The sequence below is a fragment of the Runella sp. R0.1_18 genome (genome assembly GCF_057652155.1).
The window spans coordinates 559,105-603,145 of the sequence record NZ_JBYFCK010000004.1; the positions used below are offsets into that span (position 1 = coordinate 559,105).

At 43.7% G+C, this 44,041-nt stretch carries 39 protein-coding genes; 16 read left to right on the top strand and 23 right to left on the bottom strand.

Annotated elements, in window-relative coordinates; genetic code table 11:
• Positions 1-185: hypothetical protein (locus AC23P2_RS10245; RefSeq protein ID WP_487773095.1), on the top strand; the 185-nt coding region annotated here is incomplete at its 5' end.
• A 114-nt stretch (positions 186-299) separates the two neighbouring features.
• Here AC23P2_RS10245 and AC23P2_RS10250 read toward each other — a convergent pair.
• Positions 300-854 (bottom strand): REP-associated tyrosine transposase, encoded by a 555-nt coding sequence (locus AC23P2_RS10250; protein WP_487773096.1) that lies wholly within the window; start codon positions 852-854, stop codon positions 300-302.
• Positions 855-942: 88 nt separating this feature from the next.
• Here AC23P2_RS10250 and AC23P2_RS10255 point away from each other — a divergent pair, with 88 nt between their 5' ends.
• The gene (locus AC23P2_RS10255) at positions 943-1,161 is read left to right on the top strand and encodes a hypothetical protein (protein WP_487773097.1); all 219 of its coding nucleotides are present in this window, start codon (positions 943-945) and stop codon (positions 1,159-1,161) included.
• A gap of 114 nt (positions 1,162-1,275) precedes the next feature.
• Here AC23P2_RS10255 and AC23P2_RS10260 read toward each other — a convergent pair whose 3' ends face one another.
• Positions 1,276-2,205: an AraC family transcriptional regulator gene (locus tag AC23P2_RS10260; protein ID WP_487773098.1), complete on the bottom strand. Its 930-nt coding sequence runs from the start codon at positions 2,203-2,205 to the stop codon at positions 1,276-1,278.
• Between the two features lie 216 nt (positions 2,206-2,421).
• On the opposite strand from AC23P2_RS10260, the gene AC23P2_RS10265 reads away from it, so the two are divergent.
• Together AC23P2_RS10265 and AC23P2_RS10270 are read left to right on the top strand one after the other, a co-directional pair.
• Complete coding sequence (locus AC23P2_RS10265; protein ID WP_487773099.1) at positions 2,422-3,945, top strand: aldehyde dehydrogenase family protein; 1,524 nt, start codon at positions 2,422-2,424, stop codon at positions 3,943-3,945.
• Between the two features lie 2 nt (positions 3,946-3,947).
• A complete protein-coding gene (locus tag AC23P2_RS10270) occupies positions 3,948-4,292 on the top strand; it encodes a DUF779 domain-containing protein (protein ID WP_487773100.1) in 345 nt (114 codons plus the stop codon).
• 30 nt (positions 4,293-4,322) lie between these two features.
• Here the strand turns inward: AC23P2_RS10270 and AC23P2_RS10275 are convergent, their stop codons facing one another.
• The 17 genes from AC23P2_RS10275 to ilvD all read right to left on the bottom strand — a co-directional run bounded on the left by AC23P2_RS10275 (position 4,323) and on the right by ilvD (position 21,185).
• Positions 4,323-4,685 (bottom strand): VanZ family protein, encoded by a 363-nt coding sequence (locus tag AC23P2_RS10275; RefSeq protein ID WP_487773101.1) that lies wholly within the window; start codon positions 4,683-4,685, stop codon positions 4,323-4,325.
• 5 nt (positions 4,686-4,690) lie between these two features.
• Positions 4,691-5,764, bottom strand: coding sequence for a 3-isopropylmalate dehydrogenase (leuB, locus tag AC23P2_RS10280; RefSeq protein ID WP_028522076.1), 1,074 nt, complete (start codon positions 5,762-5,764; stop codon positions 4,691-4,693).
• A gap of 53 nt (positions 5,765-5,817) precedes the next feature.
• A complete protein-coding gene (locus AC23P2_RS10285) occupies positions 5,818-6,204 on the bottom strand; it encodes a GxxExxY protein (RefSeq protein ID WP_487773102.1) in 387 nt (128 codons plus the stop codon).
• A gap of 32 nt (positions 6,205-6,236) precedes the next feature.
• Entirely contained in the window at positions 6,237-7,754 is a 1,518-nt protein-coding gene (locus AC23P2_RS10290; protein ID WP_487773103.1) for an alpha-isopropylmalate synthase regulatory domain-containing protein, read from the bottom strand.
• A gap of 5 nt (positions 7,755-7,759) precedes the next feature.
• Positions 7,760-8,356 (bottom strand): 3-isopropylmalate dehydratase small subunit, encoded by a 597-nt coding sequence (gene leuD / locus AC23P2_RS10295; RefSeq protein ID WP_487773104.1) that lies wholly within the window; start codon positions 8,354-8,356, stop codon positions 7,760-7,762.
• A 55-nt stretch (positions 8,357-8,411) separates the two neighbouring features.
• Entirely contained in the window at positions 8,412-9,815 is a 1,404-nt protein-coding gene (gene leuC / locus AC23P2_RS10300) for a 3-isopropylmalate dehydratase large subunit (RefSeq protein ID WP_487773105.1), read from the bottom strand.
• A gap of 184 nt (positions 9,816-9,999) precedes the next feature.
• Complete coding sequence (locus AC23P2_RS10305) at positions 10,000-10,842, bottom strand: helix-turn-helix domain-containing protein (RefSeq protein WP_028522070.1); 843 nt, start codon at positions 10,840-10,842, stop codon at positions 10,000-10,002.
• Between the two features lie 40 nt (positions 10,843-10,882).
• Complete coding sequence (locus AC23P2_RS10310; RefSeq protein WP_487773106.1) at positions 10,883-11,101, bottom strand: hypothetical protein; 219 nt, start codon at positions 11,099-11,101, stop codon at positions 10,883-10,885.
• Entirely contained in the window at positions 11,091-11,444 is a 354-nt protein-coding gene (locus AC23P2_RS10315) for a HepT-like ribonuclease domain-containing protein (protein ID WP_487773107.1), read from the bottom strand. The genes AC23P2_RS10310 and AC23P2_RS10315 overlap by 11 nt, the downstream gene beginning before the upstream one ends.
• A complete protein-coding gene (locus AC23P2_RS10320; protein ID WP_472491545.1) occupies positions 11,425-11,742 on the bottom strand; it encodes a nucleotidyltransferase family protein in 318 nt (105 codons plus the stop codon). The genes AC23P2_RS10315 and AC23P2_RS10320 overlap by 20 nt, the downstream gene beginning before the upstream one ends.
• Positions 11,743-11,756: 14 nt before the next feature.
• The gene (ilvA, locus tag AC23P2_RS10325; RefSeq protein ID WP_487773108.1) at positions 11,757-13,040 is read right to left on the bottom strand and encodes a threonine ammonia-lyase; all 1,284 of its coding nucleotides are present in this window, start codon (positions 13,038-13,040) and stop codon (positions 11,757-11,759) included.
• A 132-nt stretch (positions 13,041-13,172) separates the two neighbouring features.
• Positions 13,173-14,216, bottom strand: coding sequence for a ketol-acid reductoisomerase (gene ilvC / locus AC23P2_RS10330; protein WP_487773109.1), 1,044 nt, complete (start codon positions 14,214-14,216; stop codon positions 13,173-13,175).
• A 251-nt stretch (positions 14,217-14,467) separates the two neighbouring features.
• Positions 14,468-15,607, bottom strand: coding sequence for a hypothetical protein (locus AC23P2_RS10335; protein ID WP_487773110.1), 1,140 nt, complete (start codon positions 15,605-15,607; stop codon positions 14,468-14,470).
• Between the two features lie 35 nt (positions 15,608-15,642).
• Positions 15,643-16,179, bottom strand: coding sequence for an acetolactate synthase small subunit (gene ilvN / locus AC23P2_RS10340; RefSeq protein WP_487773111.1), 537 nt, complete (start codon positions 16,177-16,179; stop codon positions 15,643-15,645).
• A gap of 9 nt (positions 16,180-16,188) precedes the next feature.
• Entirely contained in the window at positions 16,189-17,961 is a 1,773-nt protein-coding gene (gene ilvB, locus AC23P2_RS10345) for a biosynthetic-type acetolactate synthase large subunit (RefSeq protein WP_487773112.1), read from the bottom strand.
• Between the two features lie 422 nt (positions 17,962-18,383).
• Positions 18,384-19,379 (bottom strand): hypothetical protein, encoded by a 996-nt coding sequence (locus tag AC23P2_RS10350; protein ID WP_487773113.1) that lies wholly within the window; start codon positions 19,377-19,379, stop codon positions 18,384-18,386.
• A gap of 120 nt (positions 19,380-19,499) precedes the next feature.
• Positions 19,500-21,185: a dihydroxy-acid dehydratase gene (gene ilvD, locus AC23P2_RS10355; RefSeq protein ID WP_487773114.1), complete on the bottom strand. Its 1,686-nt coding sequence runs from the start codon at positions 21,183-21,185 to the stop codon at positions 19,500-19,502.
• Positions 21,186-21,650: 465 nt separating this feature from the next.
• Here ilvD and AC23P2_RS10360 point away from each other — a divergent pair, with 465 nt between their 5' ends.
• Positions 21,651-21,914: a SemiSWEET transporter gene (locus AC23P2_RS10360; protein WP_122933981.1), complete on the top strand. Its 264-nt coding sequence runs from the start codon at positions 21,651-21,653 to the stop codon at positions 21,912-21,914.
• Positions 21,915-21,985: 71 nt separating this feature from the next.
• On the opposite strand, the gene pyk is transcribed toward AC23P2_RS10360, so the two are convergent.
• Together pyk and priA are read right to left on the bottom strand one after the other, a co-directional pair.
• A complete protein-coding gene (gene pyk / locus AC23P2_RS10365; protein ID WP_487773115.1) occupies positions 21,986-23,443 on the bottom strand; it encodes a pyruvate kinase in 1,458 nt (485 codons plus the stop codon).
• A 24-nt stretch (positions 23,444-23,467) separates the two neighbouring features.
• Positions 23,468-25,984 (bottom strand): replication restart helicase PriA, encoded by a 2,517-nt coding sequence (gene priA, locus AC23P2_RS10370; protein WP_487773116.1) that lies wholly within the window; start codon positions 25,982-25,984, stop codon positions 23,468-23,470.
• A 110-nt stretch (positions 25,985-26,094) separates the two neighbouring features.
• Here priA and AC23P2_RS10375 point away from each other — a divergent pair, with 110 nt between their 5' ends.
• Entirely contained in the window at positions 26,095-26,517 is a 423-nt protein-coding gene (locus tag AC23P2_RS10375; protein WP_487773117.1) for a helix-turn-helix domain-containing protein, read from the top strand.
• A gap of 587 nt (positions 26,518-27,104) precedes the next feature.
• A complete protein-coding gene (locus tag AC23P2_RS10380; RefSeq protein ID WP_487773118.1) occupies positions 27,105-31,262 on the top strand; it encodes an SdrD B-like domain-containing protein in 4,158 nt (1,385 codons plus the stop codon).
• Between the two features lie 7 nt (positions 31,263-31,269).
• Here the strand turns inward: AC23P2_RS10380 and AC23P2_RS10385 are convergent, their stop codons facing one another.
• Positions 31,270-31,866 carry an aminotransferase class IV gene (locus AC23P2_RS10385; RefSeq protein ID WP_487773119.1) on the bottom strand — a complete coding sequence of 199 codons (597 nt, stop codon included), beginning with the start codon at positions 31,864-31,866 and terminating at the stop codon, positions 31,270-31,272.
• Complete coding sequence (locus AC23P2_RS10390; RefSeq protein ID WP_487773120.1) at positions 31,817-32,851, bottom strand: aminodeoxychorismate synthase component I; 1,035 nt, start codon at positions 32,849-32,851, stop codon at positions 31,817-31,819. Before AC23P2_RS10390 ends, AC23P2_RS10385 begins: the two co-directional genes overlap by 50 nt.
• Before the next feature lie 26 nt (positions 32,852-32,877).
• Between AC23P2_RS10390 and AC23P2_RS10395 the strand changes: the two genes are divergently transcribed.
• From AC23P2_RS10395 to bshB1, 9 genes are all read left to right on the top strand, one after another.
• Positions 32,878-33,969 (top strand): BamA/TamA family outer membrane protein, encoded by a 1,092-nt coding sequence (locus AC23P2_RS10395; RefSeq protein ID WP_487773121.1) that lies wholly within the window; start codon positions 32,878-32,880, stop codon positions 33,967-33,969.
• Between the two features lie 2 nt (positions 33,970-33,971).
• Complete coding sequence (locus AC23P2_RS10400; RefSeq protein ID WP_487773122.1) at positions 33,972-34,679, top strand: TIGR04283 family arsenosugar biosynthesis glycosyltransferase; 708 nt, start codon at positions 33,972-33,974, stop codon at positions 34,677-34,679.
• Between the two features lie 77 nt (positions 34,680-34,756).
• Positions 34,757-35,764 carry a transaldolase family protein gene (locus AC23P2_RS10405; RefSeq protein ID WP_183975019.1) on the top strand — a complete coding sequence of 336 codons (1,008 nt, stop codon included), beginning with the start codon at positions 34,757-34,759 and terminating at the stop codon, positions 35,762-35,764.
• Positions 35,765-35,857: 93 nt separating this feature from the next.
• Entirely contained in the window at positions 35,858-36,469 is a 612-nt protein-coding gene (locus AC23P2_RS10410) for a 7-carboxy-7-deazaguanine synthase QueE (RefSeq protein ID WP_487773123.1), read from the top strand.
• Positions 36,424-38,415: an OmpA family protein gene (locus AC23P2_RS10415; RefSeq protein WP_487773124.1), complete on the top strand. Its 1,992-nt coding sequence runs from the start codon at positions 36,424-36,426 to the stop codon at positions 38,413-38,415. Before AC23P2_RS10410 ends, AC23P2_RS10415 begins: the two co-directional genes overlap by 46 nt.
• Positions 38,416-38,452: 37 nt before the next feature.
• Positions 38,453-40,414 (top strand): OmpA family protein, encoded by a 1,962-nt coding sequence (locus AC23P2_RS10420; RefSeq protein ID WP_487773133.1) that lies wholly within the window; start codon positions 38,453-38,455, stop codon positions 40,412-40,414.
• Between the two features lie 201 nt (positions 40,415-40,615).
• The gene (trxB, locus tag AC23P2_RS10425) at positions 40,616-41,557 is read left to right on the top strand and encodes a thioredoxin-disulfide reductase (RefSeq protein WP_487773125.1); all 942 of its coding nucleotides are present in this window, start codon (positions 40,616-40,618) and stop codon (positions 41,555-41,557) included.
• A gap of 145 nt (positions 41,558-41,702) precedes the next feature.
• On the top strand, positions 41,703-42,773 hold the full coding sequence (locus AC23P2_RS10430) for a M23 family metallopeptidase (protein ID WP_037299016.1): 1,071 nt from the start codon (positions 41,703-41,705) through the stop codon (positions 42,771-42,773).
• A gap of 10 nt (positions 42,774-42,783) precedes the next feature.
• Positions 42,784-43,503, top strand: a complete 720-nt coding sequence (gene bshB1, locus AC23P2_RS10435) for a bacillithiol biosynthesis deacetylase BshB1 (protein ID WP_487773126.1) — start codon at positions 42,784-42,786, stop codon at positions 43,501-43,503.
• Positions 43,504-44,041 lie beyond the last annotated feature (538 nt).

The following is a 44,041-nucleotide window of genomic DNA, read 5'->3' on the forward strand; positions in this document are numbered from 1 at the left end:
AGTGCGTTTCGGGACGGGTGTGGTTTTGCGTTGTTTTTCCGACGCCACTATTCAGTAAGTGCGTCGGAGACGCTAAGCCTTTTTTCGCCCCAAACTGGAATTTAGGGCGGGCTGGCGCTCGTCCCGAACTGCGTTTCGGGACGGGTGTGGTTTTGCGTTGTTTTTCCGACGCCACTATTCAGTAAGTGCGTCGGAGACGCGAATCCTTTTTTCGCCCCAAATTTGAATTTGGGGCGGGCAGGCACTCGTCCCGAACTGTGTTTCGGGATGGGTGTGGAATAGCGTCTCCGACGCCACGTTCAGCCATAAATGCTAGTAATGTCAAGAAGTCCTTTTTTCCCTACATAATTTCTTGCAGAGCTATATAGATATTCTTCGGGATACTCTACAATGGCTGCTCTTACTGGGTTTTGATGAATGTAGTTTAGTTTTTGTTCAATGTATGCAAATGAAAAACATTCTTTGGCATGATTTCCCGCTTGCCAAAATTGATACTTCTCGTGGCTAGATTTATATTTTGCATTCCATTCAAACTTATGCATTAACCACTCTCTACGGCTTTCATTTTCAAGTTGAACAGCTTCGAGGAGGCGATTGGCGGTGAATCGCTTGAAGTCTCGCATAATGTCACCTAATAACTTTCCCTCTTTGGCTTGAACCAGTAAATGAAGATGATTACTCATCAAGACCCAACCATACAGCATTAGTCCTTTATGAGACTGACAATAACGTAGGGAGTCCACGATGATGTCTTTGTAGATTGGTCGAGTAAATACATCTACCCAATCCACAACGGTTGACGTTAGAAAATACACTTCTTCAGGATTTCGAATGTAGTATTTGCTTGAGGCCATCGTTTACGATATTCTTGGTTTACTATCGTAAGGTCGGCGAAATAGAGAGATGAATTTTAAAATATCCTAGAAGATTTTTTGGAATGAGTTGATTGTTAATGTTTTGGGAGGTTTTGTGCTTTGTGCTCGTCCCGAACTGTGCTTCGGGACGGGTGTGGTTTTGCGTCTCCGACGTCACTATTCAGTAAGTGCGTCGGAGACGCGAAGCCTTTTTTCGCCCCAAACTGGAATTTGGGGCGGGGCGCTCGTCCCGAACTGTGCTTCGGGGCGGGTGTGGAATAGCGGCTCTGAGGCCAATATTCTGTAAATGCGTCGGAGACGCGAATCCTTTTTTCGCCCCAAACTGGAATTTGGGGCGGGGCGCTCGTCCCGAACTGCGTTTCGGGGCGGATGTGGAATAGCGTCTCTGACGCACTTTGTTTTACGCCGCAGACCGATTTTTAAGCTGATTTGATTTTTCCTTGAACTCACTGGGAGAAAGGTTTTTCTTTTTCTTAAAAATACGGCAGAAGTACGAAAAGCTATTGAATCCACTGGCCATAAAAGCTTCTTTGACGCTCATTTTAGGGTCACGAAGCAGACTTTCTGCTAATTTTAGACGCTCTTCGATGATAAAATCAATGGGAGTAGAACCCGTCTCGTGCTTAAACGTACGGTAAAAATTCGACTCACTCATGTAGGCTTTTTCACTCAGCAACTCAATGGTAAGGTCTTCGGTGATATTTTCCCGAATGAAATTAAGTATAAACGAAATGCGGTCGTTGTTGGGTTGGGTGTAAGACTTTTTAAGGTAAATACTCTTAGATTCAGTTTGCAAAATGCGGATGATAAGCTCTTGGAGCAGCATATCGGCAAAAATATCTTTAGAGGGGTGGTTTTCGGTGAAAATAAAAATAAGCCGCTGGAGGATTTGGTTGATGGCAATGTCGTTGGTAAAATGATAATTATAATCGGTCATGCTCCATTCCTTTCCATTTTGTTTCAACCCACGTTCATTGAGCAAATTGACGGCCTGTTGGAGTTTGGCTTCGTTGAAGGCCAACGCTAGGCACTGCGTAGGGTTTTGTTCGGAGGCTTCGGGAAAATCAATACACATCAACTCGTTGGAAGGCAAAATCACTGATTCCCCTGGCAAAAACCCGAACGAAGGTGTATTCTGAAGGTGCATAATTTTCTTACCACGTATCATACTTGCCAACACTGGTTCGCGAAACTGCAACATCACTTGCGCAGCCTTTTGATGCGTCTCAAAAATGTTGAGTTCTGCATTGTTAAGCGTATGCAGGGTACGATTTTCTACCAACGTTTCGAGGCGGCGGTTTTGATAATGCAAGGGATTCAACTCAACCATGGGTATGTATTGCTAAAGAATTTGTTGTATTAATTCTTAAAATCATACTAAAAGTACTTCAAAAACGCATACAATGGTAGTATAGTACAACAGTTGATAGAATAGTGCAATCAGTTGATAGTATAGGGAAAATAGTGGGCAGGATAAGTCAATCAAATGTAATTTTTTGAAGGTTGTTTTGTGCAAAATCTTTTTGAAACACAAAGCCCTTAAACGATGTCAACTGTAATCACCCAACAAAACAACTTGGTGGCGAAGCCCATCTTTAAAACACACTATGATAACTTCATTGGCGGACAATGGGTCAGCCCTGTCAAAGGCGAATATTTTGAAACCACCTCACCCGTTGACGGACAGGTATTTACCAAAGTAGCCCGTTCGACCGAAGAGGACATAAATCTTGCTTTGGATGCTGCTTGGGTCGCCGCTCCGCAGTGGAATAACAGCTCGGTGACGACGAGAAGTAACATTTTGCTAAAAATTGCGGATGCGATGGAGGCAAATTTAGAACTATTGGCAAGCGTAGAAACGTGGGACAACGGTAAGCCAATTCGCGAAACCAAAGCCGCTGATTTGCCCTTGGCGATTGACCACTTTCGCTACTTTGCAGGTGTAATTAGGGCCGAAGAAGGTTCGGCTTCGGAGTTGGATTCCAATACGTTATCGCTGATTGTGCACGAACCGCTTGGTGTGGTTGGGCAAATCATTCCTTGGAATTTTCCGTTATTGATGGCCGCTTGGAAAATTGCACCAGCACTGGCCGCTGGAAACTGTGTAGTCTTGAAACCTGCCGAGCAAACGCCCGTGGGAATCATGGTGTTGGCTGAATTGATTCAAGATTTGTTGCCAGCGGGTGTACTGAACATCGTCAACGGCTTTGGCATTGAAGCAGGTAAGCCATTAGCCTCTAGCCCTCGTATCAATAAAATTGCGTTTACGGGCGAAACTACAACTGGGCAGCTGATCATGCAGTATGCTTCCAAAAATATCATTCCTGTTACACTTGAATTGGGAGGGAAATCACCAAATATTTTCTTCAAAAGCATCATGGATGCCGACGACGAATTCTTCGATAAGTGTTTGGAAGGAGCAACGATGTTTGCCCTCAATCAAGGGGAAGTATGTACGTGTCCGTCGCGAATTTTGGTGGATGAATCTATCTATGACGCCTTTATTCAGCGCGTAGTTGAGCGTATTAACGCCATTAAGCTGGGACACCCGCTTGATCCAAGTACAATGATGGGAGCGCAAGCATCTAACGACCAATACCAAAAGATTCTGCATTACATCGACCTCGGAAAAGAAGAAGGGGCAGAGTTGTTGGCGGGCGGTGGCGCTGCTTACAACGAAGGACTTGAAGGTGGATATTACATCAAGCCAACATTGTTCAAAGGCAACAATAAAATGCGTATTTTCCAAGAAGAAATTTTTGGGCCAGTGGTATGCGTAGCCACCTTCAAAACGGAAGAGGAGGCGATTGAAATTGCCAATGATACACTTTATGGCCTCGGTGCAGGAGTATGGACGCGCGACACCCACCAAGCCTACAAAGTAGCGCGTGCGGTGCAAGCGGGTCGTGTGTGGGTAAACTGCTACCATGCGTATCCTGCTCATGCGCCGTTTGGTGGGTATAAAAAATCAGGCATTGGCCGTGAGACGCACAAGATGATGTTAAATCATTATCGTCAGGCCAAAAATATGCTGATTTCGTACGATAAGAACAAGTTAGGGTTTTTCTAGGTATGTCCAGAATCGCAATAACGGAGGCGGCGGAGCGGGTCATTGACACGCTCCGCGCCAAGTATGGCGCATTGATGTTTCATCAAAGTGGCGGCTGCTGCGACGGGTCAGCGCCCATGTGCTTTGAGGTAGGGGAGTTGATGTTGAACGAAACCGATATAAAGCTGGGAGAAATCCACGGCTGTGATTTTTACATGTCGCGCGACCAGTTTCAGTATTGGAAACACACGCATTTAACGCTCGACGTAGTGTCAGGGCGGGGTGCTAGTTTTTCGTTAGAAATACCGATGGGAGTACGTTTTATTATTAAGTCGAGGTTATTACAACCTCACGAGGTTGGTTTTTGAAACCTATGAGGTTTATTTATTCGCTTTGATTCAAACCTCATAGGTTTTGGTATATTTCCAAATCAAGTGCGCAATAGGCACCGCGACGACTACCCCAACCGCATCGGCAAAGGCGTCATACAAGTCGAATGTGCGGCCAATGGGCATCACATATTGCCATACTTCAATAAATAACCCGTATAGACTTCCGCTGATAATTACCCACCAAGGGTTAGGTTTAGCCCAATACCAAAGCGCGCCCAAAATACCAAATGCTCCAAAATGGTGAAGTTTGTCAGAACCCATTCCATCGGGCATTTCTTGACGTGGAATAGAGCAAAGCCCCAAAATAACCACCGTCCAAACGATGGCTAGGTGGGGCTTTGATAGTATATTTTTAACGGTTCGAACCATCAATCCTACAAATGCTTCAGCAACTCAGCGCCCATGGCGTCGGTGCCTAGGATTTTGTCGGCTGGGGTTTCGCTGTTGGCGATGTCGCGCGTGCGGAAACCGTCTTTTAATACTTTATCAACCGCTGCGATGATGGCATCTGCTTCGGCTTTTAGGCCAAAGGAAATATCCAACAACAACGCGGCAGAAAGTACAGAAGCCAACGGATTGGCTACGCCTTTGCCCGTAATGTCGTGCGCCGAACCGTGGATAGGCTCATAAACGCCCGTGCTATCGCCTACCGAGGCCGAAGCCAACATACCCATCGAACCTGCGATTTGGCTTGCTTCGTCGGTCAAAATATCTCCGAAAAGGTTACCCGTTACCACTACGTCAAAACGGCGTGGGTCTTTGATAAGCAACATCGCAGCAGCGTCAATGAACTGATGCTCAACTTCTACATCTGGATATTCGGGAGCGATTTTTTGAATTACTTCACGCCACAAACGGCTCGATTCCAAAACGTTGGCTTTATCAACCGACATCAATTTTTTGCTACGTGTACGAGCCGCTTCAAATGCTTTACGGGCAATACGCTCTACTTCGTATTTGCTATAAATCATGGTGTCGTACGCCGTGTTTCCGTCGTCGAGGCGCTCGCGTTTTCCAAAATACACGTCGCCCGTCAATTCGCGGAAGAAGAGAATATCGCTGCCTTTTAGGATTTCGGGCTTGATACTTGAGGCTTCCAACAATTCGTCGAACAGCTTGATAGGGCGGAGGTTGGCGTACAAACCAAGTTCTTTACGCATTTTCAACAAGCCCTGCTCTGGACGTACTTTCGCAGATGGGTCGTTGTCGTATTTTGGGTGACCTACGGCGCCAAACAAGATAGCGTCCGAAGCGCGCATTTTTACGAGGGTTTCTTCAGGAAGCGGGTCGCCCGTGGCTTCGATGGCGACGTGGCCGATGAGGGCTTCGTCGTAGGTAAATTCGTGGCCGAATTTTTCGGCGATACGGTCTAGTACTTGTTTACCAACCGTGGTAACTTCTTGCCCGATTCCGTCACCGGGTACGATAAGGATGTGTTTTTTTGCCATTTTATTCTTTAGGTCACAGAGTTACACTGAGTTTTGCACAGAGGTTCACAGAATTATAAAATCAATCTTTTGATTCCCTCTTTTAAGCTTTTTACATTAAAGTTTAATAGAAGTCCTAATCTGTAATTGCCTAATTTTAAATAGGTTAAAACCTGTGCAGTGTGTAAATCATTAAGTGATTCAACTGATTTTAACTCAACTACAATTTTGTTCTCTACCAGCAAATCCAGCCGATAGCCTTGATCTAATCTAATTTCTTCAAAAACTAGGGGCATAGGCTTCTCTTTTTCTACCGATAGCCCATTTTTTGTCAAACGATAGGCTAAACATTCTTTATAAGCACTTTCTAAAAGGCCAGGGCCAAGCGCAGAATGTACATCGAAGGCTTGCTTCAGAATAATCTGAGAAAGCGCGTTTAACTCTGTGATACTCTGTGCCATAAACTCTGAGAAACTTTGTGTCCTATAAAAAATTAAAGCGAAATCAAATTCAGCATTTTTTGCGTGGCTTTGATGGCCGAAACCGTTTGGTCAGAGTCTAAGCCTCTGGTCTTGAATTCTTTACCGTTCCAGTTCCACGTAATGACCGTTTCGCAAAGGGCATCGGTTTTCCCACCCGTTGGGATACGGACGGCGTAGTCGGTCAACAAAGGAAGTTCAAGGCTTTTCTTGGCGTAAATCTTCTTCAATGCATTCATAAACGCATCGTACTGACCGTCGCCTTGCGCGTTTTCTTCAAACGTCTCGTCCTCAATTTTGAGTTTTAGCGTAGCCGAAGGGCGAAGGTCTTTGGAGTGCGTCAGGACATAATTGAGAATCTCAATCTTGAACTCAATCGCATTGGTGTCCAATACGTCCGAAATAATGTACGGAAGGTCCTCTTGCGTCACTACTTCTTTGCGGTCGCCGAGCTCGATGATACGCTGCGTTACTTTCTTGAGGTCTTCGTCAGAAAGCTTAATGCCCAATTCGCGCAGGTTGTTCTCGATATTGGCCTTGCCCGACGTTTTTCCCAAAGCATACGAACGTTTCCGCCCGAAACGCTCAGGCATCAATTCGTTGAAATAGAGGTTGTTTTTCTTGTCGCCGTCGGCGTGAATTCCTGCGGTTTGGGTAAACACGTTGTCGCCCACAATAGGCTTGTTCGCAGGGATGCGTAACCCAGAGAAGGTTTCGACAATCTTACTCACCGAAAACAACGATTCCTCCACTACGCCCGTTTCCACTTCTGGCATAAAGTCTTTCAATACCGCAATGGCACTGGCCAAGGGGGCATTGCCCGCTCGTTCGCCCATGCCGTTGACGGTCAAGTGCAACCCGTGTGCGCCTGCCCGCACGGCTTCCATGACGTTGGCAATGCCGAGGTCATAGTCGTTGTGGGCGTGGAAATCGAAGTGATGATTGGGATAGCGTTCCACAATCGACTTGATGTACGAATACGATTCGGCAGGAGTAAGTACGCCTAATGTATCGGGAAGCAGCACCCGTAGAATGGGCTGAGTGGTTAGAAAATCAAGAAATTGAAATACATATTCGGGTGAATTGCGCATTCCGTTGCTCCAATCTTCGAGGTAAACGTTGGCCGAAATTCCTTTCGATTGGGCTACTTCGATTACTTTTTGGATGTCAGCAAAGTGCGCTTCGGGCGTTTTTTTGAGTTGGTGCGTCAAGTGATTAAGCGACCCTTTGGTAAGGAGGTTCATTACTTTCGCTCCCGATTCAAGCATCCAATGAATAGACGCTTCGCCGTCCACAAACGTAAGTACTTCTACTTTGTCGATATAGCCGTTTTCGTTCGCCCACTTCGTGATTTTTTGGACCGCTTTCAATTCTCCCGCCGATACCCGTGCCGAAGCAATTTCGATACGGTCCACGTTGACTTCCGTAAGTAGCAACTGCGCCAAAGCGAGTTTCTCCGAAGCCGAAAAAGACACCCCGCTGGTCTGTTCACCGTCGCGGAGTGTCGTATCCATTATTTCGATGTATCTCATAGAAATTAGTAAGGCCGAGCGGCTTCAAATACACCGATTTCCTCTTTCATAGCTTGTAGATAGTCGATATCGTCGTAGCCATTGATGAGGTTGTGTTTTTTGTAGCCGTTGATGTCAAATGACTCCGATTCGCCCGTCGCAACAATCGTGATGGTTTGTTCAGGAAGGTTGACCGTCAACTCTGCGTTGGCATCTTTTTCGATGGATTGGAAAATTTTATCCAAAAACTCAGGCGTTACCGTCACGGGTAAAATCCCTACGTTGATGGCGTTGTTTTTGAAAATATCTGCAAAGAAGCTGGATACTACACAACGGAATCCGTAATCGTAGATAGCCCAAGCAGCGTGCTCACGGCTCGAACCGCTTCCGAAGTTACGGCCGCCTACTAGGATTTTACCGCTGTACAAAGGATTGTTTAAAACGAAATCGGCCTTAGGCGTATCGTCGCCGTTGTAGCGCCAATCGCGGAACAGGTTGTCGCCGAATCCTTTACGCTCAGTGGCTTTCAAGAAACGAGCGGGGATGATTTGGTCAGTGTCCACGTTTTCCAACGGAAGAGGCACTGCCGAACTGGTTAGTATGGTGAATTTATCGTATGCCATGATGAATGATTATTAGACCCTTACAGGGTGACAATGTAATTTATGCGTAATAGAACTACAAAAACTCCCGTGGGTCAGTGACTTTACCTGTAATAGCCGCTGCCGCAGCTACCAATGGGCTGGCCAATAACGTACGCGCTCCTGGGCCTTGACGACCTTCAAAGTTACGGTTAGAGGTACTCACGGCATATTTACCCGCAGGAATTTTGTCGTCGTTCATCGCTAAACAAGCAGAGCAGCCTGGTTGGCGCAATTGAAAACCTGCTTCGGTCAAAATATCCAAAATACCTTCTTCTTGGATTTGGGCTTCTACAATGTGTGAACCTGGTACCAACCAAGCCGTCACGTTGTCGGCTTTTTTGCGACCTTTTACGACCGAGGCAAACGCGCGGAAGTCCTCAATACGTCCGTTGGTGCAGCTTCCCAAGAAGACGAAATCAATGGCTTTGCCTAAAATGCTTTCGTCTTCGGCAAATCCCATGTAGTTCAACGACTTAGCGTATGAAGCGGCTCCGTCAAGTACATCGGCAGCTTTCGGGATGTGTTTGGTAATACCCGTTCCCAAGCCAGGGTTGGTTCCGTAAGTAATTTGGGGCTCAATGTCGGCCGCGTCGTAGGTGTATTCCAAGTCAAACCCAGCGCCTTCGTCGGTTTTGAGAGTTTTCCAGTACGCAACGGCATTTTCCCAAGCTTCGCCCTTTGGAGACTGCTCACGCCCGTTTAGGTATGCAAAAGTTTTTTCGTCAGGGGCAATCATACCACCGCGCGCACCCATTTCAATCGACATGTTACAAACCGTCATACGGCCTTCCATGCTCATGTTTTCAAACACATCTCCAGCGTATTCTACGAAGTAACCCGTAGCACCACTGGCCGAAATTTGAGAAATGATGTACAAAACCGCATCTTTTGGAAGGACACCTTTCCCCAATTGACCATTGATAGTAATGCGCATTTTCTTGGGTTTTGGCTGCATGATACACTGCGACGCCAATACCATTTCTACTTCCGATGTACCGATACCAAATGCGATTGCTCCAAATGCGCCGTGGGTAGAAGTGTGTGAATCACCACAAACAATGGTCATACCTGGAAGGGTGATACCGTTTTCTGGTCCAACTACGTGTACAATCCCGTTCTTCTGGTGACCTAAGCCCCAGTGTGAAATGCCGTATTTGGCGGTGTTGGTTTCCAACGCCTTGAGCTGATTGGCCGAAAGTGGGTCAGCCACAGGCAAGTGTTGGTTGATGGTAGGGGTGTTGTGGTCGGCCGTCGCAAACGTACGGTTAGGAAACAACACGCCAATACCTCTGCTTTCCAAGCCCAAAAACGCTACTGGGCTGGTTACTTCGTGAATAAAGTGGCGGTCGATGAACAATACATCGGGGCCGTCTGCAATCTTGCGGACAACGTGTGCATCCCACACTTTGTCGAAGAGAGTTGTTGGTTGGTTTGACATATCAATTTGAGATTAATGCAATGGGAGAATAATACGTTACAAAATTGCGAGATTCCCTTCAAAGTGACATGACGCCCTTCGCTCAAACAATAGCGATTTTAGCTCTTTGTGGATATTTGACCCAATTTAATACTTTGATAGACGACGATTAATTGGTTATTTTTGCAAAAAGCTAGCTGTGGGGTTACTTATTTCTCTTCGGGGTTTCCCCGTATTTCTCTTTGTAAGCTTTAATAAAATGGGAAACACTCTCATAGCCAATTTCCATACTAACTTCGGATACGTTTTTATTGGCGTTTTTGAGTAAAAAAGCCGCTTGTTCGAGGCGTTTTTGTTTAATCCAATGCGCTGGAGAGGCGTGAAATTGGGCTTCAAATTCGCGTTTGAAGGCTGACAAACTTCGGCCTGAAAGATGGGCTAATTCGCTTATCGTAAGCGGTTTCAGATAGTAGTTGTTGAGCAGGTATTCTAAGTCTGTTTTTTGCCCTTTGTAAATATTAAACAAGATGGTTTTGAGCTGATTGGAGCCGTCGATTTCCAACAAGTGAAGCAGCAGCTCCTGAAACTTGAGTCGTAGAAACTGGTTCAAGTAGGGCGTTTGTGAGTTGAAATAGGGAAAAAGGGAATCAATGAACTTTTCAAAGGCCGAAGAGGATTGTAACGCCAAAATAGGCTGAGGGTTTTCGACGTCTGCTTTGTCGAACAACGATTGATTTTGGCTTACAAACTCTTTCAGTAGCTTTTCGTGAAAGAAAAAAACAAGGCTGCGGTAATCGCTTCCGATGGATTCGTTCATGGAATAGCAGCCCCGTTGGAAAAATAAAATTTGTCCTTTGCGCACGTGCAGGTCTTGGTTGGGGGAGATAAACTTCTTTTCTCCTTCCAGTACTACAACGACGGCGTGTTCTTCAAAGAAAATCTCGTTACGCTCGGGATACACGTCGCTTCGGTAGGCCACAAAAGTCGTGTCCTGAATTTTCAGAGACTGAAACTGTTGGGCGCTGATGGAAGAAGGGACGCGAAGCATGGGGGAAAGTTAATCGTTATTTGTTAACCGTTAACCGAGGTTAGTTTAACGCGCCGCCATCTTTCAGCGCCTGGTACTCATCGCCGATGGCTTTGTACTGAGAGACCAAAAACTTCTGTAACTCTTCATTGAACACTTTTTTGTCGTCATCAGACAACGTGTCGTACAAATCTTTCAACTCTTGGTTGATGGCCGCCTTTTCGGCTTCGTCGCGGGCATTGATGGCGCGCACGTGGTATTTTCTGAAATCAAAGTTCATTCGTTCTTTCTTGTTCGAGTATAATATCAATCCATTCTTTTGCAGTTGGCACTTCTTCTTGAATCGCATCCCAAACCAAACTATAATCCACTTGAAAATATTGGTGGATAAGCACATCACGAAGTCCAGCCATACTTCGCCATTCAACTTCGGGGTATTTATAACGAATTTCGTCAGGTACTTTTTTTGCTGCTTCGCCAATAATCTCTAGACTTCGTAGAAAGGCTCTACTGATAAAATCGTCGTTGAGGAACGTTTCATAGTCTATTCTTTTGCTATTACTGACTAAAAAATCTAATTCCTTTTGGATATGCTCCAAGTATTCAATCAGTGAAGGAGACATATTCTATTTCTTTTTCGATTTCACGTTGTACAAAAGGGGCAATACCTTCCCAAGTAAGTAAGTCTATTCTTCGTTGAGTTACTTCCTCTAAAAGAGTCGCAAGTTTTATTAAATTTTTATATTTCTTCATGTCCTGTTTAAATTCCACCAAGAAATCAATATCGCTTTCATGGTTCTGTTCATTGCGTACAAACGAGCCGAATAAGCCCAAACGAACAGCCCCAAATTGCTGAATACTGGTTTTGTATTGACTGATAAGGTCAAATAATTGAGCTTTATTTTGTACTGGATTTTGCATGATTTTAACCAATTTTATATCAAAAACTCAAACAAATCAGGTTTATTGTTGATGTACTCAAACTGAATATTGTGCTCTTTCATACGGGTCAAAAGTGGCTCAAAATCTTCTTTGTTTCTCAGTTCGATTCCTACCAAAGCAGGGCCTCGTTCACGCGCGGTTTTTTTAGAATATTCAAAGTGAGCAATGTCATCGTTGGGGCCGAGCACGTGGTTTAAAAACTCTTTGAATGCGCCCGAACGCTGCGGAAAGCGAATAATAAAGTAGTGTTTTAAGCCTTCGTAGAGGAGCGAACGCTCTTTAATTTCTTCAGTGCGCGTGATGTCGTTGTTGCCGCCTCCAATCAATAACACCACATCTTTGCCTTTAATTTCGTCTTTGATTTGGTCAAGTGCGGCTACGGTAAGCGCTCCTGCGGGCTCAACCACAATGGCTTCTTCGTTGTACAGTTGCAAAATCGTGGAACAGACTTTCCCTTCGGGAATGAGTAAAATATCGTCCAAGTTTTTGCGACACACCTCGAATGTATGCTCTCCTGCACGCTTCACAGCGGCTCCGTCCACAAACTTATCAATGTTGTCGAGCGTGACGACGTGCCCTTCTTTTATGGCCGTGTGCATCGTGGGAGAGCCTACGGGTTCTACCCCAATGAGCTTGGTAGCTGGACTAAGTTGTTTAAAAACGGTAGTCACCCCCGAAGCTAGTCCACCGCCACCGATGGCAAAAAGTAAGTAGTCAATTTTAAAATCTGCATCGCGGAAAATTTCCAAACCCACAGTGCCTTGGCCTTCCATCACCTGCACGTCGTCAAAAGGGTGAATGAACGTAGCGGCGTGTGCTTCACAAAAGTGCTTCGCAGCGTGATAAGCATCATCGTAGGTGTCGCCGTGGAGGACAACCTCAATCTGGTTTTTTCCAAACAACTTCACCTGTTTTACTTTTTGAGCAGGGGTCGTACTTGGCATAAAAATCGTCCCGCGTACTTGCATCTTATTGCAAGCATAGGCTACTCCTTGCGCGTGGTTTCCTGCACTAGCACATACGACTCCTTTTTCGAGGGCTTCGGCCGATAAACTGGCCATTTTGTTGTACGCTCCCCTGATTTTGTACGAACGAACCACTTGCAAGTCTTCTCGCTTGAAATAGATATTGGCTTCGTATCGCTCCGAAAAGTTGAGATTAAGCTCTAAATCAGTGTGTTTGGCGACTTTACGAATGCGTTCGGCAGCTTGTAATATATTGTCGAACGTCGGAAAATCGGCATTTTTGGCTTTATGTTTGTCGGGTGCAAGGCTCATAGAAATAGATGAAGTTGGGTAGTTGCAAAAATCCCCCGAAGTTACATAACTCGGGGGATTTTCTATATTCTCAAATAAAGATACTATAACAACCTCGGCAAGGGTTTGAACGGGTTATCGAGGTTAATAGTATTAGTTACGCTCTGGACGCAAGCTGCGAACAGCTGCCCCTGCTTGCCACATTTCAGAATCACGAAGCTCGGCCAATTCTACTTCAAGTTTCTCGCGGTAGTCTGACTGCGAGTTACGAGTGATTGAGATGTTGGCTTGCTCGCCTGATTTTACTGAGTTGTAAAGTTGTTGGAACACAGGCTTAGTCGCTTCTTTGAAAGGCTTCCACCAGTCAAGCGCACCACGTTGAGCGGTAGTTGAGCAGTTAGCGTACATCCAGTCCATTCCGTTTTCAGCTACCAATGGCATCAACGACTGCGTCAATTCTTCTACCGTTTCGTTGAACGCCTCTGACGGAGAGTGGCCGTTTTCGCGCAATACTTCGTACTGAGCCGCGAAAATACCTTGGATAGCGCCCATCAATGTTCCACGCTCACCTGTAAGGTCAGAAGTTACTTCACGGTAGAAGTCAGTTTCAAACAAGTAGCCTGAACCTACGCCGATACCCATTGCGATACACTTCGTACGGGCTTCGCCAGTAGCATTTTGGAATACCGCAAACGATGAGTTAAGACCTTTTCCTTCTACGAACAAACGACGGAGTGAAGTACCTGAGCCTTTAGGAGCTACCAAGAATACGTCCACGTCAGCTGGAGGAACGATACCTGTTTGGTCATTGTATGTCACCCCGAATCCGTGTGAGAAATACAACGACTTACCAGCAGTCAAATATTTTTTAACGGTTGGCCACAATTCGATTTGGGCTGCATCCGATAACAAGAAACAAATGATTGTACCTTTTTCCAAGGCTTCTTCGATTTCGAAAAGTGTTTCGCCTGGTACCCAACCATCAGCGATTGCCTTGTCGTATGTTTTGCCTTTACGCTGACCAACGATGACGTTGAAGCCGTTGTCGCGCATGTTAAGGCCTTGGCCTGGACCTTGAACACCGTAACCGATTACCGCGATAGTTTCGTTTGCCAATACTTCACGAGCTTTCTCTAAAGGAAATTCTTCGCGGGTTACTACTTCTTCTACGGTCCCGCCGAAATTGATTTGTGCCATTGAATTGATTTGTTTATTTGGGTAATACAATAACTGTGGTTTTATTTCTTCTGCCAACTAAGCAACAACGATACCCGTTCAGGTAGTTGAATGCCATTCTTAATAAAGATATTTTCACTGTTGAAAATACCGTAAAATACTTTTTGAAAAACTGACCGTTCATAACGGTAAAATCTGAACCTGCTTTTTCAATTTTTTGATGGTGAAGCGGCAATAACCGCACTTGGAGCGAGCTTTTTTGCCATATGATGCTAAGGGAATGAGATAGGAAGCATAAGTGAAATGAGGGTACTTACTATCAACAAATAGGTGAGCTGGGAGACAGGAATGTGCTTTCGTAAGGTGGAAAGCATGAAAAAGAAAATCATGTAACCAAACGAAAGCGACCGTGTGCCATCGGCAACCATGATACCAATGGCTGCGGTAGCCATAAAACACCCTAGCAGCAACCCAAACGTGAGCCAATCTTTGAGCATAACCAAAACGGTCATGCCTGCAAAAATAATTAGCCAAAATCCTTCAAAGCCTCGCGTAAACTTATCTCCTAAAATACTCAAACTCCACCAAGTAGTACGGTGAGAAAGCGCATTGTCATGGCCTACTTTTAAGCCATAGGTGCTTGATAGCCATTGCCTAACAATCAAATACAAACCTGCACTTACCACCAATGCTACTGCCTGAAGAGGAATTTGTTTTAGGCGAAATTGTTTGGTTTCAATTACTTCTTTTAGCACTGGAAGCACAAACCATAACCCCAAGTAGGAGGAGTTGATGATGGCTCGTTCGTCGCACCAAAAAGCCAATTGGGTAAACAAAAGCATCCAAAACGGGTTACGTAGGTAAAAAGCCAATGCTAAAAAACAAAACGGAAACACATCGGCATGACCCAGGTAATTGATGTAAAAATTAGCACCTGCATAAATGGACGTAAAGCCTGTCAGGAAATAAAACACCAATAACCGACTTTGGAGAATTTGGTAGGTGATTTGAATAACTAACCACAAAAATACCAATCCTACAATGACATGAAGCAAGTATAAACCTGCGACATTGAGGTGCAAGGCATACGCAATGAGTGGTACGGTAAGTCGAAACGTTTGATTGGCTTCGTGTGAGCCTGCTTCGTAATCTTTGGGTGTCAATGGGTCAGCACCTTGCTTGATGATGTCGTCCCAAAAAAAACCACCTATCGACCCAGGGTGACGCATTTCTTGGTATAAATCGCGAAAGCCACGGTCAACAAAGATGAAATTGAATACCAACAAAGTACTCACTGAAATAGCCAAGGATAAAAATAATACCTTGAATTGCCAGAATCTACTGTCAAAGAACGCTTTAAGTCGGGCTTCTAATCCCTTAAAAGGAGTAGTGAGAGATTGCAGTTGTTCCATGTATTAATTTGAAAAGAACTGCAAATAACGCACTTTTATACGTAATACTCCCAATGTACTTCTTCGGGTAGGTATTCGACCAAGCCAGCTGGAGTTTTTCCAACGGCTACTCTACCTGATTTTACGAACTCTAAAATACCATACGACTTGATGTAGCGGAAGAAATCCAAGATTTCGTTTTCATTGCCCGCTTTTTCAATCACTACGTAGTCAAGTCCCCAATATACCACCCACGCCTTGTAAATTTTGTTGATGGTTTCGATGTCTATCGGTTTGCCACCAATGGGCGTAGCGACTTTAAAGAGGGCAATTTCGTTATAGACGATTTCGTCATCTAAATAACCAAACACGGCAAGTACTTCGACGACTTTCCGAATCTGACGAACAAGTTTTTCGACTTCTTCGCGTTTGTCGTGTTTGATGGTAATGGTATAACGCGACACGCCTTGGCGTTCGGTTTCGGATACGGTCAGGCTTTCAATATTGATACGACGACGGGTAAAGATGACCGTAATCTTATTCAATAACCCAAAGGTATTTTCTGTGAATATACAAATTGTGTAAGTGGTCATAGCCCTCGTTTAGTCTAAGCGGATATCGGCAACGGCCGCACCCGCAGGTACCATTGGGAAAACGTTTTCTTCTTTTTCAACTATCACTTCCAACAAGTAAGGTTTGTCTGACTGGAGAAGGCGGTCGAGTGATTCGCCCAAATTCTCGCGGTCTGAGCAGGTATGTCCAGCAATTCCAAAACCTTTGGCAATGGTGACAAAATCGGGGTTTTGAAGCTCCACAAACGAGTAGCGTTTTTCAAAAAACAACTGTTGCCACTGACGTACCATGCCTAAGTAATTGTTGTTGAGGATAATCAACTTCACAGGGAGGCCACTTTGCGCAATGGTCCCAAGTTCTTGAATGGTCATTTGGAAACAACCATCACCAATAAAGGCAACAACTTCGCGCTCAGGAGCGCCTTTTTTAGCACCAAAAGCGGCAGGAATGGCAAAACCCATGGTTCCGAGGCCGCCCGAAGCGATATAGGAGCGAGGGTTTTTGAATTTGTAATAACGCGCCGCAATCATTTGGTGTTGACCTACATCGGCAATTACGCACGCTTCCCCATTGGTTTTTTCAGAAAGCATATTTACTACCTCTGCCATTTTGATTTGGCCTTCGGGAGTAAGCTCACGTTGCGTAATTTTTTGGTTTTCGATGAGATCGTATTTTTTGAACTCATTACGCCAAGCGGCATGATTATTTTGCTTGACTAATGGCAAAAGACGCTTCAAGGTTTCTTTGGCATCCCCAACCACGGGCGCGTCTGCCTTGATGATTTTATCAATTTCGGCGGGGTCAATTTCAATATGAATGACTTTGGCTTGGCGAATGTACTTGGTCGCATCGCCTGTTACGCGGTCATCAAAACGCATTCCGATCGCAATTACCACGTCGGCTTGTGTCGTTAAGACGTTTGGTCCGTAGTTGCCGTGCATTCCGAGCCAACCCACGTAATTAGGGTGGTCAATTGGCATGGCCGAAAGCCCGAGAAGGGTACTCGCACATGGGATATCGGTTTTTTCAGCAAAGGCTTTTAGTTCTTCTTCGGCTCCCGAAATCAGCACCCCTTGACCAAACAAAACATAGGGGCGTTGGGCGTTATTGATAAGCTGTGCTGCCCTTTCGAGGTGCTCATCTTTCGGAATGACGCGGGGTTTATAGCTGGCCAGCGTCTCTACTTTTTTGTATTCGTAGGGTTTGGTCATCGGGCTCACTTGCGCGTCACGCGTGAAGTCGATGACTACTGGGCCAGGTTTGCCTGATTTAGCAATGTAAAAAGCTTTGGCGATGATAGCTGGAACATCGTCGGCGTTGGTAATCTGGTAATTCCACTTGCAGACGGGGGTAGTTACGCCAATAATGTCCGTTTCTTGAAATGCGTCGGTACCTAACAGCGTTGACTTTACTTGTCCGATAATGCAGACCAACGGCGTGCAGTCGATGATGGCATCGGCGATAGGCGTGACTAAGTTGGTGCCCCCTGGGCCAGATGTTACCAAGCAGACCCCAGGCTTGCCACTGGTACGAGCATAGCCTTGTGCCGCATGACCTGCTCCTTGCTCGTGACGCACTAAGATGTGGTCAAGGCGGTCGGTGTAGTCAAAAAGGGCATCGTAGGTAGGCATGATAGCTCCCCCTGGGTAGCCAAAAATCACCTCTGTCCCTTCGGCAATAAGCGACTCCATAAGGGCTTGCGCCCCCGACAAATAGCGTGGAGCCTCAGCTTGCGCTGGTGTCTGTACTTCTTCGAGCGTAGCGGCATCTTGCGCAGCTACCATAGTCATGTAATTTCCCATGGTTTTGGGGATTTTATGTGTTCAATGACTTGTATTTCAACTTAGGTACCTTCAAAAAATCACTATCATTGGTAGATAGTAAAGTATGGATAGCCTATCATCTAAGTAACGACTGTAACCAGATGTATCAATTAAATATCCCGCTCCCATTCGTTGCGAATATTTTTTAAAAAATCATCCATTTCCTTCTTTCCTTTCGCTGGTAAATGAGCAAGTGCTCCACGAAAACGTCTAAGGTCATTTTTGATTTTTTTAACGGACGCCTCGTTGAGAGGGAGAATAATCACCTCAACTTGGTCACCAAGAATAAACTCTTCTGGTAACTCTAAACTTATGGTTCACCCTATAGGCTTTACTATTTCTCTATGTGCGTTCATTAGGATTTAATTGTAAATTTAAATGTAACAAAAAATTTCCCCATGCTACTTACATATAGTTGTACCTGTTGATTTCGTGTAACTCCCATCTCTTTCATGATATATTGATTCAATACTATTTCCATATTCATCATAAATAATCTCACTAAATAAATATGCTTCATCAAATTTAGGGTAAAGTGGTTGATATGTAAGATGTTTTGCAATATTTCCCCTAGAATCATATTGGTATTCCTCCCTTAACATTAATTCATTCATTCGTGTTTCAGATCGTTCGGCAACTAACTCTCTTATTATTTTCCCTTGCTCATTATATTCATAATGGGTGTCATTATGTAATATATTATCGATGTATATTTCTTTTTTTACTAATAAGTTTTTGTGATTATATTCGTATTTTGTATAAGAATTTCCTTTTATACTTTGCAGAAGATTTTTATTGTTATCATAGTAAAAAAACTCTGTTGTGTTGTTTTTTTTTGTTCCATTAATATCAATCGAAGTCGTCTTTTTTATTAAATCATCAAAATTGTTATATTCATAAGTCTTTATTTCCAAATAATTTGTTAAGTTGACTTTGGTAGTCTGTAATAGAATATTGCCTTTAGAGTTATATTCAATCGTAATATATTTTTCCTTATGAATATTTTTCTCCTTTAGTAACTTACCAAATATGTTAAATTGCCTTCTAACACTATCTAACTCGTCTCTGTCAAAAATTATTGATTCTTTTAATTCTTGATTATCGTGGAAAGCTCTTACCTCTTTTAATTTTCCATCCAACTTTATTGTTGTCTTTATAAGGTTACCATAATTGTTATATTCATTTAATCTTGTCTCAATTAATATGCGCTCACTACCATCTTCGGAATACTCAAAAGTAGTGGCTTTTACTAAATTTAAATTTGTATCAAAATCTCTATTTACACGACTAACCATTTTGCCATTTTTGTATAATATACCTGTTGTATATACACATTTTAATTCTTTTTGTCCCAACTCTATAAAATTGAGCAAAAGAGTAAAAAATAATGACTTCATAAATAGTGACTTTATTGTTTTATGTCAAATCTAAATTTATGTTCTTATTTTAGACGGTTATTATAGTTACTCAATTCTAATTGTAGATTATTCTAAATCAGAATTGAGTAACTTATGACACTACGCTTCGTCCGTTACGCAACCCTCACTTGCCGATTTCACATTGCGGATGTACTTACCTAATGTACCTCTTGTAAACGGAGGCTCTGGTTGTTTCCAAAGCTTACGACGCTCAGCCAATTCTTCGTCGGATACGTGCAATTGGAGTACGTTGTTGACGGCATCAATCGTAATTTTATCGCCATCTTGTACTAATCCAATGTTTCCGCCAAGGTAGGCTTCAGGTGTGACGTGACCGACCACGAAACCGTGCGTTCCTCCTGAGAAGCGGCCGTCGGTAATCATCGCGATTTTATCACCAAGTCCAGCACCCATTACTGCCGAAGTAGGTTTAAGCATTTCGGGCATTCCTGGGCCGCCTTTCGGGCCTTCGTTGCGAATCACAAGTACGTGGCCTGCCTTCACTTCGCCTTTAGAAATGAATTCAATCACTTCTTCTTCGCGCTCACATACTTTGGCAATTCCCTCAAAACGCTCGCCTTCTTTGCCCGTAATTTTTGCTACAGCACCGCCCGTTGCCAAGTTCCCGTACAAAATTTGCAAGTGCCCCGTTGGTTTAAGAGGTGTTTCGAGCGGGAAGATAATCTTCTGGGTATCAAAACTTAATTCAGGGACATCTTCTAAGTTTTCGGCAATGGTTTTGCCCGTTACGGTCAAACAATCACCGTGGAGAAGTCCTTTTTGGAGGAGGTATTTCATGATGGCTGGTACACCACCAATTGCCAATACATCTTCCATGTAGTACTTGCCTGATGGCTTGAGGTCAGCAATCAATGGTGTACGATCCGAAATATCTTGAATATCTTTCAATGTGAAATCAACTTCGGCCGCGCGGGCAATGGCCAAATAGTGCAATACGGCGTTGGTTGAGCCACCAAGTGCCATGACTACCGTAAGGGCATTCTCAAACGCTTTGCGCGTCATGATGTCGCGTGGGCAGATATTTTTTTCGAGCAACTGCTTCATGGCTGCGCCGATGGCAATACACTCTGCTTTTTTACCTTCGTGCGTAGCAGGGTAGGTCGAAGAGTTGGGAAGGGTAAGTCCCATGGCTTCCATCGAACTAGCCATTGTATTGGCTGTGTACATCCCACCGCAAGCTCCAGCGCCTGGGATTGCGTTTTGAATCACACCTTCGTAATCTTCGTCCGAGATGGTTCCCGCAAATTTCTTTCCAAGGGCTTCAAACGCGGAGATAATATCAAGTTTTTGACCTTTGTATTCTCCCGTACGGATAGTTCCTCCGTACACGAGCATTCCTGGACGGTTGAGACGAGCGAGGGCCATCATGGCGCCTGGCATATTTTTGTCACAACCTACAACCGCAATTACGCCGTCGTACCATTGTGCACCTACTACGTTTTCAATCGAATCGGCAATGAGGTCACGCGAGGGGAGCGAGTAGCTCATTCCAGCATTTCCGTTGGTCATTCCGTCAGATACTCCAATGGTGTGGAAGATAAGCCCCACCATACCGTTTTCTTGAATTCCTTTTTTGACGTGCACCGAAAGCCCGTTAAGGTGCATGTTACAAGTATTTCCTTCGTAACCCGTACTTGCAATCCCGATTTGGGCTTTTTGCATGTCTTCTTGGGTTAGACCTACTCCGTAAAGCATGGCTTTAGCGGCGGGGTTGGTTACTTCTTGGGTAAGTGTGCGGCTGAATTTGTTTAGTTGCTCTGACATGATAGAAAGGTTTTTTACAAAAAAGCCTCACTCGTTGTTGGTGTGAGTGAGGCTTTGGAGGGCAATCGGGTTTCACTCACACCGTTTGGATGCTAATAATGAGGACCACGACCACGCCTGTTATAGTGAACATTTTAAAGCAAATTTTTTCTATGAGCGAAATTACGCTAATTGCGTAATTGCGTTACAAATAAATAGGGTTGGTTTTTATTTTCCAAACAAAAGTCGTTTTTTTTGCTTGCGGACAATAAAAAAGCCCCTTCTTGGTGTGAGAAGGGGCTTTTTTGTTTTGTGGACACACGCGCCTTGCTCACACCCTTGAGGGGATAATAATTGAGACGAGAATGACACTATTTTTTGTTCTGATAATCATTTATTGTATTATTTAAAGAACTTTGCGTTGATAAGAAACTTTTTCTATAACTTTTCCGATAAATAGTAAAAAGGACTCAAATACACAAAGCCATGTTAGAGACATTAGGGTACATCGCAGGAATTTTGACGACGGTTGCCTTCGTTCCACAAGTGATGCAAATATATCGAACAAAATCGGCAAAGGACGTTTCTTTGGCCATGTTTTTACTTTTTACCGTGGGCGTAGCGCTTTGGTTAGCCTACGGACTGATGACGCATTCATTTCCAGTTGTCGCTGCCAATACCGTTACTTTGATGCTTTCTTTCGTGATTCTGTATTTTAAGTGGAAATACAGCAAAACATCAAACACCTAGAAAAGAAGAAGGGCAACAACGCTGCTGCGTCATTGCCCTTTTTTCCTTTTATTTCAATCAGGTCTTTCTGATTATTCAACAATGCTTAGCTTCACTGCATTTGTTTTACGATGCTCTGTGACAGGCATGCTGAGGGTATTGACAAAGACGTCACCTGATTGGAGCGCGCCTTTCTCAACCAATACTTTTTTGATGTCTTCGATGAGGTCGTCGCTTGAAAGACCTTCGCGGTCGTAATAAATAGCTTTTACTCCCCAATACAAAGAAAGCGTGTCAATCAATCGTTGGTTAGAAGTAAAGACGTATAAATTGGCCTCTGGGCGGTGGTGCGACAAACGGAACGCAGTATAGCCCGAACGAGTTACCCCAATGATTGCCTTAGCTTGGGTATCACGTGCCAAACGACAAGCACTCATGACGACGTTGTCGTTGAGGACATTAGCGCTGCTGTGGTCATTAACTGCCGCGTGGTGCTTGAAGTAAATTTTGGTTTCTTTGGCATCTTTCGCGGCTTCGGTTTCTTCCACTCGCTTGATGGTCTGGGCCATGCTTGTTACGGCTTCTACAGGGTATTTTCCAGAAGCAGTTTCTGCGCTCAACATCACTGCATCGGCGCCATCGAGAACGGAGTTGGCAATGTCGTTGATTTCGGCACGCGTCGGGCGTGGTGCGTCAATCATACTTTCCAACATCTGCGTAGCCACGATGACAGGCTTGGCGGCACGGTTACATTTCTCTACAATCATTTTCTGAATCATAGGTACTTCTTCGGCAGGAAGCTCAACCCCCAAGTCGCCGCGAGCTACCATGATAGCATCCGTAATAGCGATGATTTCGTCGATATTATCAATCGCTTCTGGCTTTTCGATCTTAGCTACTACGCGGCAGTTTTTACCTTTCGACTTGATATAGTCTTTTACTTCTTGAATGTCAGAAGCATAGCGTACAAATGAAAGTGCAATCCATTCTACGTCGTTTTGAAGACCAAATTCCAAGTCCTCGTAGTCTTTTTCAGTCACCGATGGCATCGAAACCTTGGTATTAGGAAGGTTTACGCCTTTTTTCGATTTCAAAATCCCGTCGTAAATAACTTCGGTCACCACGTCTGTTCCTTCAATACCAACTACTTTTACTTCGAGTTTTCCGTCGTCCATCAAAATCCGCTCACCCATGCGCACGTCGCGGTACATACCTTTATAAGGTGTACTCACGCGCTCAGAGGTACCGATGATTTCTTCGTTGGTAAAAACTAATTTTTGTCCTGCCGTAATTTTCACACCGTCTTTGTGTTCTACGTTACCGATGCGAATTTTAGGGCCTTGCAAATCTTGTAAAATTCCGACGCTAAAACCGTATTTTGCATTGTTCTCACGAATGCGGTTGATACGTTCTTGGTGGTCGGCATGAGTGCCGTGAGAGAAATTGAGACGAAATACGTTTACTCCTGCTTGTACTAATGCTTGGAGCATTTCAGACGTTTCGGAAGCAGGACCTACGGTAGCAACAATTTTAGCTTTTTTGTCAATCATCGTGTTAGGTTTTGATGGGTACAATCACAGGCAATCTACATCTATAGTCACGTCGGTACCTTTTAAGGTCTTGTCCGTCAGAATATCCGTAACTTTTTCGAGTATAAAAGCCTTTGCGGCCCTAAAATTAACTTTTTCGCGCTCGAGTTTTATAAGAATGTCAAACAAAAACCTATTTCGTATGCGTTCGACCAGTGGTGGTTGGGGGCCTAAAACCCTATCTTCACCCATTTTTTCGAGTAAAAGCTGGGTCAATTTTTGGGCTGATTGTAGGGCGGTTGTTTGGTCAAAGTGATTGACTGTCAGTTTGATAAGTCGGGTAAAGGGTGGGTACTTGAAGTTCTCTCTTTCCTTGATTTCCTCCTCGTACATCCCGATATAATCGTTCGTAATAATTTTTTGTAAAATCTTTTGTGAAGGGTTCCCTGTTTGAATCAAAACCCGCCCTTTTCGGTCGGCGCGGCGTCCTGCACGCCCACTTACCTGCGTGATAAGTTGAAAGGCGCGTTCGGCCGAGCGGAGGTCAGGAAAATGAATCATTCGGTCGGCGTCAAATACGCCCACCGTGCTGACATTTTCAAAGTCAAGCCCTTTGCTGATCATTTGGGTGCCCACCAAAATATCAACGTTGCCCTGTTCGATGTCCTCAATCATCTCTTTGTACGCATTTTTGGCGCGGGTAGTGTCCAAATCCATGCGGGCAATGCGGGCCGTTGGAAAGAAAATTTTGAGCTGGTCTTCCAACTTTTCAGTGCCAAAGCCTACCGTTCTTACTTTGGTAGAACTGCAACTTGGGCATAGCTTGGGTACTTTCTCTTTGTGACCACAATAATGACAACGCAGTTCGGCGTCTTTTTGGTGATAAGTAAGGCTAACCGCGCAGTTTTCACATTCGCCAATCCACCCACATTCTTGACATTGTAAATAGGAAGAATAACCGCGTCGGTTTTGGAAAATAATACTTTGTTCGTTTCGATTGAGTGCTTCTTGGAGTTCGTTGATTAAAACAGAAGAAAACTCAAACTTCATTTTTTTACTCTTACGTTCTTTTTTTGTATCAATCAGCACAAACTCGGGCAAGTTGGCCTTACCATAACGTTCGAGCAATTGCACAAAACCATAGCGTCCATTGAGGGCTTGATAATAGGATTCGAGCGCTGGCGTGGCCGAGCCTAGCAGCACCTTGGCTTGCTGGCGTTGGGCGGCGACAATGGCGACATCGCGCGCGTGGTAGCGCGGGGCTGGGTCGTATTGTTTGTAAGAACTTTCGTGTTCTTCATCAACAATAATAAGCCCAAGACTGTCGAAAGGTAAAAAAATAGCCGAACGTACACCCACCACCAACTGAAACTGGCCAGAAACTACCCCTTTCCAAACTTCTACGCGCTCGTTGTCGGAGAATTTGGAATGGTAAATGCCGAGTTTATCCCCAAAGACTTTTTTGAGGCGAACCACAATTTGGGTTGTGAGGGCAATTTCGGGCAATAGAAACAAGACTTGCGAGCCACTTGCGAGTACTTGTTGGGCTAAATTAATATATACTTCCGTTTTTCCGCTTCCTGTAACACCATGCAGCAAAACAGTGTCTTTGGATTGGAATTGGGTAATGATTTCGTCAAAAGCGCGCTGTTGAGCGGTGGTGAGGTGGATGTTGGTACCTTCCGAAAAATCAGGAGCCACATCAGCAAAGCGTGAAACTGTAATCTCAAACTCTTCGAGCGTACCTTTTTTGATCAGCGTACTTAATGCCGAATCGGAGAAAGCATCGTTTTGGGTGAAAAAACTCTTTTCAAGCCCCGCGCGATTAGAATAAGGCACATTTTGAATCGGAATTTGGCTGACATAGCTCATGATAATTTCCTGTTGTTTGGGAAACTTATCAAGTTGGGCAATCAGCTCCATCAGGTTTTCGCGCGTCTCAAAACGACCATTGAGCTTGACTTTTTTGAGCACTTTGGGCTTGTATTTTTCTTTAACTTCTTCAAAAAGAATAATGGCCCGCTTGCCAATAAGCGACTTAATGATGTGGTTGATGTTTGTCGCACCTACACGCTTCTCGACCTCTTCGTAAGTGAGCGATTGGTACTTTTTGATTTCCTCCAAAAGATTGGCTTCTTCTTCTGTCAACAAATCGTAGTACTCAAAGTCAGGGTTATACTGAATTTTGGATTGGCTAGTAATTTTCAAACCAGAGGGAAGGGCTACGTTTAGTACTTCACCCACCGTACACAAGTAGTAGTCGGCAATCCAATGAAAAAGTTCGATTTGATAAGGTGTTACTAATGGCTCATCGTCAAGGAGTTCGGCGATGTACCTTGCTTGGTATTTTGTAGGAGGCGTCTGGTGGATTTTTGCCACGACACCCGTCACTACTCTATTTTTGCCAAAAGGTACTACTACTCTGGCACCATTTTTGATGAATGGATTTATCACCCTTGGAACCCGATAGGTGAATAACTGGGCTACAGGCACGGGCAAAATTAGGTCGGCAAACAGAGTTATCTCTTCTGAGCCAAAATCGTCGTTTTCTGCAATCTGCACGTTGTTTTCAACCGAATGTACGATGCAAGATAGCGCTTTCCCCGCAAAAACTTCAAGCTGGCAAGATATTAGACATAATGGGTTATGTCTAATATCACTTTTACCCCTCTATGAAAATTATGAACTTGGAAATGATTCAACGGTACCATGACCTGGAGGCCGACGACCCAAAGCTACGGCGTCTTACAGGACTTAAACGCTCAGAATTTGAGCTTCTTCACGGGTATTTTCGAGATGCTTGGAACGCCTATTTTGCAGAGTACACCCTCGACGGTGTGGCGAGACTCAGGCAGGCGTCGGTTCGGAAAAATAGCATTTTTGGAGATACCCATGACGCGCTTCTTTTTGGCCTTATTTATCTAAACGGAAATTTGAGACAAGACCAACTGGCAACTTTCTTTGGAATTGACCAACCCAAAGCTAGTAAATACTTGAGCCTTATTCAGCGGATTTTACTTCAAGTGATTGAGGCCACGCCCCGAGCAGTGCCTAAAAGAAGGCTGGATAAATTCTTGGATATGCTTTCCAAATGAAATGAATATACCCCGTCTCAAAAAGTGTACCGATAGGTGGTAAAATGAAAACGGGGTTTATGTTTTTCTTGGAGCTAACTAATTGATTGGCATTGTTTTTGTGGCGAGAATAATTTCTAAAGTTAGCTCATTTGTAGGGGGTATTTTCCCTAAAGAACAGATAGTTGATTTTGAGTAAATGGTCATAAGTGTCTATAAATAAAAGCGTTAGCTTGTGGGGGAGAGCTGGGAAATTTTTATGGATATTTTTTTAGTGACAGGCCAGAGAGTGGCAAGGTAATTGAAATACCATTATGTCGAATAGAGATGTTAAGAAACATAAACCGATTTTCTAATTTCTTTATATACAAAATAGATAAAGTAGAAAAAATAACAATGGGATATAATTCGCCGAAGGGTTTTTTCGGGCATCTCAAAAAGTAATTTTCTAACCCAGCCAGATGAACAAATTAGACCAAAACCGTTCAAGGTACTTGGTAAAAGTGCTTTGATTACCCCAAATTTTTTTAAAAATGAAAAGGATTTTACACCTTATTATGAAGGCAAACCACTTTTCTTACTTTTTAGTGAGTACACTATTAATGGTAATGATAGCCAATCTCGCCCATTCTCAGGTGAGGGGGGTAGTGTATATCGACTACGATTTGAATGGAAAACGAACTGCCGTTAGCCCTACAGAACCTGGCGTCGCGGGCGTTAGGGTACAATTGTTTGTAGGGAAGAACCCCACACCTTTTACAACAACTACCAATGCCTTGGGAGAATATTCTTTCACCCAAAGCCAAGTACCCGTTGATAGCATGGCGCGGGTTGAATTTAGCGATTTCCCCGAGACGTTTTCGCCAAGTATGGTAGGCTTACAAAATGCGACAGATGTCCAGTTTGTAAAAGCTCCATCATTGCAAACAGACCTCGGAATTGCCAACGATGACGAGTTTTGCCCTGCCGCAAAAGAGCTGCGGGTTACCACGGCTTGTTATGTGATGGGTGACCCGCTCGCGGGAGGCTCGGCAGGAGATGACCCAGCCCTTATTTTGTTTGATCACAAAGCAAGTGGATTGGCAGGAGTTGATGATTTCTCAATGGTGAAATTAGCGACTGCGGCGCAGATTGGTTCTACTTGGATTGCTTCCTTTCAACGCGATTCACGTCGAATGTTGGTTGGAGCCATTGTACGACGCCACGTGGGTTTGGGGCCTTTGGGTACAGGTGGGTTCTATTATGTTGACTTGGCAAATGGTAATCAGGTAAAAGAGTTCTTGGATGTAAAAACAATTGGAATTGATACGGGACCTGACCCTCACCTTGATCCTATTACAGGACTCAGTATTTTGCCTGCATCCAAAACAGCCCGAAGCCGCGATTCGCTTTCTTTCCACATGGCGGGAAAAGTGGGGATGGGTGGGGTGCAGCTATCACGCTATCAGGATACACTTTATTTAATCAATTTGTATGACAAAAAACTATATAGCTTTAATGTAGGAAAGCCCCTTGCTGCTCCTCAGTCAATAGCTGCTGCTAATATAAAAAGTTATACTATTCCTAATCCCAATTGTTCTAACGGCGATTTTGCTCCGTGGGCGCTAAAATATTACCGTAACAAAATGTATCTTGGCGTGGTATGTACCGCCGAAACTTCACAGAAAAAGGAAGACTTAAAAGGAGCAATTTACGAGTTTAACCCTAAAACTTCTCAGTTTAAAAATATCTTTGAATTTCCACTCGGTTATAAGCGCGACCCACTTGACGGAACGCAAGGCTGCGATACCATCAATAGTTGGAAACCGTGGTCTGGAATTTTTCCAAAACAATGTAATTACCCGCTTGGCTCGCCCGATCCAAAGAGTGCTTTCTTGGTTAATCCTCAACCAATTATTTCAGACATTGACTTCGATGATGATGGTTCAATGTTTATTGGGATGCTAGATAGAGGTGGCTTACAAACAGGGCAAAACCAGCCAGGTATTGCGGCGGATGATACACTCAACTACTACGGATTTATGAGCGGAGACTTGCTCCGTGCACAACGTAATCCTGATGGCTCATACAGCATGGAAAGCAATGGTGTTTCTGGGCCGTACGTAGCTGATGGCCCAAGTGGTCCAGGAGTTGAAAGTGCCCATGATAAAGATGCAGGCCCAGGTGGTGGGGAGTTTTTCTTTGAAGATTACTGGATTAACAGCCAAGATTCGGTAGGACACGCAGAGCTTACCAACGGGGGTATTTTTAAAATCCCAGGCGACGATGAAATCTTTACTTCAGCCTTTGACCCGCTTCACAAGGTATATTTAGCAACAGGATTTTTGGTATTTGATACCAAAACAGGAAAGCGTAAAAGAGGATATGCCGTTTATTCCATCCGTGAAGGGTCGCTTGGAAAATCAGGAGGGGTAGGTGACTTGACCGCCGCTTGTGAGCCTTCGCCACTTTCTGTTGGGAATCGTGTTTGGTTTGATGTCGATCGAGATGGTATTCAAGACCCGAATGAACCTGGTGTGGATGGCCTTGTATTGACACTCCATGATATGCAAAATGGTGGAACGGAAGTAGGCCGCGATACCACAGCTAACGGTGGACAGTTTTATTTCTCTGATTTTAATGTAACGGGCGGTTTGAAAAGAAATCACCTGTACGAAATACATCAAAGTACGCTTCAAATCTTAGGAACTGGGGCTGCTAATGTCCTCCAAGCAGCCCAAGCGGCAGGGATAAAAGTCTCCAACCTGCCAGCCAATGTGCCTGCTTCGGCAAACATTTTCAGGGCAAATGCTGACGAAAACACAGTAGCTAAGTTAGTGAAACTGGTGCCAATAGATAGTTTAATGCCAACAAGCAATTTACGTAACTCAGATGCGGTTTATAATGCCGACTCTTCGGCCGCGATAATTGCGTTTAAAACGGGTAACAATAGCGAGAATAATTATACCTTCGACATTGGTTGGATGCTCAATTTACCGCCTGCTTCGATGGGGGATTATGCTTGGTATGATTTGAACCGAAATGGTATTCAAGACCTTAGAAAAGATCCTTTTGGAACGATATTAGGGCCAGAGCTTCCTGCCAAGGGAGTAATCATGGAATTGTACGATACCAGCGATACTTTTGTCAAATCAGATACAACGGGCGTGGACGGTAAATACCACATCGGTGACGTCCCCGCAGGTGATTACTATGTGAAGTTTAATCCTGTGTCGTATCCTGCCCCAGATTTTGTCGTTGCAGATTTAAACAAAGGAACAAATGATTCTTTGGATAATGACCTCGAACGAGCGGTGTACAAATCTTCGACTTTTACTTTAGCTCCTAATCAGCATGATCCCCGTTGGGACATTGGATTTTTTCGAACAACTTCACCTGAGATTTCTGATCCATGTGCTTGTGATTCAACGATTTTATACTTGCCAGGAGATGATATATATACAAAGTACGTATATCGAGAAAAAGTGACGATAAAAGCAACTCCAGGGGGGAAATGGGCGATTATTCCGTTTGATGCCAAGAAAAATGTATATACTTACGGCCTTTATGAAGACGATGGCGAAGGCTACATTGATTCCATTGATTTAAGTAAAAAGAATTATTTCTTTACCGAAGTACCAGATTCGCTAGGTTTATATGAATTTAAGTTTGCGCATAAATCTCAAGATGGCTATGCTTTGGCGGCTACCGACGGCGTTGATACGCTGAGTATTGGGGCTATTTGTTACGAAGTCAAAGAACAATACGATATGCGACTGGACACGCTCTGTGCCAATGGCGATAAGATTCAGTTAGAACGAAACTTCCCGAATGGAAAAGCAACTTACTACTTTATCGCTGATTCGGCCTTTGTGTTTAGAGATGGTTTTAATGAATTTACCTTGATTGAGGATGCCGTAGCTAGGGGATCAATTACCGAATTGGATCCCAAATTGTACCGCCCTAACTCGGTCATTAGTTTGTACATGAAGTGGGAGCCAAATGGCATAGCAGACAAGAAAGGAGCGTGCCAAAAATCAATGATTCTGAATATCACTATAAGCAATAGTGGCACTTGTACTCCTTTTAAAGACCTAGAACTTACCAAAACACTGGTAGGTGACTGCCGACGAGAGGTGGGGAATACGGTACAGTTTAAGATAGCCGTAACCAATAAAAGTGTAAGTGGCACTCCTGCCGCCGACAGTGTTTATGTACAGGATTATTTGCCCGCCAACTTTACGTTTGTCAGTGCAACGTCAACAAGCGGTGTATTCAATCAGCAAACTTTGAAGTGGGGGCCGTTGAAGCTCAATCCAGGTCAAACGGATACCCTGACTGTTTCTGTCAAAATCAACAATACGGGAGGCTTTATTGGTGGGTCGATTTGTAACGAAGCCGAAATTGTATCAATGGTAGGTTTGGACAGCGACTCTCAGCCAGGAAACAAAGTCATTACTGAAGATGATTACGGCATTGCTTGTGTAAGTGTGCCACTGAAAATATGTCCTGAAAGACGCGATACGGTGATTATCTCTGCCCCAGCGGGTTATCAGACATACCAATGGTTTAAAAATGGTACAAAAATTGACAGTGCTACTTCGCAGACCTTAGAAGTGGGCGATGTAGGCTCTTATACCGTTGAGGTATCCGACGGGCAATGTCCAACCAAAAACTGCTGCCCTGCGATTGTGGAAGCAGAGTGTATTTGCCCAGAAGATATTTGCATCCCTATGATTATTAAGAAGACGAAAGCTAAAAATAAGGCGCTAGTACCGCCTAAATAATGAACAATTAGAAAATACTCCTCAGTGGGATGTGGGGAGTAGTTTCAAAATCTAACATCGAATTGATGATTCGGGCAGAAACGTACCTTGGTAGGTCTTCTGTCCGAATTTTTTTTTCTACAATTTTTCCTTGTTCTAACAAAAATGAACGCTGCGTACCCGCGAGTAAAAAAGTTGTAGGAGTAACCCACTGTCGTTCATCCCAAAAAACGATATTGGCGTACGACGTATCGGTAAGGTGGCCGTTTTTGACAATGAGCACATCGTCGGCCGTACCTTTTTGAGTAGCAAGTGCATTCAAACTGCTTCGGTCTTGGTACTTAAATGAGTACGAAATGTCGTTGGCCTCTACAAGTCGAAGCGATTGGATAGTACGAGGGTGGTAAGGCTCAAATTCAATTTTCTCAATCGAAAACCCATACGTGACACGGCACTTAAACAAACCCAACTGAAGGTTTTGAGGGATACTAATTTCTTGGGCCAACTCTTTGACCTGAACGCCTTCAAAATGATGAAGTTGGGTGCGGTACATGCGCTCATTGTGAAAGCGGATGTTAGACAACTGCCCGTTGAAAAGCCGAAGGGTTTCGATGAATAGTGGCATTAGAAATAGGTAAATAGATTTTGTCAATCATTTCTTGGTACTCGATATGGACTTGGCTACGGGCTGTGATGCCTCCACCACTTTTAAAGATGAGCTGTTCTCCCGATTGTTCAATAAAACGGATGAGTACGCCGCTGTCAACATTTTCACCATCAAATATTCCCGCAACTCCTGTGTAATAGCCGCGCTCATAGCCTTCAGCACGTTGGATAATATCTAACGTACTTGGCTTGGGAGCGCCGCTGATTGAGCCTGCGGGTAATAATTGAAACAACCACGTCCCGAGAGAATCTTGCCAGTTGGAGGACATGGTGCCTGCAATTTCAGAACTTACTTGCAAGAGCGACTTTTGGTTGGTTTCGAGTTTGTCCAAATAACGGTAGCGTTCGACCCACACTTTATCAGCAATCATACTGAGGTCATTGCGGATCAAATCAACGATGGTAGCGTGTTCGGCAGCCTCTTTTTTATCGTTCAAAATGACCTGTGCTGCCTCGGGTAAAGTGGCATCTATGGTTCCTTTCATGGGAAAAGACGCAATTCGAGTACCTTTTACCTGCACGAAAATTTCGGGTGAAAAACAAACAAAATGGTCTTTCCACCATAAACGATATTTAGCATTGCTCTGTAAAAAAATCGTTTTTAGTGAGAGGTTCGTATGTATTGGCGTAGGAATAGATAAATTTGTTAAAAAAGAATCGCCTCGTTTTAGGTGATTGGTGACCAATTCAAATTTGGGAAGATATTCCTCCAATGAAAGTGGTGATTTAGAAAATGTAAATGATTTGGGAGAATGCGAAGGCTTTTCAGTACAATTGTTTAACCCATTGAAATCAAATAAAATGACTTCGGGGTCAACTTCAGATAATGGTATGACTACGGGGCGCTTGGTTAAAAAATCAATAATGAACAAAAAAGGAGTACGTTGATGTCCCCAATAATTCATCGCCTCAATGGCTTCTTTAGCAGAAAATGTATTTGTCATAATGGATTAAACACCGATTAAGAGCAATGCGTTGTCGAATCTTTAAAAATATCCTGATTGTTAAAGTATTGACAGGATTCCTTTTGAGTGGGGTTTGTCTCCAAACTGCGTACAGCCAGCGAAAACAGTGGAATCTACTTCCATTTCCAGTGGTGTATTACACCCCCGAAACTCGTTGGGCGTATGGAGGTGCAATCACTTCGACGTTTCGTTTTCGTACAGATTCACTAAAAGCACGCCCCTCTCAATTGAGCCTTGGCATTGTATTCACCCAAGAGAAACAATCGCTTTACTATTTACCGTTCCAATTATTTCCGCAAAACGGGAAATATTATTTTTATGGTGAATTGGGCTTTTATCGGTACAATTACTATTTTTTCGGAATAGGGAAAGACGCTATTCCGAAGGAGCTCTACGGGGTAGATTTTCCACGGATTCGTTTGAATGCGTTTAAAAAAGTAAGCGCAAATACCTATCTAGGAGTGCGTTATCAGTATGAAGATTATCGTATTACAGAAACGGAATCTAATGGCGTATTTGCCCAAGGAAAAGTAGTAGGGGCGCCACGTTCACAAACTTCTGGCGTGGGGTTAGGATTGTTTTACGATTCCCGCGATGTTCTTTTTTACCCCACCAAAGGTGCGTTTGTGGATGCGGCCTACTGGTTACATTCTCCTATTTTTGGGGGAAATGTAACTTTCCAAAGGTTGACAGCCGATGCCGCCTTGTTTAAGAAGATAGGCGCTAAAATTATTGTAGCGGCAAATCTTTATGGTAGTCTAAATTGGGGTAACCCACCTTTTAATATGCTATCGGAAATGGGAGGAAGTAAGCGGATGCGTGGCTATTACCAAGGGCGATTCCGCGATAACAATGTGCTTCTAACGCAGGCCGAGATTCGGATAGATTTAATTGGTCGTTTGAAAGCGGTAGGGTTTACAGCTTTGGGGTTAATGGGCGCTTCCAAGCCCGTTCTTCGCTTCGCCGACCCCAAAATGTCGCATGGGGTAGGGCTTCGTTTTGTGGCCAACCGCAAAGATGCCCTCAATCTACGCATCGATTACGCGGTTGGGAGTGACGGAGGAAACTATTATTTTACAATTGGTGAAGCGTTTTGAATATGAATACTAAATTTATTTCGGTCATTGTACCAACCCTAAATGAAGAAAAAAACGTTTACAATTTGATTAATCGCCTTCAAAAACATGGCGATTGCTACGTGCTAGAAATTATTATCGTAGATGGCGGAAGTACAGATAACACCGTTTGTATAGCCCAAGAAGCAGGTGCTGTCGTTGTCCCAAATGCACCAAGAGGAAGAGCGATACAAATGAACCTAGGAGCAGCGCGAGCAGCGGGAGAGGTGCTCTATTTTGTTCATGCTGATACGCAAGTAGCCGAAAGTTTTGCCGATGACATTTACCAAGCTATTCAGGAAGGCTACCAAGCGGGCGGGTACCGTTTTCGGTTTGATTCTGATCGCTGGTTGTTAAAAATCAATAGCTATTGTACGCGGTTCGACGCGCTTTTTGTCCGAGGTGGTGATCAAACCTTATTCGTAACCAGCGCTTTGTTCAATAGTTTGGGAGGCTTTGATGAACGTTATGTCATTATGGAAGAATATGATTTTTTGCGTAAAATGTGGAAATCGCATCGCAAACTATTCAAACTAATCCCGAAAGAGGTGGTGGTATCGGCACGGAAATACGAAACAAATAGCTGGTTGAGCGTACAGTTGGCAAACTTAGTCGCCGTTCTTCAGTTTAAAATGGGACGAAGCCCGCAATACATTGCTCATTTGTACAAAAAGATGTTGAACTATCGCTAGCCTTCATTTTTTTTGCGACCTTTGCCGAAATTTTGTTCCGAAAACGGATAACTAAACAACGGACAAACCGACCAAAAATGGAATTATATCTTGATTCTGCCGATTTTAAAGAAATAGAAACGGCCTTCCAACTTGGGTTTTTAGCAGGTCTTACTACTACACCAACGTTTATGCACCGCGAGGGAGTTACCGACCTCGATGGCATGATTGTTAAATTGTCGAAAATTGTACCTGTTCTTCAGATTGAGGCGTTGGGTGATACCGCCGAAGACATTGTAAAAGATGCCGAGCGGCAATTGGAATTGGGCCTTGACCCAGCCAAAACCGTGTTTAAAGTGCCTGTTTCTCTTGAAGGAGTTCGTGCTTGTAAAATGCTTCGTGACCGTGGTATGATGGTAAATGTTCACTTGGTTTACACCATTCAACAAGCCTACATGGCCATGACTGCGGGAGCAAGCTACATTTGCGTATTGGCAGGACGTATGCAAGATCAAGGCTATGATGCCATTAAATTGATTGGCGAATGCGTCGAAATGGTTAACTTTTATGGCTCTTCGTCAAAAGTAATGTTTTCGTCGGTACGTAATGCCGAGCACGTTCGGAATGCACTTGACTTAGGTTGCCACACCATCACGGTGCCTTGGAAAATCATGAAAGTGTTGACTGAAAATAGCTTTACAGCCATTGGTACGCAGCAATTTGTGGAACACACGCGCCTAATCACAGTGACAGTAGGAGAAGCAATCAATGGTGTAAATCCATTGGTATCAGCAGATACCACGTTGGCAGATGCGATTGTAAAAATGACTGAGTTTGGTTTTGGTTCTGTAACGGTGACAAACGCCGACGGAAGCGTGAAAGGCGTATTTACTGACGGCGATTTGCGTCGTAAATTGTCGAGCGAAGGGCGTGATGTATTGAGCAAAGCCATCGGTGAGTTTGAATACAAAATGCCAGTTTCTATCGAAGCAACGGCCCTGTTGGATGCTGCCGCTGCACTTTTTAAGAAAACAAGCGTTGATACTATTTTAGTAACCGAAGGTGGCAAGCCTGTAGGAATGCTTGATATTCAAGATTTGAAATAATTACCTTGGTTATTTTGGCCAACATAGTACTATTTTACGAAACGGTTCGCCAATTTGGCGAACCGTTTACCATTCACAGAAAATCCCAAAAATATGGACTCGCCATCACTTCAACTTCCCGTCATGGAGGCCTTTTATACGCTACAAGGCGAAGGGTATCATAGTGGAAAAGCGGCCTATTTTATTCGTTTGGGTGGCTGCGATGTAGGGTGCGTGTGGTGCGACGTGAAAGAGTCGTGGGACGCCGATATTCACCCCAAGCATACACTAACACAAATAGTAAACGAGGCATTGCAGTATCCTGCACGCATGGCTGTCGTAACGGGAGGCGAACCGTTGATGTATGATTTGGGAGCATTGACCACGGAACTTCACAACGCTGGATTTGAGACCAATATCGAAACCTCGGGAGCACATCCATTTTCGGGCACGTGGGATTGGGTTTGCTTTTCTCCAAAAAAATTCAAAAACCCGCACGAGAGCATTTATGCGCAAGCCGACGAACTGAAAGTCGTTATTTACCACAAATCAGATTTTGAGTTTGCCGAATACCACGCTGCTCGTGTCAACAAAGACTGTGTGCTTCTGCTCCAACCTGAGTGGAGTCGAATGCAAGAAATGACGCCTTTAATCGTTGAGTATGTAAAACAGCATCCCCAATGGCGCGTCTCCTTGCAAACGCACAAATACATGGATATACCGTAGGAATTGGTGGCGACTTGTCGGTCGTGGGGATAAAGGTTAGTACTTTTTATTTCTTCTTTTATTTTTTATTATTATCACCAAGTGTTTTAGCTCAAAACGGGCGTGTAAGTGCCAGCACCCGAAAACTGTACGATTCGGCAGAGAGGATGCTCCCTTTTGACAGAGAGCAAGCCTTGAAACTCTACAAAAAAACGATTGAAACAGATAGTTCTTTTGCGGCTCCTTACATGCGGATAGGGCAATTACTCTTTGACTCAAAAGAGACCAAAGAAGATGCGTATCCGTATTTTGAAAAAGCGATAAAAAACGATTCGAACGAAAGAGCCTTTCTGAAAATTTATGAAATTTTAGGAAAGCGGTACCTTCAAAAAGGACACTATTCCGACGCCGAGGTCTATTTTAAAGGATATTTAAGGCTCAGCCTTCAGCCTAAGGCGAGTGCTCATCGAAGCGTTTTACGCTATTTAAAGCAGTGTGAATACGCTCAATACCACCTACCTTCTAGCAAAAAACAGGGTAATCACCAACGTCTTCCTTCTCCTATTAATAAGGCCCTAGCACAGTCTTATCCTGCCCTAACGGCCGATTTGCAGACCCTGATTTATACGCACAATAATGGCGATGAAGACATATTCGTTAGTAAACGAACGGCTCAAGGCTGGACAGAACCCAAAAGTGTATCGGAACAAATTAATAAAGCGACCAATGAAGGGACTTGTTCTATCTCGTCAGATGGTAATGTACTGGTGTTTACGGCCTGTCATCGAAAAACAAACATTGGAAAGTGTGATTTGTATATATCCTATAAAACGGGCAACGCTTGGAGCGAGCCAAATAATTTGGGGCCAATTGTCAATTCACAGGGTTGGCAGTCTCAACCTGCTCTTTCGGCAGATGGTACAGTTTTGTACTTTTCGTCAGACCGTCAAGGTGGAGTAGGGGGAAAAGATATTTGGTGTACATCACTCAATACATTTGGAGAGTGGGGTGTGCCTATTAATTTGGGAGCTCAAATAAATACTGAATTTGATGAAATTTCCCCATTCATACATTCAAATAACCAAACGTTGTTTTTCGCTTCCGATGGTTGGCCGAGCGTGGGAGGATTTGATATTTTTCTTTCAAAAAAAGAACATACAGGATGGACTACCCCTCAAAATTTGGGTTTCCCATTAAATGATTTTGCTGACCAAATGGGGTTTTATATTACTCCCGATTGCCAAGAAGCGTTTTATTCGTATCATGACAGAAGTGTACCTAGTGAAAATGGGGCAGTTGTCAGTAGTTTGTGTCATTATTCTTTACCCGATTCGCTCAAGCAACTTTGCCCTGCTATGACCTTTGTAAAAGGTAGGGTGGTGGATTCAGAAACAAAACGACCCTTAAAGGCCATGATAGGGGTGTCAGAAAAAGAGGGCCAAATCGCCACTTTTCATTCAGATGACTCGACGGGAGTATTTCTATTTGTGGTATCCCCACAGGCAAAAACTCAAGTGGAGGTGAAACGTAAAAACTACCTTTCTCAACATTTTAACCTTAGGTTAGCCGCCGATTCGTCTTTTCAAAACGGAACTTGGGAGATTCTATTGACACCGATTAAGGTGGATTCAAATCTTGTTTTGCAGCACACATTATTTACAACGAATAGCTCAGCGTTACTCGTTGCACCCTATTCGGCACTAGAACATTTAGTGGAGTATCTAAAACAAAATGTTGCAACCCAACTTGTGATTGAAGGGCACACTGATGATGTTGGAACAGCGGAGGTAAATTATACATTGTCGTTACAAAGGGCAGAATCGGTCAAAAGATACTTACTTGAAAAAGGAATTGAAGAACAACGGCTACGGGTTAAAGGCTACGGAAAAAGCAGGCCATTGGTACAGCATGGTTCTGAGCAAGCAAGGCAGCAAAACCGTAGAGTTGAGTGTAAAATCGTACAATAGTTTGCAAGAGAGGAGGGTTATTGTGATTTTATTAAAGATGAGGGAAACGATTTGTTTTTGGAAGTTTAATAGGCTTCTTACTAGAGTGGTAGCCTGTTGGATATTGGGTACATTATTTTCGTGTACTATTTTTGCGCAAGCACCAGCTTCCTATCTGCCGACGACCAACAAAAAAGCAGCGGAGGCTTTGGAGAGAAGTACAAAGTTTTACAATGAAAAAAACTTTGAAAAAGCGTCGCAGTTTGCTGATGAAGCGCTCCGCCATGATTCAACCTTGGCAGAAGCGTATTTTCGTAAGGGGCAATTGTATGAAGTTTTTACCCAACCTGACTTGGCCCTACAGGCATACCGTAAAACAGTACAACTAAGGCCCGATGCACCTCAATTTGCCTTGGCGTATCAACGCCTCATTGAGCACCAGTTGCGTGAAGGTGACTATGCACAAGCGAAAAACGATTTAGAACACTACATTACGTTTCTTAAACCCAATAGCATTGCGCAAAAGAGAGCGCAACGGCAGCTTCAGACCTGTATTTACGGAGCAAAGGCTACGCTCAATCCCCTCGTGATTCATCCCGAAGAGCTTTCTGATACGGTCAATCAATTTATTCTGCAATATTTTCCTGCGTTGACAGGAGATGGAGAAACCTTGCTTTTTACGGGGCTAAAGCCCGAAAACGACGAAGATTTATTTATCTGTACCTACAAAAATGGGCGTTGGAGTTCGCCCGTTTCAGTATCGGATAAAATTAATACAGCTGACAATGAAGGCACAGGGACGCTGTCGGCCGATGGAAGAACGCTTGTTTTTACTGCCTGCAATCGCCGAGAAGGCTATGGGAGTTGCGACCTATACATTAGCCATAAAGTAGGGGAAGAATGGGAAAAACCAAAAAACTTGGGGATGGTTGTTAACTCTCCTTATTGGGAGTCGCAACCAACATTGTCCCCCGACGGGCAGCTACTTTACTTTATTTCTGACCGCCCAGGAGGTGTAGGCGGGCGAGATATTTGGTACACTACCTTACAATCTAATGGAGAATGGGAAAAAGCGAAAAATTTGGACAAAACCATCAATACACCCTTTGACGAAGCTTCTCCTTTTTTGTATGCCAATGGTCGGACGTTATTTTTTGCATCGGAAGGCCACGAAGGATTGGGCGGGTACGACCTGTTTTTTGCGGATAGTACAGCTACTGGTTGGCAAAATCCCCAAAATATCGGCTACCCTATCAATACCTCCGACAACCAAGTAGCGCTTGTCATTACCGCCGATGGTAAGTATGGTTACTATTCATTGGATGCAAAGCGAGTCGGAAATCAGCGTGTATCGAGACTGTACCGTTTTCGTTTGCCCGATGAATTGACTAAACGGTTTAATACGGCCAATTACTTGCGAGGAGTTGTCACCGATGTTCGTACCAAAAAACCAATTCAAGCCAACATTGAATTGATGAATTTGACTACAGGCAAACGCGTACAATTGCTGTCGTCTGATGCCACTACTGGCAATTACCTCACTACCTTACCCAACGGCAGTGAGTGGGGCTTGTACGTAAGTGCCAAAGGATATTTTTACAAAAGCTTGTCGTTCGATTATAGTCAAAAGAACAATGCGGAAGGGTATCAATTGGACATCGCTTTGGAGCCGCTTCAGAGAGAAGCTTATGGCGTGTTGAGTAATATTTATTTTGAAACGGGAAAAGCCGAGTTGCAAGAAAAATCCCGAACAGAACTAAACAAATTGATTGAGCAGCTTCGTTCACAGTCAACACTTAGAATTGAGATCACGGGACATACCGATGACGTGGGCGATGCAAAGCAAAATCAGCTTCTTTCCCAAAAAAGGGCACAAAGTGTGGTGGACTACCTGGTTGAATCAGGTGTGGCCAAAGAAAGAATAAAAGCCGTTGGGATGGGAGAAGCAAAACCTATCGTTCCGAATACCTCAGACGAAAACCGACAGCTTAATCGCCGCATAGAGTGGAGAATATGGTAAACCATACTGTATTAAAATATACCAGAGTAACTAGGGCTACTTTGTCTTCTCAGCCTTTTTTGCTTAATTTTGCAACCGCCTTGCAAAAACTTGCAAAAAGACGATGAACGATTTTGGAAGTTAGATTGTAAATTTAATGAATAGATTCGTCGTTCTTAAAGACAAATCTACCATCGTCAATTTTATCAAACGCTTTTAATAATGTCTTCTGAAAAAGTATCTTGTTTAATCATAGGTTCGGGCCCAGCGGGTTATACTGCGGCCATTTATGCTTCTCGTGCGGGCCTTTCACCTGTTTTATACACAGGAGGTCAGCCAGGAGGTCAGCTTACCATTACGACTGAGGTTGAAAACTACCCAGGTTATCCAGAGGGAGTACAAGGGCCTCAAATGATGATTGATTTTGAAAACCAAGCGCGCCGCTTTGGGGCTGATATTCGCTATGGATTGGCTACAAAAGTAGATTTTTCTGATCCAACCCTTCACAAAGTTTGGATTGATGATACAACGCTTATTGAAAGCCCAGCGGTGATTATCGCAACAGGAGCTTCAGCCAAGTGGTTGGGGCTAGAGTCAGAACAGCGTCTCAATGGTTATGGAGTATCTGCTTGCGCCGTTTGTGATGGATTTTTCTTCCGTAATCAAGATGTAGCCATCGTAGGTGGAGGCGACACGGCTTGTGAAGAAGCAAGTTATTTAGCCAAATTATGTAAGAAGGTATATATGATTGTACGCCGCGACGAACTTCGGGCGTCTCAAGTAATGCAGAACCGCGTCAAGTCAACGCCGAACATTGAGATTCTTTGGAACTCCGAAACCGAAGAAGTCCTCGGCGACCAAGGCGTAACGGGAGTTAGACTAAAGAATATTCAAACGGAAGAATCATATACGATTGATGTAACAGGTTTTTTTGTGGCCATCGGGCATCAACCAAACACCGAAATTTTCAAAGAGTATATAGATATGGATAATGCTGGGTACATCCAAACAATAAAAGGAAGTGCCAAAACCAATGTAGAAGGCGTGTTTGCTTGTGGTGATGCCCAAGATAATATTTATCGCCAAGCAATCACCGCAGCAGGTTCAGGCTGCATGGCCGCATTGGATGCAGAGCGTTATTTAACTGAAAAAGGCATACATTAATTTTGAATTGGTAACAGTAGGCAAATGGGGCTTACTGTTACTTTTTTTTAATGGCTCACCGAATTTAATTATAAGTTTTACTCCCATTCCTTGAGTGGGCATGGATATGTTCCCCCCTCTCAAAGAATGGCTAAACCAACGACGGATGAAAGCCCAATTACTTTTAGTACTAATGTTTGCTCTTTGTTTAGGAGTAAATCTTCAAGCCCAAGAACGAGGGTTGTTCAAAAAAAACCCAAAAATTAAACCCAACAAAACAGAAGCGCCAAGTACGCCTGTCATCAAGCCTCAGAAAGACGAGTTTGAAGAATTTGAGGTAGAAAAGCCCCAAATGCGTTTTTCAAACACTTTTGAGCCTGTCAAACAGGTGAACCCAACGGTAGCAGATGACACAACGGGGACAATTGATGAGGGAGAAACCTCCGTGGCCGAAATTATTGATTCGGTACAAGTAGGAGACGATTGGGTGCAGGTTGCCGATTACTTCGCTATTTGGGATTCACGTACCATTGATCCCTACAATTTGAATCCATTAGAGTTTGAAGAAAACATTTCGCTTCGTTTGTTTGATCCAGGCAAAGGTCGTTTTTGGAACTTGCCTACCAGTGAAGTAAAGGTGACATCTCAGTTTGGCCCACGCTGGGGGCGTTGGCACGAAGGAATGGATTTAGACTTAAATACGGGAGACCCAGTTTATAGTACTTACGATGGCATTGTCCGAGTGACTGCTTATGATGGAAACGGATACGGTCGATTTGTTTTAGTAAGGCATTATAATGGACTTGAAACCTTGTATGGTCACTTGTCTAAGATTACAGTAGAGGTAGGCCAACTAATCAAGGCAGGAGATATGTTAGGTCTAGGTGGAAATACGGGAAGAAGTTTTGGAGACCACCTCCACTACGAAAACCGATACGAAGGAAATCCCTTCAGCCCAGCATGGATTTGGGATTTTCCAGGACAGACGATTCGTAACGAACGTTTTGTCCTTACTTCAAAGGTATGGGATCACCTCCGAGGGGGGCGCTCAATAGATAGCGAGTTTGATATTAGCAAAGCAAAAGTAAAACGTACAGTGCTTCATAGGGTTCGCCGTGGAGAAACACTAGATACGATTGCAAGCAAATATGGAATGTCCACTTCAGAGTTAGCCCAAAAGAATCATCTTCGGTTAACAGCACGCTTAAAAATAGGCCAACGACTTCGAGTAAAATAATACATTAAGGATGAAATTAGACTTATTGGCAATCTCAGCGCACCCCGACGACGTCGAATTAGGGTGCGCTGGTACTATATTAGCTACTTTACAAAGTGGCAAAACGGTCGGTATCTTAGATCTTACCAAAGGGGAGTTAGGAACCCGTGGTACGCCTGAGATAAGAAAACAAGAAGCAGATGCTGCGGCTGCTGTATTAGGAGTGAGTGTTCGGGACAATGCAGGAATACCTGATGGCTTTTTTCAAAACACGCGGGAGCATCAAATGGCGATTGTTCCTTTTATAAGGAAATACCAACCAGAGATAGTATTGGCTAATGCGATTGATGACCGCCACCCAGACCATGGGCGAGGAGCAAAGCTTATTTATGATGCTTGTTTCTTAGCAGGCTTACGCCAAATCGCTACGTTTGATGAAAATGGGGAGCCCCAGTCGGCTTGGCGTCCTAAATACATATATCACTTTATACAGGATAGGTACATTAAACCAGATTTTGTGGTTGACATAACTCCTTATTGGCCTAAAAAGGAAGAAGCTATTCGTGCTTTTAGAAGTCAATTCTATGATCCAACCAGTCCAGAACCTAATAGTTATATCTCTTCCCCAGAATTTTTAGAGTTTATAGAAGCCCGTGCCAAGGAGTATGGACATGCAATTGGAGTGAAATATGGTGAAGGGTTTACTTCTCAACGGTTTCTTGGAATAAAAGATTTGTGGACTTTATCCTAAGTTAATCGCCCCAAATAGGATTATGAAGGTGGTAGTATTTTACGATTTAAAGAACTTTTAGAAAAGAGCTCTTTTTTTTTAGAAAAAGCTTGGATAGTCATCCTGCTCCTACTACTTTTGCAACCCCAAACAACGAGAGAGGGAAGGAAAAGCAAAGAAATTTCAGATAAGAATTTCGACAAATAAAAAAAGTTGAAAAAATATTTGGAAGTAAGATTTAAAAGTCAGACCTTTGCAACCCCAAACAATGAGAGAGGGTAAAAGCAAAGAAATTTCAGATAAGAATTTCGACAAATAAAAAAAGTTGAAAAAATATTTGGAAATAAGATTTAAAAGTCAGACCTTTGCAATCCCAAATCGAACACAGCTTAAAAAGTTAAGCCCGAAAATTTGGGTCTGGTTCTTTGAAATAATGAGTAAGTTAAGGTTAATAGTGAGTCTTTACGGATTCAGTCAAATTGAATTTTTATAATATTTACGATGGAGAGTTTGATCCTGGCTCAGGATGAACGCTAGCGGCAGGCCTAATACATGCAAG

Excerpts from the sequence above, each read along its gene's own strand:
- AC23P2_RS10250 (WP_487773096.1), bottom strand. The coding sequence starts at position 854 with ATGGCCTCAAGCAAATACTACATTCGAAATCCTGAAGAAGTGTATTTT.
- AC23P2_RS10260 (WP_487773098.1), bottom strand. The coding sequence starts at position 2,205 with ATGGTTGAGTTGAATCCCTTGCATTATCAAAACCGCCGCCTCGAAACG.
- AC23P2_RS10265 (WP_487773099.1), top strand. The coding sequence starts at position 2,422 with ATGTCAACTGTAATCACCCAACAAAACAACTTGGTGGCGAAGCCCATC.
- AC23P2_RS10270 (WP_487773100.1), top strand. The coding sequence starts at position 3,948 with ATGTCCAGAATCGCAATAACGGAGGCGGCGGAGCGGGTCATTGACACG.
- AC23P2_RS10275 (WP_487773101.1), bottom strand. The coding sequence starts at position 4,685 with ATGGTTCGAACCGTTAAAAATATACTATCAAAGCCCCACCTAGCCATC.
- leuB (WP_028522076.1), bottom strand. The coding sequence starts at position 5,764 with ATGGCAAAAAAACACATCCTTATCGTACCCGGTGACGGAATCGGGCAA.
- AC23P2_RS10285 (WP_487773102.1), bottom strand. The coding sequence starts at position 6,204 with ATGGCACAGAGTATCACAGAGTTAAACGCGCTTTCTCAGATTATTCTG.
- AC23P2_RS10290 (WP_487773103.1), bottom strand. The coding sequence starts at position 7,754 with ATGAGATACATCGAAATAATGGATACGACACTCCGCGACGGTGAACAG.
- leuD (WP_487773104.1), bottom strand. The coding sequence starts at position 8,356 with ATGGCATACGATAAATTCACCATACTAACCAGTTCGGCAGTGCCTCTT.
- leuC (WP_487773105.1), bottom strand. The coding sequence starts at position 9,815 with ATGTCAAACCAACCAACAACTCTCTTCGACAAAGTGTGGGATGCACAC.
- AC23P2_RS10305 (WP_028522070.1), bottom strand. The coding sequence starts at position 10,842 with ATGCTTCGCGTCCCTTCTTCCATCAGCGCCCAACAGTTTCAGTCTCTG.
- AC23P2_RS10310 (WP_487773106.1), bottom strand. The coding sequence starts at position 11,101 with ATGAACTTTGATTTCAGAAAATACCACGTGCGCGCCATCAATGCCCGC.
- AC23P2_RS10315 (WP_487773107.1), bottom strand. The coding sequence starts at position 11,444 with ATGTCTCCTTCACTGATTGAATACTTGGAGCATATCCAAAAGGAATTA.
- AC23P2_RS10320 (WP_472491545.1), bottom strand. The coding sequence starts at position 11,742 with ATGCAAAATCCAGTACAAAATAAAGCTCAATTATTTGACCTTATCAGT.
- ilvA (WP_487773108.1), bottom strand. The coding sequence starts at position 13,040 with ATGAGCCTTGCACCCGACAAACATAAAGCCAAAAATGCCGATTTTCCG.
- ilvC (WP_487773109.1), bottom strand. The coding sequence starts at position 14,216 with ATGGCACAAATCAATTTCGGCGGGACCGTAGAAGAAGTAGTAACCCGC.
- AC23P2_RS10335 (WP_487773110.1), bottom strand. The coding sequence starts at position 15,607 with ATGGAACAACTGCAATCTCTCACTACTCCTTTTAAGGGATTAGAAGCC.
- ilvN (WP_487773111.1), bottom strand. The coding sequence starts at position 16,179 with ATGACCACTTACACAATTTGTATATTCACAGAAAATACCTTTGGGTTA.
- ilvB (WP_487773112.1), bottom strand. The coding sequence starts at position 17,961 with ATGGGAAATTACATGACTATGGTAGCTGCGCAAGATGCCGCTACGCTC.
- AC23P2_RS10350 (WP_487773113.1), bottom strand. The coding sequence starts at position 19,379 with ATGAAGTCATTATTTTTTACTCTTTTGCTCAATTTTATAGAGTTGGGA.
- ilvD (WP_487773114.1), bottom strand. The coding sequence starts at position 21,185 with ATGTCAGAGCAACTAAACAAATTCAGCCGCACACTTACCCAAGAAGTA.
- AC23P2_RS10360 (WP_122933981.1), top strand. The coding sequence starts at position 21,651 with ATGTTAGAGACATTAGGGTACATCGCAGGAATTTTGACGACGGTTGCC.
- pyk (WP_487773115.1), bottom strand. The coding sequence starts at position 23,443 with ATGATTGACAAAAAAGCTAAAATTGTTGCTACCGTAGGTCCTGCTTCC.
- AC23P2_RS10375 (WP_487773117.1), top strand. The coding sequence starts at position 26,095 with ATGAAAATTATGAACTTGGAAATGATTCAACGGTACCATGACCTGGAG.
- AC23P2_RS10380 (WP_487773118.1), top strand. The coding sequence starts at position 27,105 with ATGATAGCCAATCTCGCCCATTCTCAGGTGAGGGGGGTAGTGTATATC.
- AC23P2_RS10385 (WP_487773119.1), bottom strand. The coding sequence starts at position 31,866 with ATGCCACTATTCATCGAAACCCTTCGGCTTTTCAACGGGCAGTTGTCT.
- AC23P2_RS10390 (WP_487773120.1), bottom strand. The coding sequence starts at position 32,851 with ATGACAAATACATTTTCTGCTAAAGAAGCCATTGAGGCGATGAATTAT.
- AC23P2_RS10395 (WP_487773121.1), top strand. The coding sequence starts at position 32,878 with ATGCGTTGTCGAATCTTTAAAAATATCCTGATTGTTAAAGTATTGACA.
- AC23P2_RS10400 (WP_487773122.1), top strand. The coding sequence starts at position 33,972 with ATGAATACTAAATTTATTTCGGTCATTGTACCAACCCTAAATGAAGAA.
- AC23P2_RS10405 (WP_183975019.1), top strand. The coding sequence starts at position 34,757 with ATGGAATTATATCTTGATTCTGCCGATTTTAAAGAAATAGAAACGGCC.
- AC23P2_RS10410 (WP_487773123.1), top strand. The coding sequence starts at position 35,858 with ATGGACTCGCCATCACTTCAACTTCCCGTCATGGAGGCCTTTTATACG.
- AC23P2_RS10415 (WP_487773124.1), top strand. The coding sequence starts at position 36,424 with ATGGCGCGTCTCCTTGCAAACGCACAAATACATGGATATACCGTAGGA.
- AC23P2_RS10420 (WP_487773133.1), top strand. The coding sequence starts at position 38,453 with ATGAGGGAAACGATTTGTTTTTGGAAGTTTAATAGGCTTCTTACTAGA.
- trxB (WP_487773125.1), top strand. The coding sequence starts at position 40,616 with ATGTCTTCTGAAAAAGTATCTTGTTTAATCATAGGTTCGGGCCCAGCG.
- AC23P2_RS10430 (WP_037299016.1), top strand. The coding sequence starts at position 41,703 with ATGAAAGCCCAATTACTTTTAGTACTAATGTTTGCTCTTTGTTTAGGA.
- bshB1 (WP_487773126.1), top strand. The coding sequence starts at position 42,784 with ATGAAATTAGACTTATTGGCAATCTCAGCGCACCCCGACGACGTCGAA.